We start from the raw sequence: 57131 nt of genomic DNA, 5'->3' as shown, positions 1-57131 counted from the left end.
CCAGCGGTGAGCAGGCCGACGTCGTGGTGTTCAACACCTGCGCCGTCCGGGAAAATGCGGACAACAAGCTCTACGGCAACCTGGGCATGCTGGCGTCCGTCAAGGCCGCCAACCCCGGGATGCAGATCGCCGTGGGCGGCTGCCTGGCCCAGAAGGACCGCGAGACCATCCTCAAGAAGGCTCCCTGGGTGGATGCTGTCTTCGGCACCCACAACGTCGGAGCCCTCCCGGCACTGTTGGACCGGGCCCGGCACAACAACGAAGCCCAGCTGGAGATCCTCGAATCCCTGGACGTCTTCCCCTCCACGCTGCCCACCAAGCGTGACTCGGTCTATTCCGGCTGGGTTTCCATCTCGGTCGGCTGCAACAACACCTGCACGTTCTGCATCGTCCCGGCCCTGCGCGGGAAGGAAAAGGACCGCCGCCCGGGCGACATCCTGGCTGAAATCCAGGCCCTGGTGGATGACGGCGCCATCGAAGTCACCCTGTTGGGTCAGAACGTGAACTCTTACGGTGTGGAGTTCGGCGACCGGCAGGCGTTCTCCAAACTCCTGCGCGCGTGCGGCGAAATCAAAGGCCTTGAACGGGTCCGCTTCACCAGCCCCCACCCCGCCGCCTTCACCGACGATGTCATAGACGCCATGGCCGAAACCCCCAACGTGATGCCGCAGCTGCACATGCCGCTGCAGTCCGGGTCCGACAAAGTCCTGAAGGACATGAAACGGTCCTACCGCTCCACCAAGTTTTTAGGCATCCTGGACAAGGTCCGCGAGAAGATCCCGCACGCCGCCATCTCCACTGACATCATTGTCGGCTTCCCCGGCGAAACCGAGGAAGACTTCCAGGCCACCCTTGACGTTGTGGAGCAGTCGCGCTTCGCCACGGCTTTCACCTTCCAGTACTCGAAGCGTCCGGGTACTCCCGCCGCAGACTTGCCGGACCAGCTTCCCAAGGCCGTGGTCCAGGAGCGATTTGAACGCCTGACCGCACTGCAGGACAGGATCGCCGCCGAGGAAAACGCCACGCAGCTTGGCCGCCGGGTAGAGGTGATGGTCACCGCCCACTCAGGGCGCAAGTCCGAAGAAACCCACAGGCTGTCGGGCCGGTCCCAGGACCAGCGGCTGGTGCACTTCTCCGTTCCCGAGGGGGCAGAAGTGCCGCGTCCGGGGGACCTTGTCACTGTCACAATCACCGAAGCCGCAGCCTTCCACCTCGTGGCCGACCCGTCGTTGCAGGACTACAGCCTGCGGCGTTCCCGCGCGGGGGACGCCTGGGACAGGTCCCAGGCAGATTCGTGCGGCGCTCCCGTGCCGGCCGCCGCAGGCGGCGCCGGCCGCACCGGAGTCTCGCTGGGGATGCCCACGCTGCCGGTACGGAGCCGCTGACCGGTGGTCCAGCCTCCGGTTATTGCTGTTGTTGGTCCCACAGGGTCAGGTAAGTCCGATCTAGCCGTGAACCTTGCCCTGGAGCTGGACGGCGAGGTAATTAATGCCGACGCCATGCAGTTCTATCGCGGGATGGACATAGGCACCGCCAAGATCACGCTGGCAGAGCGCAAGGGCGTTCCCCACCACCTTCTGGACATCCTGGACGTCACGGAGGAGGCCAGCGTTTCAGACTTCCAACAGCAGGCCCGGAGCATCGTCAGCGATATCCACGCGCGCGGCAAACGCGCCATTCTGGCGGGCGGTTCGGGTCTCTACGTGCGGGCCGCCCTCGACGTCCTCGAATTCCCCGGCACGGATCCTGTCCTCCGGCAGCGGCTCGAGGCTGAGTTCGATGAAGCCGGCCAGGATGCCCTCCTGGCGCGGCTCCGGGAGGTGGATCCGGTGTCCGCGGGCCGTGTCTCCGATGCGCGCCGGATCATCAGGGCGCTCGAAGTCCATGAGCTCACCGGCCGGCCCTTCAGTTCCTTTATGCCCCAGCGGGAGTATTTCCAGCCTGCCGTCCAGATCGGCCTGTCCGTGGACCGCGATGTCCTCCGTGAACGGCTGGCCCAGCGCGTCCACAACATGGTGGACCAGGGGCTGTTGGGGGAAGTGCTCCGGCTGGACACGGCCGGTCTCCGCGGCGGCAAGACCGCGCCGCGGGCCCTCGGCTATGCACAGTTCCTGAAAGTGCTCGACGGCGGCTCAACAGTTGCCGAGGCGGCCGAGGACACAATTGTGGCCACCCGGCAGTTCGCCAGGCGCCAGCTCACATGGTTCCGCGCTGATCCCCGCATCGCCTGGCTGGACTGGCAGGCGCCGGACCTTGCGGCCCAGGCCGTGGCTCTCAGCCGGTAATCTAGGACCATGGACGCAACTCCCGCAGAGACCACAGAGCCCGCCTTCCGCACCTTGGGCGGACTCCGCTTCTCCAAGGGACACGGCACCGGCAACGACTTTGTGCTGGTCGCGGACCCCGACGGCGTCCACACCATCGACGCCGGCCAGGTAGCCGCGCTCTGCGACCGTCACCGCGGGATCGGCGGCGACGGACTGATCCGGGCCGTCCCCTCCCGGTATCTCTCCGAAGGCCGCGAGCTGTTGCTGAGCAGCCCCGAGGCCGAATGGTTCATGGACTACCGCAACGGCGACGGGTCGCTCTCGGAAATGTGTGGCAACGGGGTCCGCGTATTTGTGCACTTCCTGCGTGCCGAGGGCTTGGTTGATCTGCCCGACGGCGGCGCGCTCACCATCGGGACTCGCGGCGGCGTCAAGACCGTGGTCCGGACAGGGGACAGCTATGCGGTGGACATGGGGCCGTGGGAATTCATTTTCCCCGGCGACGCGACGGCGAAAGCCATGGACTCGCTGGTAACCGCCGACGGCCTGGAAGTGCCCCGCCCGGCCCTGTCAGTGAGCATGGGCAACCCGCACACCGTGGTGGCACTGGCTGAACTGTCCGAATTGGAAGCCACCAGGCTCTACACTGCTCCGAAGGTCGATCCGGTGCCGGCCAATGGAACCAACGTCGAATTCGTCGTGCCTGCCGAACCGCTGGTCCACAACGGGATCGGCACCATCACCATGCGCGTCCATGAGCGGGGTGTGGGCGAGACCCAGTCCTGTGGAACAGGCGCGTGCGCCGCCGCAGTGGCCATCCGGCACTGGGCCGGGGCGGAAGCGCCGGACTCCTGGCAGGTCAACGTGCCGGGCGGCGTCGTCGGGGTCAAGTTCTTCGCCGGGGCGGGCGGGCACGAGCACGTCGAGCTCAGCGGGCCCGCCGTAATTGTGGCTACTGGGACGCTTTCCTGACCCGAAGGATGCGGAAGGACTTGGACGTGGACTCCCGGCTCACGGCGAAGGATGCATCCAGTTCCGTCGCGAGCCAGCGCTGAAGCGAATCCGAGCCCAGGTTTTTTTGGACCACCAGCCACGCGGAGCCGCCCGGCGCCAGCCGGGGCAGCCACAGCTTCAGGAGGCTGTGGAGTTCATCCTTGCCGATCCGGATGGGCGGATTGGACCAGATCGTGTCAAAGCGCAGGTCCGGGTCCACCGCCTCCGGCGTGCTGGCCAGCACGTTGCCCAGGCCCAGCAGGGCCGCATTCTCGTTGGTCAGCGTGATGCAGCGTTCATTGACGTCCACTGCGTAGACCTTGGCGTGTGGCGCCCGCAATGCGAGCGTGAGGGCAATGGGCCCCCAGCCGCAGCCGATGTCAAGGAGGTTGCCGGTGGGGTCCGGGGCCGGGACCTCGGCCAGGAGCACCGCCGTCCCCTTGTCGATGCCGTCGGGGCTGAAGATGCCGCCGGACGTCTGCAGCGTGCGCGTCTCGCCGGCCAGTTCCACGGTGAGCGGCTTGCGCGTGAACGGCCCGGCGGGCGATGCGCTGAAATAGTGTGCGGACTCCATAACTGGCCAGATTAGTTGGCCGGGGTGGACAATGCGAAACCGCGGGCACCGCTTCTGCTAATCTTGAACCCATGTTCTTGATCTTCGAGTAGCCGGCACGGCCGGTGTCCCTCCCGGACGCCGCCTGTTCCGAAGCCGTGCCCCGCAGCGATGCAGGTATTAACCTTCCGCAAGTGCGCCACATGCCAGGTCTTCCGTATCTGGTATGCCGCCGGGCAATACTCGAGCGATCTGCCGCCGCCGGTCCTTGCTGTTTTGCCCGCGCTTTCCACCACTCCACGCATCCCCGGATGCGAAGACTCCCTGCGCGGCCCGGTCCCGACCGGCGCGCAGCAGACCAGGAGGCCCGGATGACTGCAAGCCGTCAGCCCAGCGCGAATACTTCACCACTGAACAACGATCGGCACTATTCTGAAAATGTCGAAACTTCAAAGGAGACCATGACCAGCCAGCCCAACACCGGTTCAGATCCAGCAGCCCAGGACATGAGTCCCGAGGAGATCCAAGCTGTCATCGACCGGATTCTCGCCAAGGACGTACCGGCCAGGAACGTCACCGCCGCAGACGGTGACAAGGGCGTGTTCGGCAGGGCCCAGGCGATCTCCCGCTTGGACGACGAACACACCAGCTACGACGGCGACCAGCAGGACCGGGAGGAACGCCGGGCACTGAAGCGTGTGGCCGGGCTGTCCACCGAACTCGAAGATGTCACCGAGGTCGAATACCGGCAACTGCGGCTCGAACGTGTGGTGCTGGCCGGGCTATGGTCCGAAGGCACCTTGGCGGACGCGGAGAATTCCCTGCGTGAGCTCGCCGCCCTCGCCGAAACAGCAGGCTCGGAAGTCCTGGACGGGATGGTGCAGCGCCGTGCCAAACCGGACCCGGGCACGTTCCTGGGTTCCGGAAAGGCCCTCGAGCTCAAGGAAATCGTGATGGCCACCGGGGCTGACACCGTTGTGGTGGATGCCGAACTGGCACCGTCCCAGAGGCGTAGCCTCGAGGACATCGTCAAGGTCAAAGTCATTGACCGCACGGCCCTGATCCTGGACATCTTTGCCCAGCACGCCAAGAGCCGTGAAGGCAAGGCCCAGGTGGAGCTGGCGCAGCTCGAATACCTCCTGCCACGCCTCCGTGGCTGGGGTGAATCGATGTCCCGCCAGGCCGGTGGCCAGGTGGGCGGCGCCGGCGCCGGCATGGGTTCGCGCGGACCCGGTGAAACAAAAATCGAACTGGACCGCCGCCGGATCCGCACACGCATGGCCAAGCTACGGCGCGAGATCGCGGCAATGAAGCCGGCACGGGAAACCAAGCGGGCCAACCGCCGTCGTAATTCAGTGCCTTCCGTTGCGATTGCCGGGTACACCAACGCCGGGAAATCATCGCTGCTGAACAGGCTGACCGACGCCGGCGTGCTGGTGGAGAACGCACTGTTCGCCACCCTGGATCCCACTGTGCGAAAGGCCGAGACCTCCGACGGCCTTGGATACACCCTGGCGGACACCGTGGGATTTGTCCGGTCGCTGCCCACGCAGTTGGTGGAGGCTTTCCGCTCCACGTTGGAGGAAGTGGCTGACGCGGATCTGATCCTGCATGTGGTGGACGTGTCCCACCCGGACCCCGAGGGCCAGATTGCTGCAGTCCGCAAGGTCTTCAGCGAAGTGGATGCCCGCAAGGTGCCCGAGATCATTGTCCTGAACAAGGCCGATGCCGCAGATCCGTTCGTGGTGGAGCGCCTCAAGCAGCGCGAACCGCGCCACGTAGTGGTCTCGGCCCGCACCGGCCAGGGGATCGCCGAACTGCTGCGGGCCATCAGTGACGGGATTCCGCGGCCCGGCGTGAAGCTGGAGCTCCTTATTCCCTACGACCGCGGTGACCTGATCAGCAAACTGCACGAGACCGATGCCGAGATCCTGAGCCTGGATCATGGCGAGCACGGTACCCGCGCTTTGGTGATGGTGCGTGAGGGCCTTGCGGCTGAACTGGAATCCTTCATCAACCATGACTGAGGTTGCGGCGGGGGAAGTCAAAGGTACGGCCGGCGAGCAGTTCGTGATCGAACTGCTCGACCGCGCCGTGGCCGGGATGGGCGGTCAAAGCCGCAGCGGGCAGCACGAGATGGCCAGGCAGGTGGCCAAGGCCATCGAAACCGGCGACCACCTCCTGGTTCAGGCCGGAACGGGGACCGGAAAGTCCCTGGCCTACCTCATTCCGCTCATTGCGCACTCGCTCGTGAGCAACAAGCCCACCTTGGTGTCAACGGCCACGCTTGCGCTGCAGACCCAGATTGTGGGCCGCGACCTTCCCCGGCTGCTGAAGACCATCACCCCTGCCCTGGACCGCCCTGTCAAGGTGGCCCTGGTCAAGGGCCGCTCCAACTATGTCTGCCAGCACAAGCTCGAAGGCGGGTTCCCCTCCGAGGAACCCGCCGAGGGCCAGCTGTTCTCCCTCGGCGAAGACACCAGCGTCCCGCATTTCGCCGCCGCATTGGGCGGGCCGTCGTCCCAGCTGGGCAAGGAAGTGGTGCGCCTGCGCGAGTGGGCGGAGAAGACCACCACGGGCGACCGTGACGAACTCCTGCCCGGCGTTACTGACCGGGCCTGGCGGCAGGTTTCGGTGACATCCATGGAATGCCTGGGGGCCCAAAAATGCCCCATGGCGGCCGAATGCTTCAGTGAACTGGCGCGCCACGACGCCGCCGAGGCCGACGTTGTGGTCACCAACCATGCCATGCTCGCCGTCAGCGCCTTTGAAGGCCTCGCAGTGTTGCCCGAATACGACGTTGTGGTGGTGGACGAGGCGCACGAACTGCAGGACCGGGTCACCGGGGCGGTGTCGGGGCAACTCTCCGTGGCAATGGTCCACGCTGCGGCGTCGGGCGCGCGGAAGCACACGGCCATCACGGTGGATGCGCTCAACGCCGCTGCCGCCAACCTGGAACTCGCCCTTGCCGGAGTGCCCAACGGGCTGCTCCCCAACGGCCTCAACGACGAACAGCTGGACTGCGTGGACCAGTTGCGTGAGGCCTGCCGCGCTGCCCTGTCCGATTCCAAGGGTGACGGCAGCCAAACGGCCGACGGCGGGCGGCAGCTCGCGCGGTCACGCCTGATGCTGATCCTCGAACTTTGCGAACGGCTGATTGTTGCCCGGGAGAACCGGGAAGTGGTGTGGTTTTCCCGCGCAAGTTCCTTCGATCCGCAGCAGGGCTATGCGCAGCCAGACGAGTCCGCGCCGGCCCTGGTCAACATCGCGCCGCTCAGCGTTGCCGGCAAGCTCCGCGAGGGGCTGTTCGCCGGCCACACGGTGGTGCTGACCTCTGCAACGCTTGCCATCGGCTCAGCGTTTGAACCGGCTGCCGGCGGCTTGGGACTGGTGGGGGAGGGCGCGCCCAGCTGGAGCGGGATCGACGTCGGATCGCCCTTTGACTATCCGAAACAGGGGATCCTCTACGTCGCGGGGCACCTCCCCAAGCCAGGCCGCGGGGCGTCGCCGGAGGCCCTCGATGAACTTGAGGCGCTGATCCGCGCGTCCGGCGGCGGTGCCCTGTGCCTGTTTTCGTCCCGGCGTGCAGCCGAGGAGGCCGCTGAGGCGATGCGTCCCCGGCTTGGCCTCAGCATTCTCTGCCAGGGCGACTCCACCATGACGGCCCTCGTGAAGCAGTTCGCCGACGAGCCCGATACCTGTCTGTTCGGCACCATGTCCCTGTGGCAGGGCGTAGATGTTCCGGGCGGATCATGCCGGCTGGTGGTGATCGACCGCATCCCGTTCCCGCGGCCGGACGATCCCCTGATGACCGCACGGTCCCGCGCCGTTGCGCAGGCCGGCGGAAACGGCTTTATGGCGGTATCGGCGACCCACGCGGCCATCCGCCTGGCCCAGGGCGCTGGCAGGCTGATCCGTTCCACCGGAGACAAAGGCGTGGTGGCCGTGCTTGATTCCCGCCTTGCCACCGAGCGCTACGCCGGATTCCTCCGCGCCGCGCTGCCGCCGTTCTGGCCCACCACGGACCGCAAAACGGCGTTCGCAGCCCTGGAAAGGCTGGCCGGGAAGGGCGCCTGACTGCGCGGCAGGTCCTATAGCGACCGCAGGACCGAGACGACCTTGCCCATGATTGTGGCGTGATCGCCCAGGATGGGCTCGTACTGGGTGTTCTGCGGCAACAGCCACGTGTGGCCATCGCGCTGGCGGAAGGTCTTGACGGTGGCTTCGTCGTCCAGCAGGGCCGCGACAATATCGCCATTGGAGGCGTCTGCCTGCCGGCGGACCACTACCCAGTCGCCGTCGCAGATGGCAGCGTCCACCATGGAGTCGCCGGCAACGCGCAGCATAAACAGCTCACCCTGGCCCACGAGCTGCCGGGGCAGGGGCATCACATCTTCCACCACCTGGTCAGCAAGGATGGGCCCGCCGGCCGCGATCCGGCCCACCAACGGCACCATCGCGGTGTCCATGGCAGAGGGAAGTTCGGTGACCGTCCCGCCGATGCCGTGCAGGACTGAGGGCTTGGTTGTCCCGTTCGACTTAGTGGACCCGCCGTCCAGCGTCAACGGCATCAGGACTTCCATGGCGCGCGGACGTTTGGGGTCCCGGCGCAAGTATCCCAGCTTCTCCAGCTGTGAGAGCTGGTGGGTCACGCTCGACAAACTCGCCAGGCCCACGGTGTCACCGATTTCACGCATCGACGGCGGATAGCCGTTGTCATTCACCGAGCGCTGGATGGTTTCAAGGATCTTCTTTTGGCGGGCGGTGAGCCCCTTGGGGGTCCGTGGGGGCTGGCGGCGCTGCGGTGTCGCCTTGCCCTCGGCGGCTGGTGCTGCCATGTTCGCCAATGCCTTTCGGTTGCCCGGCTCCGCTCCGGCCGCTGGTGCCTGGAACGCCCCGGGGCTGGTGTCGGAGTTGATTGTCAGACCCTGCTGATCAACTACAGAGGTGGTTGTTCTTTGATCCAAACGTAGGCCAGCCACAGGGCTTTTTCAAACATTTGTTCTAGCGAGTCTCGACAATATTCGTTGATAAGTGCTAAAAATGAAGAAGCAAAGTTCGAACATGTGTTCTACTCGTTGCTTGCGGATTCGAATACTCGAATTTATGGACGGCTCAGGCCGGTACCGGCAAGTGGACGCGGAGGGCGCGCCGGGCAGCACAGTATGGTCCAGGAGGGCTCATTTCATGTCAGCTATATCTGCTTCGCAGGACTCGCGTCCACAGCTCATTTCCGTGCAGGACCTCACCTCGCGGCAGTGGTCCGCACCCGTTTCGACGTCGGGTTCGGCGCCAAGGCAGCGCAGGGAACCGTTGCCGCCGCTGCGCCTGACCAGCAGGGGCCGGATTGTCCTCATCGGCATCCCGTTGGTGATTCTTGCCGCAATCCTGCTTTCCCTGGCAGGTTTCCTCAACGCCCCGGCAAAGGCCGCCGATTCTGCCGCCGACCTGTCACTAACGCCAACAGTCTCGGTCACGGTGCAGGCCGGCCAGTCACTCTGGGCGATTGCCAGTGCGGTGGCACCCGAGCGTGATCCCCGTGATGTCATCGCGGATATTGCCCAGTTGAACAACCTTTCCGCCGGGGGCGTTGTCCCCGGACAGCAACTCTTCGTCCCCACGAGGTAAAGAGCCTGCAGGCTCGGGCGTGTGCCGCCGCAGGCCGTCACATTTTCCGGCCGTCCGCTTCGGACCTAAACTGTTCAGGTGAATGACCAGCTAGAGCGTCTGAACAGACTTCCCCTCCGGACCAACCTCCGCGGGCTGACCCCGTACGGTGCCCCGCAGCTGGATGTCCCTATCCTGCTGAACGTCAACGAAAACACCCATGGCGTCCCGGCGGACGTACGAGCCGCGATCAGCGTGGCCGTGACGGAAGCCGCGGCGGGCCTCAACCGCTACCCGGACCGTGAGTTCACCGAACTCCGGGAAGCGCTGGCCGAGTATCTCGGCCACAGTCTGGATGCCACCAACATCTGGGCGGCCAACGGGTCCAACGAGGTCCTCCAGCAGATTCTCCAGGCTTTCGGCGGGCCCGGGCGCACGGCCCTGGGATTCCCGCCCACGTACTCCATGTATCCGCTCCTGGCCAGCGGCACGGACACCGGGTACATCGTCGGGCAGCGGGCCGACGATTACGGGCTCAGCGCCGAATCGGCCGCGTTGCAGGTCAAAGAGCTTCAGCCCAACATCGTTTTCCTCTGCTCGCCGAACAATCCCACCGGCACGGGGCTGGGCCTGGACGTTGTGGAGGCCGTGTACGAGGCCGGCGAGGCCAGCCAGACCATCGTCATCGTTGACGAGGCCTACCACGAGTTCGCCCACGACGGAACGCCCAGCGCTCTTACGTTGCTGCCCGGCCGGGAGCGCCTCATTGTGTCCCGCACCATGAGCAAGGCGTTCGCCCTCGCGGGCGCCCGCCTGGGCTACATGGCCGCCGCTAGTGAAGTCACGGACGCACTGCGCCTGGTCCGGCTGCCGTACCACCTTTCGGCCATCACCCAGGCAACGGCCCTCGCCGCCCTGAAGCACCGCACTGCGCTGATGGCCGACGTCGAGGACATCAAGGAGCAGCGCGACCGCATCGTCTCGGAGCTCACCCGGATGGGCCTCAAACCTGCCGCCTCCGATTCGAACTATGTCTTCTTCGGCGGCCTCGACAGCCCCCACGACGTCTGGCAGCGGCTGCTGGACGACGGCGTGCTCATCCGCGACGTCGGCATCCCCGGCCACCTGCGTGTCACGGCGGGAACTGAGACGGAGACCACAGCCTTCCTGACGTCGCTGGAACGCATCCTGGCCAGCCAGGCCAGGCTGCCCGCCTAAACTTGAAGTATCGGCGCCGCCGCGCCGGCACATCTCCTTCGCTTTCGCACCACTGACTTCGCCTAAAGGACATATGACCATGAGCTTCACCGGATCGAACGCTGCCGCGCCCCGGACCGCACGCATGGAGCGTGCCACCAGTGAATCGTCAGTGCTCGTGGAGATTAACCTCGACGGCACGGGCGTATCCGACATCGACACGTCTGTCCCGTTCTACGACCACATGCTGACGGCGCTCTGCAAGCACTCGCTCATTGACATGACGGTCAAAGCCACCGGTGACACCCACATTGACGTCCACCACACGGTGGAGGACGTCGCCATCACGTTCGGTGAAGTTCTGCGCACTGCCTTGGGAAACAAGGCCGGGATCCGCAGGTTCGGCGAGGCCACCGTGCCCCTCGACGAAGCCCTGGCGCACGCCGTCGTCGACGTCTCCGGCCGCCCCTACCTGGTGCACGGCGGCGAGCCTGCCGGGCAGGAGTACCACTTGATCGGCGGCCACTTCACGGGGTCATTGACCCGCCACGTCTTTGAGGCCATCACGCTTCATGCCGGCATCTGCCTCCACATGAATGTCATCGCGGGCCGCGACCCGCACCACATTGTGGAAGCGCAGTTCAAGGCCTTCGCCCGCGCCCTGCGTGCTGCGGTCGAACCCGATCCCCGCGTGGAGGGAATCCCCTCCACCAAGGGTGCCCTGTGAGCGGCCAAATTCTCCGGGACGGCGCCGTCATCGATCCGGCCGCCGGTAAAAGGCCCGTCTCGCCCGAAGGCAAGCCCACGGTCACTGTCCTGGATTACGGTTCGGGAAACGTCCGGTCCGCCGTGCGCGCCCTGGAGCGGGCAGGAGCCGAGGTCATCCTCAGCTCCAAGCCGGAGGACGTGCTTAATGCCGACGGCTTGGTAGTACCCGGCGTCGGCGCGTTCGAGACTGTCATGCGCGAGCTCAAGGCCGTGGACGGTATCCGGCTGATCGGCCGGCGCGTGGCCGGGGGCAGGCCGGTCCTGGCAATCTGCGTGGGCCTGCAGGTCCTGTTCGAGGCCGGAGTGGAGCACGGGACAGAAGCTGAAGGCATGGGGGAGTGGCCGGGCAAGGTGGAACTCCTTCCCGCCGACGTAGTGCCACACATGGGCTGGAACACGGTTGACGTTCCGGAAGGATCCAAACTCTTCGCCGGCGTCGCGGACCAGCGCTTCTACTTCGTCCACTCCTATGGTGTCCAGGACTGGAACTTCGACGTGATCCAGCCGCGGATGACTGCGCCGCTGGTGACCTGGTCAGAGCATGGCGCGCGCTTTATTGCCGCAGTGGAGAACGGACCGCTCTGCGCTACCCAGTTCCACCCGGAAAAATCCGGCGACGCCGGTGCACGGCTACTGCGCAACTGGGTGGACGGCCTTCGCAAACCAGCTGCCACGGACGCCGCCTAGATGTGGTCGATTGTCCTGATGGGCCTGGCCGGCCTTCTGGTGGGCGGCGCACTGTCCTTCAGGCAGCAGCACAAACCGCTCTGGACCCAGGTGGGCTTCTACGTCCTGGCCGGCATGGCGCTGCTGGCCGCGTACCTGCTGACGCTTCCTGGAACCTAGCCCACGCAACCCCCAGTTCCGCTTCCACGAGCAACCCAACACCCAAGAGGATTTGAGATGACCACCGCAACCGATCTGCCGGTTCTTGAACTGCTGCCCGCCGTTGACGTCGTAAACGGACAGGCCGTGCGGCTGGTCCAGGGGGAGGCCGGCAGCGAGACGAGCTACGGCACGCCCTTGGAGGCAGCCCTCAACTGGCAGGAGCAGGGTGCCGAATGGGTGCATCTCGTGGACCTTGACGCCGCGTTCGGCCGTGGCTCGAACGCCGAGCTGCTCCGTGAAGTGGTGGGCCGGCTTGACATCAAGGTGGAGCTTTCCGGTGGACTCAGGGACGACGAATCCCTCGAGGCGGCGCTGGCCCTCGGCGTTGCCCGCGTCAACCTCGGCACAGCGGCGCTGGAAAACCCCGAGTGGACCCGCAGTGCCATCGACCGCTTTGGCGACAGGATCGCCGTCGGCCTCGATGTCCGCGGAACCACGCTGGCAGGCCGCGGCTGGACCAAAGAAGGCGGCGACCTCTGGGAGGTCCTGGGTCGGCTCGAAGAAGCCGGGTGCTCCCGGTACGTTGTCACTGACGTTACGAAAGACGGCACACTGCAGGGTCCCAACGTTGAACTCCTGCGCCAGATGGTGGAGAAGACCGGCAAACCGGTGGTCGCCTCCGGCGGCATCTCCAGCCTTGACGACTTGAAAGTGCTGCGCTCCCTGGTGCCGCTGGGCGTGGAAGGCGCGATTGTGGGCAAGGCGCTGTACGCCGGTGCCTTCACACTCCCCGAAGCCCTCGACGTCGCCGGACGCCGCTAGGCAGTTTCCGTGGACAGCACGCACAACGCCGATCCGGCAGCGGAATCGCCGCCGCCGCGCCATCTGCCCGGACACATTGCGGCGGCTTTGGCGGGCGCGGGCGGGCGGACTGACTCGGCCGGCCAGCCGTGGGAAGGCCGGAGCCTCGCCGGGGACGACGGCAGGATCCACAACTTCGAGGACGACGACGGAACGGCCGACGCCGGCTACCTCGCCGCCGTCGCGGCCCTGGTTGACGGCAACGGCGACGAAGCGGCTGTGGTGGCCTCGCTGGCCACCGCCCGAGTCTTTATCCCGATCATCGCCCAGCTCGGCGAGGAAGCGGCCGGCGTCGACGGCCTGACGTCGGACAAGCAGGCGGACATGGCGCTGGTCACCCTGAAGGCCGCCGACGGCCGGACGGCCATGCCGGCCTTCAGCTCGGCGAATGCCTTGGCTGCCTGGCACCCCGAAGCCCGGCCGGTGGCGGTATACGCCGCCAGGGCTGCCCTCTCAGCCGTGGCCGAGGGGGCCGAGCTACTGGTGCTCGATCCGGGCTCGGAGGTCACGTTCGTGGTCCGGCGGCCCGCCGTCTGGGCGCTGGCCCAACAACGGGAGTGGATCCCTTCCTACACAGATGCGGCGTTGGCAGCCGAGATGGCTGAGGCAACGGCTGCCTTCCCTGCGGTGCGCAAGCTTGCCCTCCTCCCGGGTTCCGGCGTCGCCGTCCTCTCCGGTACGGGTGCCAGGCTCTCCGGGGGCGGTGCCGGGCCGGAACTTCAGGTGCTGCTCCACCTTGAGGATGGGTTGGACGCTCCGGCAGTCCAGGACCTGGTGTCCGCGCTCCAGCAGGCATGGTCCCGGAATGTATTGTTTGGAGAGCGTGTTGACTCGATCGAAATCAAGTTGCGGCGCGCAGCACAATAGCTGACGGTTGGCGCGGAGATCCCGGGCTGCCGCGGGCAGACCCAAAGGATTTTCCGTGAACTTCGCTCTTTACCGGGAGCTGCTGGCCCACCGGCCCATCCGGCGGCTGCTGCTGGTCGGCATGATCGCCCGCATCCCCCACTCGGCGGCAGGCATGCTGCTGACCCTGCACATCGTGCTGACCCTGGACCAGGGCTACGCAGCGGCCGGTGCCGCAGCGGCTGTTATGACCATTGGCATTGCCGTTGGCGCACCATGGCGCGGCCGGCGCGTGGACACAGTTGGCCTGCGCCGGGCGCTGATTCCCTCAGTGGTGTCAGAGGCCCTCATCTGGTCCGTGGTGCCGCACGTGTCCTACCAGTGGCTGCTTCCGCTGGTGTTCGTCGGCGGCCTGCTGACGTTGCCGATCTTTAGTGTGATCCGCCAGTCTCTGGGCGTCCTCGCGGACGGCGACCAGCGGCGGACCGCTTTTGCGCTGGACTCGATCGCCACGGAGATGGTGTTTATGATCGGGCCTGCCGCCGGAGCCGTTGTGGCCACCAGCGGCTTCACCGTTCTGGGACTCACCGTGGTGGGCGTTTCCACGTCACTGGCCGGATTGTTCCTCATGTGGTTTAACCCGCCTACTCGAAGTGCCACGCAGACTGAGGAGTGCCAGGCAGACCAGCGCCACGCCGCGGAAGTGGCTGTGGTTTCCGCCGCACCGGCACACCTCCAGGAAGCAGCGGCAGACCTCGTCCCGGCAGGGGCAGAACGCACCCGCAGCGGGCCGGCGGGGCTGCGCGGCAAGGTGGCCCACAACTTCGCCTGGCTCACGGCCACTGTAGCGGCCGTATTCGCAGTGGCAGCTGGAACCGGCATGGTGCTCAGCGGCACGGACGTTGGCATTGTTGCTGCCCTGGAAACAGGCGGGCACCAGGGCGAAATCGGCATTGTGTTCCTCTTTTGGTGCGCCGCATCGGTGGTCGGTGGACTGGTCTACGGGGCCATGCACCGTCCAGTTTCGCCGATCCTGCTGCTGCTGGGGATGGCGGCCCTGACTATCCCGATGGGCTTCGCCCAGGACACCTGGACGCTGGCCTTCGTCTCGATCCTTCCGGGACTGTTGTGCGCCCCCGTACTGTCGGCCGCCTCCGAACACGTGGCAGACCTGGTGGCGGAGGACCGCCGCGGCGAGGCGATGGGCTGGTACGGCTCTGCACTTACTGCCGGGGTGGCGCTCGGGGCGCCCCTTGCCGGGATTTTCATCGACGGGATGGGACCATCCGGCGGATTTGTCTCCGTGGGCGTGGCCGGCGTTCTGTTCTGCCTGGTGGGACTGCTGCTCCAGGCCCACCGACGCCGGCGCGCCGCCGTCTGAACCCGGCCTCCAGAGTTTTTGTCCAGATATTCCGCCTTTTCAGGTGCGGAAGTCCCGTTATCTGGACAAAAACTAAGTGAAACACGACGGCGGCGGAGGGTCCGTGTGGACCGTCCGCCGCCGTCGTCGTACTTTGTGAAGTTTGCTGTTTGGGTCTAGTTGACGGCGCCGGTGTACTTCTCGCCCGGGCCCTTGCCCGGGGCATCCGGGATGATGGACTCCTCGCGGAACGCGAGCTGCAGGGAACGCAGGCCATCGCGCAACGGGCCGGCGTGCTGGGATCCGATTTCGGGGGCCGCTGAGGTCACCAGTCCGGCAAGGGCGGTGATGAGCTTGCGGGCCTCGTCCAGGTCCTTGAGTTCCTCCGCATTGTCCTCGGCGGCGAGGCCCAGCTTGACCGCGGCTGCGCTCATCAGGTGCACTGCGGCCGTGGTGATGACCTCGATGGCCGGCACCTCCGAGATATCGCGGATTTGCTGGGTCACGTCAGCCTTGGCGGCCGGGGCCTCGAAAACGTGTGAATTACTGTCTGGGGTGCTCATACTGGTAAGCTTGTCACAGACCGACTGGATGTCGTTATTTCGCTGTGGAAGGTCCCACCGACGCTTTGCTGCGTGAGGAGGGATTTTTTCTGTAGAATGACATGCAGTTTGCAAGCGGAGTTCTCTCCCACCCGCGTCAGCCGTTTTCCCGCCGGAAGCAATTCCTGAGGAAGCAAGGTTGCCGGGTACCGGTCGGACAGTTCCTTCAGGCATTGAGCCTAGGGGAAGTGCGCACTGCCTCTGCTGAGGCCAGTGCATCCGATCATCGAGGCCTTCGATTGCTCCGGCAATTGGGGGCCTTCTCTATTTGCCGGTGGAATACCACATCAATCACAGGAGCTTTAACATTAGCGAGCCAAGAATCAATGAGCGTATCCGCGTCCCCGAGGTGCGGTTGGTCGGTCCTGCAGGTGAACAGGTAGGAATCGTCCGTATTGACGATGCCCTGCGTTTGGCTGCCGAGTCTGATCTTGATCTCGTTGAAGTTGCACCTCAGGCCAAGCCTCCGGTGTGCAAGCTGATGGACTTCGGCAAGTACAAGTACGAGGCCGCCGTCAAGGCACGTGAAGCACGGAAGAACCAGACCAACACTGTTCTGAAGGAAATCCGCTTCCGCCTCAAGATTGACACCCACGACTACGAGACCAAGCGCGGCCATGCACTGCGCTTCCTCGGTGCCGGTGACAAGGTCAAGGCCATGATCCAGTTCCGCGGCCGTGAGCAGCAGCGTCCGGAAATGGGCATCCGCCTGCTCCAGCGCTTCGCTGACGATGTCGCCGAAGTGGGTGTTGTGGAGTCCAGCCCCCGTATCGATGGCCGCAACATGGTCATGGTTGTGGGCCCGCTGAAGAACAAGGCCGAAGCCAAGGCTGAGGCACGCCGCGCATCGCAGCGTGCAGAGGCCAAGGCGCAGAACGAAGCGAAAGCTACGGGTGGCGGCCGCATCGACGTCTCCGGCGACGACCAGGCACCGCTCACGCAGTCGCTGGCTGACCTTCTTCCGGAAGGTTTCGCCATCACCACGGAGCCGGAAACCGAAGCTCCGGCACAGCTTGAAGCACCTGAGGCGCCTGCTGAAGCCGCTCCGGAAGCCGAAGCCCCTGTCGAGGAAGCGCCGGCGAAGGAAGCTCCCGTCAAGGAAGCCGCCGCCAAGGCAGCACCCGTGAAGGAAGCCGCCGTCCAGGAGGCGCCCAAGCAGGCTGCCCCGAGGGCCGCCGCTCCCAAGCGTGAGGCTCCCAAGGCAGCCCCGGCACCCGTCAAGGCTCCTGTCGCTGCCAAGCCCGCCGAAGCTGCGGCTCCGGCAGCTCCGAGGCCTCCGGTGCCGATGCCTAGGCCGATCGCCCGGCCGGCAGCGCCGAAGCCTGCTGCAAGGCCTGCCCCCAAGGCAGCTCCGAAGCCGGCTGGCAAGAAGACTACCTAGTTCAAAACTGCGGGAGGTTATCCTCCTGCAGTACGCAACCAGCATGCCGCCTGCAGGGGCGGCTGCTCGAAAGAACTGCAGACAATGTCTGTGGACACGTAAGGAGATCGGTTCCCATGCCGAAGATGAAGACCCACAGTGGTGCTAAGAAGCGCTTCAAGCTGACCGGCAGCGGCAAGCTGCGCCGCCAGCAGGCCAACCGCCGCCACTACCTTGAGCACAAGTCCTCCAGGCTGACTCGTCGCCTCGCCGGCGACAAGATTGTCTTCAAGGGTGACGCTAAGGTCATCCGGAAGATGCTCGGCATCTAAGTTCCAAGTTCTCTGACTGATGCCACCTGGCAGCAGTCAACTACCAAAAAGGCTTCTCAGGCCAGCCGGTTGTTCCGGCAGTAGATGCTTGGGATCAGAATTTTCGAAGGAGTACGCACGTGGCACGTGTGAAGAGGGCGGTCAACGCCCACAAGAAGCGCCGGGTTATCCTTGAACGCGCAAAGGGCTACCGTGGACAGCGTTCACGCCTGTACCGCAAGGCTAAAGAGCAGCTGCTGCACTCGTTTGTGTACAGCTACGGCGACCGCAAGAAGAAGAAGGGCGACTTCCGCCGCCTGTGGATCCAGCGCATCAATGCTGCATCCCGCGCCAACGGCCTGACTTACAACCGTTTGATCCAGGGCCTGAAGGCCGCTGAGGTCGAGGTTGACCGCCGTATGCTTGCTGAGCTGGCCGTTTCGGATGCGAACGCATTCGCCGCGCTGGTGAAGATCGCCAAGGATTCCCTGCCTGCCGACACGTCCGCTCCGGCCGTCGAAGCCGCAGCCCCCAAGGCTGCCAAGGCACCCAAGGCCAAGGCTGCAAAGCCTGCCGCTGACGTGGCTGCCAAGTAGCACCCACGCCAGTTCGAGGACTGGTGGCTGAAGCCACTAAGGTTCTTATATGAACGAAACCGGGCGCCCGCAAGACTTTCCACTCTCCAACCCCCGAGCTGATCGGGTGAGGAAGGTGGCACAGCTTGCCGGGCGCCCGGCCCGTTTAAAGCGCAGCGAGTTTCTGGCGGAGGGTCCCCAAGCTGTCCGTGAGGCCCTCACCCTGCACCAGAAAAGGATTGCAGCGGGCGAGCCCGGCGTCGTCTATGAGGTGTACGCGAGCGAGGCCTGCCTCGACCGGCACCCGGACCTGGAGGCTCTCGCGGAGGGCATTGACGCATACCTCACTACCGACGAAGTGCTGGCCGCGATGGCGGACACGGTTACCCCGCAGGGCATTCTCGCGGTCTGCGGTTTCCTGGACGTGAGCCTTGAGCAGGTCCTCGACGCCGGCCCTCGGCTGCTTGCAGTGCTGTGTCAGGTCCGGGACCCCGGCAACGCCGGCACTGTACTCCGGGCTGCTGACGCGGCCGGGGCGGACGCCGTCATCCTGACCTCTTCCAGCGTTGACATCTATAACCCCAAGGCCGTCCGTTCCACCGCCGGTTCCCTGTTCCATCTGCCCGTGGTCCTGGGTGCCGATATCGCGGAAGTGGCAGCCGCCTGCCGTGCGCGGGGGATTGGCATACTGGCCGCTGACGGTGACGGTGACGTCAACCTGGATACGCTCCAGGACGAAAACGCCGCCCGCCGGATCGCAGGCCCTGGCGTCGAATCGCTGTTTGCCCTGGAGGGTCCCACAGCGTGGCTGTTCGGAAACGAAGCGCAGGGGCTCGCCGAAGATGAACTGGCCTTGGCCGATCACCGGGTGGCCGTGCCGGTTTACGGCGCAGCCGAAAGCTTGAACCTCGGCACGGCGGCAACGGTGTGCCTCTACGCGAGTGCCAGGTCCCAGAAAGCGTGACTGAATACGTGACTTAAAAGGCAGGGCCCCGGAAGTTCTCCGGGGCCCTTGCTGTATGAATCAGATGAGGTAGGGGTATCAGGGCGCCCGTGTGCTCTTGCTGCGTCCTGTGATGGCGCCGTAGACGCCGGCAACTACCAGGCCGCCTACGATGGCCAGGATCCAGGTACCCAGATCAAAGAAGGCAAGGTCACCCTTGCCGAACAGGAGGCTGCCAATCCAGCCGCCTACAATCGCGCCGACAACGCCGAGCACGAGACTCGTCACCCAGCCGCCGCCGACTTTGCCCGGCATAACGGCTTTAACGATGGCCCCTACGATGAGGCCGAGAATAATCCAAGCAAGAAAACCCATGTCTCCTCCTTCATATTCGTCGGGATTGAACGTCCCGATTAGTGTTCAAGCTAACATACGGCCCCTCCGATGTCAGCAGGCTTAGTGCATGTCAGAAGTGCGTCTTCTGCACCCGAAAAGGTACGGTATTCGTGGGCGGAGCCGACTGCGGCACCGCGAATATCCCTGCTTGTTCTTGAAACCTGTGAAGAGGAAAAGCCTCCGTGGCTGCAAATGGCGGTACCAAGGCGATCGTCGCGGCCCTAGCCGCAAACCTGACCATCGCCGTCCTGAAATTCGTGGCCTTTTTTCTGACGGCTTCCTCGTCGATGCTGGCCGAAGCCATCCACTCGATTGCCGACTCCGGCAATCAACTGCTGCTCCTGATCGGCGGCAAGCGCGCCAGGAAGGCAGCTAGCCCGGAGCACCCGTTCGGGTATGGCCGTGAACGCTACATTTACGCCTTTATCGTCTCGATCGTGCTCTTCAGCGTGGGCGGGCTTTTTGCACTGTTCGAAGCGTGGGAGAAGCTGCAGCACCCGCACGCCATCGAAGGCGACTTCTGGTGGGTTCCTTTGGCGGTGCTGATCGGCGCCATTGTTGCTGAGTCTTTCTCGTTCCGGACGGCCATCATCGAATCCAACCACGTCCGCGGCAAGCAGGGCTGGGTGAGTTTTGTGCGCACGGCCAAGCAGCCGGAGCTGCCGGTCATCCTGCTGGAAGACCTCGGGGCGCTTCTTGGCCTTGTGTTCGCGCTCGTGGGTGTGAGCATGACCCTCGTCACCGGCAACGGGATCTGGGACGCCGCGGGTACCGGCATGATCGGCCTGCTGCTCGTGGCCATCGCCGTGGTGCTGGCTATCGAAACCAAGTCCCTGCTGCTGGGCGAGTCCGCCACCAGGGATGACGTGGCCCGCATCAGTGAGGCCATCGAGGCTGGGGGATACAACCGGATTATCCACCTCAAGACCCTTCACCTCGGACCGGAGGAGCTGCTGGTGGCCGCCAAGATCTCCGTGGGTGCCGCAGAAACCGGCCGGGACATCGCCGCCGCGATTGATGGTGCCGAGTCCCGAATCCGCACGGCCGTTCCGATGGCCCGGGTGATCTACCTCGAACCGGATCTGCACCGCGAGGACAGTCGCACGGACGAAGTCCCAGGCGCCGGTCAGGTTGCCAATGCCGGCCAGCTAGCCGCGGAGGCCGGGGCTCAGGACGCGCAGGCCTGACGTTCCTTCCTCAGCGCACCGAATGCTTCGGTGAAGCCGCTGCCCGCCCGTTCCCAGGATCAGGCGGCCAGCGGCTTTTTGCGTTCCAGGACGCCGCTGGTCAGCGCGATGCCAAAGCCCAGGACTGCCAACACGGCGCCCACGAGCGCGGGTGCCACGAAGCCCCAGCCCCAGGCGATCACTAGGCCGCCCAGGAAGGCGCCTAGGGCATTGGCAACGTTAAGCGCGGCGTGGTTCAGCGAAGAAGCCAGGGAGGGGGCGTCCGGCGACGCATCCAACAAACGGGTCTGCAGGGCCGGGATCAGCATGGAGCCGGACGCTCCCACCACAAAAACCATCACCAGGGCTGACCAGGGCCAGTGCACAGCCACCGCGTAGACCACCAGTGCGACGGCGATCCCGGGCAGGACCCAGTACAGCGTCCCCATCACGGACTTGTCGGCCAGCCTGCCGCCGACGACTGTTCCGGCCACCATGCCCAGTCCGTAGAGTGCCACCACAATGGGCAACAGCGATCCCGGAATCCCGGCCACCAGGGTCATGGTGTGCGCAATGTAGGTGTAGGTCGCGAAGAAGCCACCAAAACCCACGATGCCGATCAGGATGGCCAGCCACACCTGGAGCCGCTTGAGCGCACCGAGTTCGCGGTGGATGCTCGCGTCAGGATGGGGGGCCTGGTATGGGACATAGCGCCACAGCAGCACCAGTGTCAGCATGCCAATGCCTCCTACGAGGAGGAACAGCAGCCGCCAGCCGAAGGTCTGGCCCACCCAGGTGGCCGCGGGCACGCCGATAACGTTCGAAACGGAGAGGCCCGCCATCACCATGGAGATGGCCCAACCCCGACGCGTGGGGGAAACCAGAGAGGCGGCGATCACAGCCGCGACCCCGAAGAATGCACCGTGCGGCAGCCCGGCCGCAAACCGGGAAACCAGCATGCTCCCGTAATCGGGAGCAACATAGGACGTCAGGTTGGCCAGCGTGAAGAACAGCATGAGGCCCAGTGCGAGGTATTTGCGTGGCAGTTTGGCACCGACTGCGGCGAGCAGCGGCGCGCCCACCACAACTCCGAGGGCGTAGGCGGAAATGAGGTGTCCGGCCTCCGGGGTGCTGATGCCGAGTCCTTGTTCCACCTCTTTCAGCAGGCCCATCATGGTGAACTCCGTGACACCGATTCCGACGCCGCCCATTGCCAGTGCGAAAATCGCTGCGCCAACGTGTGGAGACTTCGTCTTGGATGCGGTGGAGGTTTGGACGACGCTGCTCATGGGCCTGCTTTTCAAAGGGGGATGCTGGGGGAGGGTCCGCAAACCATTCTCCCTCATAGACTGGGGCGGTGAGTGGACTGATACAGGTAGTTGGCGGAGCAATAGTGGACTCGTTGGCGAACCCTGCCCGCATGCTGGTGGCCAGGCGGACTGCTCCCGAGCAGTTCGCTGGGCTCTGGGAATTTCCCGGCGGGAAAGTGGACGCCGGGGAGGAATGCGAGGCCGCGCTGCACCGGGAACTCAGGGAAGAACTGGGCGTAGAGGTCCGTCTGGGGCCGGAACTCCCCTCCGGGGCGGCAGCTGGCTGGCGGCTGAACGAGCGGGCCAGCATGCGGGTGTGGTTCGCGGAGATTTCCGACGGAGATCCCCAGCCGCTCGAAGACCATGACCAGCTGAGATGGATCAGCACCACGAATCGTGATGAAGCTCTCAGTCTTCCGTGGATCCCCGCCGACTTCCCGATTGTCCGGGCACTTCTTGAATCACTGGGCACGCCTGTGGGCTCAGCCCCTCTTCGCTGAATTTTGGGACGCCCCGACGCCCCGAAATGCGGCTTATGTTCGGATTTGGGCCCGGTTTTGTGAGTTGGCAGAACGCTGCACGATGTCTCACTGACCGTCCGCCACGGTGAGATCTTCGGCGTGGTGGGCCAGAGCGGTGCCGGCAAGAGCACCCTGATCCGCGCCATCAATTCGCTGGAGCGTCCCGATACCGGCAACGTCACCGTTGACGGCCGTGAGATGACCACCCTGGAAGGGGCGGAACTTCGCGCGGCCCGGCACAACATCGGCATGATTTTCCAGCACTTCAACCTGCTCAGCAGCCGCACGGTCCAGGCGAACGTGGAGCTGTCACTGGAAATCACCGGTGCCAGCCGCGGGCAACGCCGTACGCGTGCGCTGGAAATCCTGGAGCTTGTAGGCCTTCACGGAAAGGCCTCCGCCTATCCCGCGCAGCTGTCCGGCGGCCAGAAGCAGCGCGTGGGCATCGCCCGCGCCCTGGCGTCCAGCCCGTCGGTCCTGCTCCGTGATGAGGCCACCTCGGCCCTGGACCCTGAAACAACGATGCAGATCCTGGACCTGATCCGGCAGCTCAGCAATGACCTCGGATTGACGGTGCTGCTGATCACCCACGAAATGGACGTTGTGAAGCGGATCTGCGACTCCGCCGCGGTGATGAGCCAGGGACAAATCCTGGAGCAGGGATCGGTGGAGCAGTTGCTGACTACGGAAAAGTCCCTGCTCGGCCACGCGCTGTTTCCCCTCGGTGAGATCCCCGAAACCACGAACACCATTGTGGAGATCACCTTCACCGGTGTGACCGCGGACCGCCCTGTCATCGCCCAGCTGGCGCGCACACACGGCATCGACGTCGGCATCCTCGGCGCCGCGCTCGAAACGATCCACGGACACCAGACCGGCCGGACCAGGCTGGAACTCCCGGGCGAGAGGCACGTCGTGGACGCGGCCATAGCCGACCTTAGGTCGCAGGGACTTTTTGTGGAGGTAGTCAAGTGATTGACCGCAATGATCCGTACTTCTGGGCCGACTGGTTTGAGACGATCCTCAAGGGCACCGGGGAAACTTTCTACACCGTGGGCGTGAGCCTGCTGTTCACCGTCCTGTTCGGGCTGGCCGCCGGTGTGCTGCTGGTGACCACGGAATCCGGCGGACTGCTGTCCCGGCCGTTTGGCAGCCGGGCGCTGGGCCTCGTGCTGAACCGGGTCCGGGACCTGCTGGTGAACATTGGACGCTCCATTCCATTCATCATCCTGATGATCCTGCTGATCCCGTTCACACGGCTCATCGCCGGGTCCTTCATTGGCCCCACAGCAGCGATCGTCCCCTTGACGATTGCCGGCATCCCGTTCTTCGCCAGACTGGTGGAAATAGGCATCCGCGAGGTTCCCGTTGGACTGGTGGAGGCTGCCCAGTCGCTGGGCGCCACCCGCTGGACCATCCTGACCAAGGTCATGATTGCGGAGGCAGTGCCTGCCCTGGCGCTCGGACTTTCCACCACGGTGGTCGGACTGATCGGCTACTCTGCCATGGTCGGGGCCGTGGGCGGCGGAGGCCTGGGAGACGTTGCCTTCCGTTACGGCTACCAGCGCTACAGCCCCGAATACATGTTCGGCGTTGTCATCCTGCTTATCATGCTTGTCCAGATCTTCCAGTCCCTGGGGAACTTCGCCGCACGCAGGCTTTCCCACCGCTGACCACAGCACCCTGTATTCCCTCAGTGACGCATCCCCAAATCACCCGGCACCATCCTGTAAGAGATCCCCATGATCCGAACACATGTCCTCAAAGCAGCCGCCGCAGGTATCGCAGCCATCCTGGCTCTGTCCGCCTGCGGTTCCAGCAGCTCCTCTGATGCGTCCAGCACCATCAAGGTGGGCGCCCTCGCCGTCCCCGCCGGGGACATGGTCAAGCACGTCCAGCGCGAGCTTGCAGCGGCGGAAGGCCTGACGGTCGAGTACAAGGAGTTCAGCGACTACAACACGCCGAACCCCGCCGTCAGCGACGGTGACATTGATGCCAACCTCTTCCAGAACACCACGTTCCTGGAGACCTACAACAAGGCCTCCGGCAAAAACCTGGTCAGCGTCGGCAAGGTCTACCTGCCGCCGATGGCCCTGTACTCGAACGACATCGCCGAGTTGCAGGACCTGCCCGACGGCGCCAGCATCGCCATCCCGAACGATCCCACCAACGAGTCCCGGGCCCTCAAGCTGCTTGCCTCCAAGGGCCTGATCGAGGTGACCGAGAACCCCATCGCGCTCAAGGATGTCACGGCCAACCCGAAGAACATCCAGTTCACCGAGATTGAGAACGCCAGCCTCCCGCAGGCCCTCAACGACAAGGACGCCGCCATTGTGACCCTGGCGTTCGCACTGCCTGCCGGATTGAGCGCGGACAAGCAGCTGCTGGTGGAAGGCAAAGACAGTGCCTACTACAACGTGCTGGCGGTCAAAGCCGAGATGAAGGACGATCCCCGGGTCCAGAAGCTCTACAAGATCCTGACCTCGCAGGACATGAAGGACTTCCTGCAGGAGAAATACAAGGGCCTGGTCATTCCGGCCAGCTAGGAATCCTTCCCTAGAACAGGGTGGGCTGCTGACGCGGCCCGGCGGCGGCCGGCTGGGACTCCCCAGCCGGCCGTTCCTGTATGCCGACGCCGGTAGACGGGATACTCCCCGCCGGATACTGGGCTTCCTCGCCACGGGGATCGTCTTCGAGGTCACGGTGGCTGAAGCCGTGGCCGCTGGTGAAGCCGTGCCGGTGCTTGAAATGGCGCACCTTTGCGGCGAGCCAGGTGCGGTATTCCTTGGACGCGTAGGACCCTGTGCCATAGAGGCGCCGGTAGCGGCCAGCCAGTTCCGGATGGTTCTTGGCAATCCACTGCATAAACCACTCGCGTGTTCCCGGCTTCAGGTAGAGGGCGCCCGCTGTGACGCCGGTGGCGCCGGCCGCGGCCAACGCAGCGAACAGGGAATCGAGGGCTTCATCGCTGTCTGAGAGCCACGGCAGGATGGGCATCGCCATAACACCGCAGGGGAGCCCGGCATCGCGTAAGCGGGAGACCAGCTTCAGCCGCGCCCGAGGCCCTGGCGTGCCTGGTTCCACGGCTTCCGAGAGTGCCTCATCCGTCATGGCCAGGGAGATGCCCACCCCTACCGGCACCTGGGCGGCAGCACGCTTCAGGAGCGGAATGTCCCGGGCCAGCAGCGTCCCCTTCGTGAGGATGGACAACGGCGTGCCTGAGTCAGCCAGCGCCGTGATGATTCCCGGCATCAGCGCGTAGCGTCCCTCGGCCCGCTGGTAGGGGTCCGTGTTGGTGCCAAGCGCCACCTGGTGACGGCCCCAGGACGGTTTGGCCAGCTCCTTCCGGAGGACTTCGGCCGCATTGACCTTGACCACCACCTGGCTGTCGAAATCCAGTCCGGCGTCAAAGTCGAGATACGTGTGGCTCTTGCGCGCAAAACAGTAAACACAGGCATGGCTGCAGCCGCGGTATGGGTTCACAGTCCACTCAAACGGCATCCGCGACCCGGCCACCACCTTATTGAGCACCGATTTGGCGGTGACCTCATGGAAGGTGATGCCAGCGAATTCGGGGGTGGTCACAGAACGGACCAACCCGGCAAGGGGGAGCAGGGCGGGTGATGGGCCACTTCCGAGGTCATCGGCGGGCCGGGGCATCAGCGCTTGTGCATCCCATCTCATGTCCTCCATTCGAATGTATGTTCGAACTTAAGTCAAGGACAGGACGCCGCGGAAGTCCGCGCGCCGGGCTGCGGGAACCGTCAGGCCAGCAATTCCCACACCACGGTGACGCTGGCGTTAATGCTCGCGTGGCCCGCCTCCACGCTGATGGCTTCGCTGGCGGCGGCGCGCTGGATCCGGGCCACCGGGATGGGCCCGGGCGCATCTGGGTGCTCGGCAACGGACATCACCGCGCCAAGCCGCGCGGACGCCAAGGATGCAAACTGCTCGGCCTTGGCTGAGGCATCCTGCCATGCAGCGTCCCGGGCGAGGGAAGCGACGGCTGACTCATCCGAGAAGCCAAGTTCCAGTCCGTTCAGGCGCACGTCATCGCCGCCGGCATCTACAGCGGCCGCTATGACAGCGGACGCCGCGCTCACCTGCCGCAGGCGCACGGTGAGCACACTGGAGGTCACGTACCCGGTCACCTGCTGGCCCCCGCCGTCGCGCCAGACGAACTCCGGCCGGACGTTCAGCCCGGAGGTCCGGATGTCCGCGTCAGCCACGCCGTGCCGGCGGAGCGCACCGGATACAGCTGCGGACGCTGTTCCTGCATCCGCATAGGCGGCGCCCACGCTGTCCCGCCGGCACTCGACGCCCACAGAAATCGTCAGCAGGTCAGGTGGCGCCTCCGCCGTCCCCGCTCCGGTCACGGTGATGGTCCTGTTGCTTGTCGTGGTGTTGGGTTCGCCCGTCATTGTCAGACCTCGATTCCGCCGGCCCCATGGGGCGCCGGCTTGGGTGTCCTGATGTCAACGTAACCGCCGGCTGCCAGGCCGGCCTGCCGTTCGAAGAAATTTGCCGACGCCGGATTGCCCGTCCGGAGCTGCGACCAGCCGGCGGCCAGGAAATACAGCGGAAGGAAGGGCAGCCCCAGGCAGTAGGCGTACTGGCTGCAGTGCTTTTCCTCATGCCCCAGGAGCGCCGGATTAGACGTCAGTTCTTCAGTCCGGATCCGGCAGATGACCACGTTGCCCAGGGTGAAGGCCCCCGCAAACGGAATGCGCCACCGGTAGCCGGACGCTATGACCAGTCCGCGGGGGCCTTTGCTGACGGCGGTTCCCGCAGCCGCGGCAACGGCCAGGCCCAGCAGGGTAGTGCCGTTGGCCAGGTTGGCGAGCTGTCGTACCCGCTGCCCCGGCGTCAACAGCTGCGCGGCTGACAGGCCCTGCCCTTGTGTCATGAGGCCATGGTAGCCGGAGCCTTCACTTAGACTGGAGGATAGTGGCCGCCAGTTTTTGACCGGTGTGCCCTGACCTGGTCATCGAGTGCATTCAGCAAGCATGGATTCACGGAATGACCTGCCAGTGACGGATGCGCTGCCGGGTAACCGCGCGCGGCTGCACCCCTCACCGGCAGCCCCGACTCGTAGCTAAGAACAGTAGATGACTGAAACTTTGCCGGGCGCCGCCATCCCGAACCCTACGGATGAAGCCGCCATCACTGCCGCTGTAGACCAGGCCATCGCCGCCATTGCCGGCGCAGGCACCCTTGACGAACTCAAGGCGGTGAGGCTGGCGCACACCGGTGAGAAGTCACCGCTCAGCCTGGCCAACCGGGAGATCGGCGGACTGCCGAAAGACCAGAAAGCCATAGCCGGCAAACTCATGGGTTCCTCACGGGGCCGGGTCAACAAGGCGCTCGCGGACCGCACCGCGGAGCTGGAAGCACAAAACGACGCCCGGATCCTGCTGGAAGAGACGGTGGACGTCACTGCCGCACCCCGCCGTCGTCGGGCAGGAGCGCGTCACCCGCTCTCCACGCTGCAGGACCGCGTGGCGGACATCTTTGTTGGCATGGGCTGGGAAATCGCCGAAGGCCCCGAAGTGGAATCCGAGTGGTTCAACTTCGACGCCCTGAACTTCAAGCCGGACCACCCGGCCCGTGAAATGCAAGACACGTTCTTCGTGGAGCCGCCTGAGGCCCACCTCGTGATGCGGACGCACACCTCCCCGGTGCAGGTCCGTTCCATGCTGGAACGCGAGCTTCCGATCTACGTGCTGTGCCCCGGCAAGGTATTCCGCACCGACGAGCTCGATGCCACCCACACGCCCGTGTTCCACCAGTTCGAGGGCTTGGCCATCGACAAGAACCTGAGCATGGCCGACCTCCTGGGCACGCTGGAGCACTTCGGCCGGCAGATGTTCGGCGACGAGGCGTCCATCCGGCTGCGCCCGAACTACTTCCCCTTCACCGAACCCTCCGCCGAACTGGACATCTGGCACCCGGGCGCCAAGGGCGGCCCGCGCTGGATCGAGTGGGGCGGCTGCGGCATGATCAACCCCAACGTCCTCCGCGCCGCGGGCATCGACCCGGACATCTACTCCGGTTTCGCATTTGGCATGGGCATCGAGCGTGCGCTCATGTTCCGCAATGAAGTCGGCGACATGCGCGACATGATCGAAGGCGATGTACGTTTCAGCGAGCACTTCGGGATGGAGATCTAACAGTGCGTATCCCACTTTCCTGGCTGCGTGAATTCGCAGCAGTACCGGCCGGAGCAACGGCCGAAGACGTGATGGCCGAACTGGTCAAGGTCGGTTTTGAAGAAGAAGCGGTCCACCGCCCCACGGACACCCTGCAGGGTCCGGTTGTGGTGGGCCAGGTCCTGAGCATCGTCAAGGAACCCCAGACCAACGGCAAAACCATCAACTGGTGCCAGGTCCGGGTTGTCCCCGAAGGCCAGGAACAGACCCTCACAGGAGACGGCATCGACCCGTCCGGGGTGCAGGGGATCATCTGCGGTGCCCACAACTTCGTGGAGGGCGACAAGGTAGTAGTCACGCTGCCCGGCGCGGTCCTGCCCGGCGACTTCCACATCTCCGCGCGGAAGACCTACGGCCACCTTTCCGCCGGCATGATCGCCTCCGTGCGTGAGCTGGGCATCGGCGAGGACCACGACGGCATCCTGGTCCTGTCCCGGATCGGGCTTGATCCGGAAATCGGCACGGACGCCATGGAACTGCTGGGCCTCTATGACCAGGCCGCCGAGATCAACGTGACCCCGGACCGCGGCTACGCGTTCTCCATCCGTGGTGTGGCCCGTGAATACGCCCACGCCACCGGCACGGGATTCACAGACCCCGCGTCAAAGGTCCAGGCCCCGGCTGAGCTCTCCGGCGGCTATGGCGTGAAGCTCAACGACGACGCTCCGATCTACGGCAAGCCCGGCTGCGACCGTTTTGTGGCCCGCACCGTCCGCGGCGTCGACGCGACCAGGCCGACGCCGCCGTGGATGACCTCAAGGCTGCGGCTTGCCGGGATCCGCTCCATCTCCCTGCCCGTGGACATCTCCAACTACGTGATGCTCGAGCTTGGCCAGCCCACGCACTGCTATGACCTGGACAAACTGTCCGGCGACATCGTGGTCCGCCGGGCCGTGGCGGGGGAGAAGATCACCACCCTGGACGACAAGGAGCGCACGCTCGACGTCGAGGACCTCCTCATCACCGACGGTTCCGGCGCGATCGGCATTGCCGGCGTGATGGGCGGCGCAGCCACCGAGGTGAGCGATTCGACGTCGAACGTCCTGGTGGAAGCCGCACACTTCGACGAGGTGTCCATTGGCCGTTCCCGCCGCCGGCACAAGCTGCCGTCCGAGGCGTCCAAGCGCTTCGAGCGCGGCGTCGACTGGCACGTGGCGGATATCGCTGCGCAGCGTGTTGTTGACCTCCTGGTGGGCCTTGCCGGCGGGGTTGCTGACCAGGCGGGGACCGACGTCGGGACCGCACCGGACGCTGTGACCATCGCGCTGCCGGCAGCCTTCGCCGCCCAACGGATCGGCATCGATTTCACCGAAGGGCAGATCACCACCTCGCTGGTGGACCTCGGTGCCGTGGTGGAAAAAGTCGACGGCGGCTGGACCGTTACCGCCCCCAGCTGGCGCAACGACCTGGAAACCAAGGAAGACCTCTCCGAGGAAATCGCGCGGCTGGTGGGCTACGACAACATCCCCGCTACCCTTCCGGTGGCCCCTCCGGGACGTGGCCTGACCCGCGTGCAGCAGCAGCGCCGTCGGCTCATCCAGTCACTGGCTGACGCCGGTCTGACCGAAGTCCTGGCCTACCCGTTCGTCTCCAAGGCGGCCAACGACACGTTCGGCGTCGCCGAGCAGGGGGCGGCCCGGAGCGCGGTCAAGCTGGCGAACCCGATCAGCGAGGAACACGGCTTCCTCCGCACGTCCATCCTCCCCGGGCTGATCGAGGTGGCCAAGCGGAATTACTCCCGCGGGTTCCGCGACCTCGCGCTCTTCGAGTCGGGCCTCGTTTTCCTGCCGGGCGAGACCGTGGGTACGCCGTCCATCCCGCCGCTGGGCGTCAAGCCTTCCGACGAGGTACTGGATGCACTGTACGACGGCGTTCCGGACCAGCCGCTGCACGTCGCCGCTGTCCTCACGGGTCACGATTCACCCGCTGCCGCCGGCCACACGCCGCGCTTGTGGGACTGGTCCGACGCGCTTGACTTTGCCCGGCTCGCCGGGGATGTCCTGGGTGTGGAGGTTGTGGTCAGCCAGGGTGCGCACCAGGCGTTCCACCCGGGCCGTGCCGCGCAGCTCTCGCTGCGGACCGGTGAAGTAGTGGGTTACGCCGGCGAGCTGCACCCGAAGCTCCTGGCCGCGCACGACATGCCCGCCCGTTCGGTGGCGCTGGAATTCAACGCCGATGCCCTGTTCGAGGCAGCCGCGGACGTGATTGTGGCCCGCCACATCTCCACGTTCCCGGTAGCCACCCAGGACGTTGCCCTGGTGGTGCCGCAGGACATCCCCGCGGACCAGGTCCTCGAGGCCCTCCGCGAAGGCGCCGGCGAGCTGCTGGAGGACGTGGCGCTCTTCGACGTCTACGCCGGCAAGGGTATTGAAGAAGGCAGGAAATCGCTCGCCTTCGGGCTGCGTTTCCGGGCAACGGACCGGACGCTGACGGCCGATGAGGCTTCGGCTGCGCGCGAAAGCGCTGTGGCCCTGGCTGCAGAGCGCTTCGGCGCCGTCCAGCGCTAAGCGCGGATCCGGATGGCAGGACCTGCACCAGAGGTGGCGGCGCCGGCTTTGCCGGTGCCGGTCCTGCGGTCCTGCCCTCCCGGGTTTCCGGGCGGGCAGGAGCCGACGGCGGGCCGCCAGCCAGTAGCGCTGGGGCCTGCCGAGCTGGCCCGCGCGGCTGCCCTGGCGCCGGGCCCGCAGGCCGTCTTCATGGCTGGCAGGCGAGCCCTGCGGACGTTCGCGGCAGACCTGCTGGACATCCCGGCGTCGGACCTCACCACCCACTTCAGCTGCCCGCGCTGCGGGACCGGCCCCGAGCTATCGCACGGCAGGCCGGGCTATACGCTCAGGGGAGAGCCGGTGCCGCTCGCGCTGAGCCTGTCCCGGAGTTCCGGGTGGATCCTGTTGGGCGCAGTGGTGGATCCGCCTGCCGGGGTCACCCTCGGCGTGGACCTGGCGGACCCGTCGGGCGTGGCCTTTGAGGGGTTCGACGGCGTGGCCCTCACCGCTGCCGAGCGCGCGGCCCTCGCCGGGCTGGCCGGGCCGCAGCTGCTTCAGGAGCGGGCGCGGCTCTGGGCTCGGAAAGAAGCCTGGCTCAAGATGACCGGCGACGGCCTCGCCACGGCGCCGGACACCCTTGATGTCCTGTCCCGCCCGGAAATCCGGGACCTGGCCGCCGGCGAGGCGGGCCTCCCGCACAACCTCCGCGCCGCCGTCGCGGTTTCGCGCACCGGCAGCTAGCGACGTTGTTGTCAGCGCACTTGCTCGTCAGCGCACCGGCAGCGGCGGAAGGGCGGCCTCAAGCAGCCACGGGTGCAGCAGCGCCTCGGTGTCCAGGCCGGTGGCCCGGTCCGCGGCGAGAATAAAGGCCGCCGTGGACACTGAACCGTGACGGTGGGCATCCGTCCAGTCGTGCAGCAACGCAAAGAATGCCAGGTCGCCGCACCGGACCCGCAGGGCATGCAGGGCCAATGCTCCCCGCTTGTAGACGCGGTCATCAAACATAAGCTCCGGCCCGGGGTCGCCCACGATGATGTCCTGGCTGCCGGCGGCCAGTTTCCGCCAGGCTGCGGAGGCCCGGTTCGCGACAGGCAGGACGCCCGCCTCCTCCGACCAGATCCACTCCGCATAGCAGGCGAAGCCCTCGTGGAGCCAGATGTCCGACCATGATGCGGCAGTGAGGGAGTTCCCGAACCACTGGTGCGCGAGCTCGTGGGCGATGAGCCGCTGGGATTCCCACTCCTGCGTCAGGTGGTTACGGCCCAAAATGGAGAGCGTCTGCGCTTCAAGCGGTATTTCCAGCTCGTCTTCGGTCACCACCACGGAGTATTCCGGGAAAGGGTAGGGCCCGAAACAGCTGGCAAAGGTGCGCATCATCTCAGGCTGCCTCGCCAGGCCTTCGCGGGCCGTGTCGACCAACAGTGCCGGGACGGCGGCGAACTGCGGAACCTGCCCGTCCACGGGGAAGGGGGTCAGGGCGAGGAACTCATAGCGGCCGATCTGGACCGTGGCCAGGTAGGTGGCCATGGGCTCGGCCTGTTCGTAGACCCAGGTCTCGCGGCTGGCCCTGCTGGTGTGGGAGATCAGGGTGCCGTTACACACGGCCCGGTAATTGGCGTCGGTGGTCACACTGATCCGGTAGCTGGCCTTGTCACCGGGGTGGTCGTTGCACGGGAACCAAGAGGCGGCGCCGTTCGGCTGGCCGGCCACAAGGACGCCGTCGGTGAGTTCCTCCCAGCCCACCTCGCCCCAGAACCCGCGCCGGGGACCAGGGTTTCCTTCGTAGCGGATGTCGAGGGTAAATTCCTCGCCCGCCGGCAGTGCGGCCTCGGGCACAATGACCAACTGCCCGGCGCGCTGGCTGAACTTTTTTACCCGGCGCCCGCTGAGTTGGATCTTCGTGGCCCGGAGCCCGGTCAGGTCCAGCACAAGGGCCGCCGTCGCGTACCGGGTGACGGCGTTCAGGACCGCGCGCCCGTTCAGGCGGTTACTGCTGAGCTTGTAGTCAAGGTCCAGTTCGTAGCGGCTGACCTTGTACGCGTTCGTGCCATGGCCGGGCATATAGGGGTCGGGCGAAGATGCGCCGTGCTCCGAGGTGCGTGCAGGGCCGTTACTGGCGGCCGTGGGGCTCGGTGCGGGGGAACTCATAAGACGGTCTTTCCGATCAGCGTAGGGCGCAGGACAGCTGGTACAGCGGGGCTAGCGTGGTTTGGGAGCGGACGCTGCGGGACCGCTCCAGGGGCTCACCGGGTTGCCCATCCAATAAGTCGCGGCGGGAACGGATTCGCCCCGCATCACCAGCGAGGCCGGTCCTACAGTTCCACCGCTGCCGATGCTCGCCTGCGGCAGGATGACGCCGTGGGGGCCCATGGTTGCTCCGTCTTCGAGGGTAACAGTGTCCAGGCTCATGACCCGGTCATGGAACAGGTGGGTCTGGACCACACAGCCACGGTTGACGGTGGAGTTCCGCCCGAGGGTGACCAGGTCGGCTTCGGGAAGCCAGTAGCTTTCGCACCACGTACCGCGGCCGATCCGGGCGCCGAGCGCCCGGAGCCACCAGACCAGGGCCGGGGTCCCGGTGGCTGCCCGCGCGAACCAGGGGGCGCTGACCATTTCGATAAACGTATCAACCACCTCGTTGCGCCAAATGAAGGAGCTCCAGAGCGGGTGCTCGCCGGCCCGGATCCGGCCCACGAGGACCCATTTGGCGACGACGGCGCTGCCCGCGGCCACCGCGCCCGCCAGCAGCATCACGACGCCGCCCAGGGCTGCGGCAATCCCGTAGTTGTAGGCGGCAGCCAGCCAGTCAAAAGCAAGCATTACGCCGGCGGCGATCGCCACCGTTACCACCACGGGGATGAAGCGGCCCAGTTCCCAGAGGCAGCGGGCAAACTTGAGCCGCAGCGGCGGCTGGTAGGTGCGGGTGTCGTCCGAGGCGATGGCGGTGCGCCGGAGCCGCACAGGCGGGCTGCCCAGCCAGGACGTCCCGGACTTGGCCTTGGCCGGTGTGGCCGACAGGACGGCGACGAGTGAGTTCTTGGGGACATTCCGGCCGGCAGCGGTCATTCCCGAGTTGCCCAGGAAGGAGCGCTTGCCGATCTTCGCGGGCGCAATCCGCAGCCACCCGCCGTCGAGCTCGTAGGAGGCCACCATGGTGTCGTCGGCCAGGAAGGCGCCTTCGCCCACGGTGGTCATCTTGGGGATGAGCAGGACCGTGGAGGCTTCGACGTTCTTGCCGATCTTGGCGCCCAGCAGGCGCAGCCAGACCGGCGTGAAGAGACTGGCATAAACGGGGAAGAGCAGGTCGCGGGCCAGGTCCAGCACACGTTCCGTGGCCCAGACCTGCCAGCCGATCCGGCTGCGGACGCGGTAGTAGCCCTCCGCCAGGCCGATGCCGAGCAACCGGGTGGTGACCAAAATCAGCAGGAGGTTGACGACGAACCACACGAGGGCCGCGGGTGCGAGGGCCAGCAGGAGTTGCGGGACGGCTGCGGAGAGCGATTCAGTGCCTTGGATGAAGGCAAAGGCCACCAGTGCCGCGGCGGCGGCGGAGACGTAAGGGATCAGGGCCAGCACGGCTGAAGCCATGGCGAATCCGGCGAACCAGAGCCGGCCAATCAGCCGATGTTCGGCAGGAGTGTCCGGCAGCGAGTGCTTGGCCTTGCCCCGGCGCTCGGCCGGGGACCCGGCAACGTGGTGGCCGGCCTTCACCTTGCCGAGGACGGCCGAGCCGGGTTCCACCTGGGCTCCGGCGCCGATGGAAGCGCCGGGCATCAGCGTGCTGCGCGCCCCGACGCTGGCTCCTGCCCCGATATGGACGGCCCCGATGTGGACGATGTCCCCGTCGATCCACCAACCGGAAAGATCCACCTCAGGCTCGACGTTGGAGCCGCTGCCGAGGGAAAGCATCCCGGTGACAGGCGGCAGCGAGTGCAGTTGGACGTTGTTGCCGATCTTGGCGCCCAGCGCCCGGGCGTAGTACGGCACCCAGGGTGCGCTGGCGAGGCTGATGGCCCCGGCGAGGTCCTGGATCTGTTCGGCCAGCCAGAGGCGCACGTGCACCCGTCCGGAGCGCGGGTACGTTCCCGGCCCCACCTTCCGGAGCAGCATCCGGGCCGCGGCCACGGAAATCAGCATCCTGCCGGCCGGGGAGACGAAGACGAGCCAGGAGGCGGCCACCCACCACCAGGAAACGGTGGGGGCAGCGCTGAAGCCGGCCAACCCGGCCAGCACGTTGTTAGCCGCCATGAGGTAGGTCAGCCAGCGCATCCCCACCAGGATGTGCAAGGGAATGCCCATCAGCGTCTGGAAGACCTGGGACTTAAACGCGGTGGGGCGTACAGTCCGGGACGGCGCAGGTCCGGTGGCCACTCCGTCGGGAAGGGTCTGGCGGGCCGCATCAATCAGGGCACCGATCCTGGGTGTGGCATAAATGTCGGCGACCGTGATGGTCGGGTACCGGACCCTGAGGGCTGAGACCAGCTGGGCAGCGGACAGGGAGCCGCCGCCGAAGGCGAAGAAGTCGGCGTCGAGGCTTGTTACGCGGCTGCCAAGGACTGCAGTCCACTGTTCGGCCACCCAGGAGGCATCTTCGGGCAGGTTCAGGGGGGCAGCGTCGGCCTCCGCCGCGCCGGTGCCGGTCAGCGGCCAGGGCAGGGCACGGCGGTCCACCTTCCCGCTGGTTTTGGTAGGCAGGGAGTCGACGACGGTAAGCAGCGGAATGAGGGGCGCGGGGAGGCTCTCTGCCAGGAGTTCGCGGGCGGCCACCAGATCCAGGTCAGCGTCGGCGGCGGCCAGATAGCCCACCAGGATCTGGTTTCCTGCAGCGGTTGTCCTTACTGCCGCAGCAGCTCCGGCAACGTGCGGGAGGGCCTGCAGGGCGGCGTCAATTTCGCCCAGCTCGATGCGGCGTCCACCGAGCTTGACCTGTTCGTCGGCGCGGCCCATGAAGATCAGCCCGGCGGCTTCGTAGCGGACCAGGTCGCCCGAACGGTAGGCGCGGTCCCAGCCGAAGGACGGCATGGGCGCGTACTTCTCCCGGTCCTTGTCGGGGTCAAGGTATCGGGCCAGTCCGACGCCGCCGATAATCAGTTCGCCGATCTCCCCTTCGCCGACGGGCAGTCCTTCAGCATCCACTACGGCCAGGTCCCAGCCGTCCAGGGGCAGTCCGATCCGGACCGGACCGGGGCCACCCAGGGGAGCCGCGCAGGCCACTACCGTGGCCTCCGTGGGGCCGTAGGTGTTCCAGACTTCACGGCCCGGGACGGCAAGCCGCTCGGCCAGCTCGGGCGGGCAGGCCTCGCCGCCGAAAATCAGGAGCCGGACGCTCTCCAAGGACTCGGCCGGCCAGAGGGCAGCCAGCGTAGGAACGGTGGACACTGCGGTGATGCCGTGGCTGATGAGCCACGGGCCGAGGTCCGTTCCGGTCCTTACCAGGGCCCGCGGTGCGGGCACCAGGCAGGCGCCGTGACGCCAGGCAAGCCACATTTCCTCACACGAGGCATCAAAGGCGACGGAAAGCCCAGCCAGTACCCTGTCCTGCGGGCCGAGGGGCTCCGCCTGCAGGAAGATCCGGGCTTCGGCGTCAACAAAGGCGGCGGCGGAGCGGTGCTGGACCGCGACGCCCTTGGGCGTGCCGGTGGAACCGGAGGTGAAGATCACCCAGGCGTCATCGCCGGGCTCGGCGGAACGGCTTTCGGCAGCACGACGCTCGGCTTCACCGCGTTCAGCGGGTTCCGGGGAGTCAGGCACGGAGACCGCGGCCCCACCGGTGAGCACCCCGGCTACGCCAGCCTCACCGAAAACGAGCCGGGCACGTTCCTCAGGGTCGTCGGCGTCCACCGGAACGTAGGCGGCACCGATGTGCAGGATAGCGAGAATCGAGATGTAGAGCTCGCTGGTCCCGGACGGAATCCGCACACCTATCCTGTCGCCGGCGCCCAGCCCGGCGGCCTGGAGCTCCCGTCCTTTGGCCCGGACCGCGGCCATCAGGTCGGCGTAGCTCAGGGAACGCCGGCCGTCGTCGAGCGCTGAGGCCTCCGGGAAACGTGCCGCCGAGTCCGCCAGGATGGCCATGAGGGTCCGCTCGGGCGGGGCCAGGGGAAAACCGGCCAGCTGGGGGCGGTAGGGATCCTCCGGCAGGGATGCGACGACGTTTGACTGATGCTCATTCACGGACAGATTCTGCCTGAGTAAAGTGAACGCAAGGTGTCCAGAATTAGTTGAAGATTCATGTTCTGTTCACGTGTGCTGCCTGTATCCATCAGGGAACCAGCAGGACCTTGCCCGTGGTGCGCCGGCCCTCGAGGTCCTCATGGGAACGCCGCGCCTCCGCCAGGGGGTAGGTGGCGCCGATCCGTACCAACAGGCGCCCCTTTTCTGCGGCGGCGAAGATCTCCGCCGAGCGCCAGCGGCGCTCCTGCTCGTTGAGCAGGAAGTGGGCCAGGGACGGACGCGTCAGCGTCAGCGAACCGCCGGCGTTGAGGCGCTGCGGATCCACCGGCGGAACGGCCCCGGAGGCTGCCCCGAACAGGACCAGCATGCCTCGCGTGCGGAGGCAGGAGAGGGACCCGTCAAAGGTGTTCCGGCCGACGCCGTCGTACACCACGTCCACGCCTTTCCCGTTGGTGAGTTCGCGGACATGGTGGGGGAAGCCCTCGTACCGCAGCACGTGGTCGGCCCCGGCGTCGCGGGCAAGTTCTCCCTTGGCCTCCGAGGAAACCGTGGTGATGACGCGGGCGCCCCTCTCCTTCAGCAGTTGGATCAGCAGCAGGCCGACGCCGCCGGCACCGGCGTGCGTCAGTACTGTGTGGCCCGGTTCGACCTTGAAGGAGGAATTGATGAGGTAGTGGGCGGTCATGCCTTGGAGCGGCAAGGCAGCCGCCGTCAGGTCGTCGACGCCGTCCGGCACCGGAAGTGCCTTGGCCGCATCGAGCACCGCGTAGCCGGCGTAGCATCTAGTGCCCTCGGCCGTGGCCACCCTGCTGCCGACTGCGAAGTTTTCGACGCCTTCGCCGAGCCCCTCTACAGTCCCAGCGGCTTCCGAGCCAGGCGTAAAGGGGAACGGGACCTGGTACATGCCCCCGCGCTGATAGGTGTCGATGAAGTTCACCCCGGCTGCCGCCACCTTGATGAGCAACTGGCCGGGACCCGGCGTCGGATGGTCCACTTCGGCGAGCTCGAGGACTTCCGGACCTCCGGACTGGCGGGCAACGATGGCTTGCATAAAAGGTCTCCTCTCCGGGCGGGGGTTTCCCGCGGCCGGTGTCTCTGACCATCCTAGGGATACCGCTACCGACGACGAAGCGACGGCCGGTAACCGGCCGTCGCTTCGGGTCATACGGGGCAAAGTCATGCGGGGGAGCCCGCGTGGCTCGGGGTGCGTGCTAGAACCGCCGGGTCACCGTTGCCATGGGGCACTCGAAGTGGCGTCCGGCAGCGAGCCCCACTTCGTTGAGGTAGCGGACGATGATGCCGTAGGACTGCAGCAGTGTGGTTTCCGTGTAGGGAACCTGATGCTTTTTGCAGTACTCGCGGACGATCTTGGCAGCCTTGTCCAGCTGGGGGCGTGCCATGTCCGGGAAGAGGTGGTGCTCAGCCTGGCGGTTCAGGCCGCCGAGCAGGATGTCCATAAACCGGCCACCGGAGATGTTCCGTGACGTCAGGACCTGGCGGCTGAAGAAGTCCACGCGGCTGTCCGCGGGCAGGACCGGCATGCCCTTGTGGTTCGGCGCGAAGGAAGCACCCATGTAGAAACCGAAGACGGCGAGCTGCACGCCGATGAACGCGAACGCCATCCCGAGCGGCAGGAACGTAAATGCCAGCACGGGCAGGAGGCTAAGCCGGACCAGCAAAATGGGAAGCTCCACCCAGCGGTGTGTCACCTTGGCCCGACGGAAGACGAACTTCACGGAATCGATCTGCAGCCCCAGGCCAACAAGGAACAGTAGCGGGAAGAAGAACCAGCCCTGCTTGCGGGTCAGGAACGAAAACCTGCCCTGCCGTGTGGCGGCACCTTCGGTGTGGAAGGCGATGGCCCCCGTGGCAATGTCAGGATCCTTCGAAATGACGTTGGGGTGGTTGTGGTGGGCGCCGTGCTTCTGCTCCCACCAGGAATAGCTCATGCCGGCAACCGAGGTGGCCAGGATCCTGGCGGTCCAGTCGTTGGCGCGGCGGGACGCGAAGATCTGGCGGTGCCCGGCCTCGTGGGCCAGGAAACTCAGCTGTGTGCAGAGGATCCCGACGGCCGCGGCGATAAGGAGCTGGAACCAGCTGTCGCCGATCAGGGCAAAGCCGAACCAGGTGGCGGCCATGAGGAGTACCAGGCTGGCAAAGAGCGTGATGTAGAAACCGACGCGGCGTTCCAGCAGGCCTTCAGCCTTGACGCTCTTCAGCAGCTCCGAATAGCTCAGGACAACGGCGTTGGGCTGCCGGACACGCGATTTAGGGCGCTCAGACGTGGGGAACGTGGTGGTCATGGAGCGGGGCCTCGTAACTGTTTCGGGCAACGGTGCAGCCGACATTCGGACTGCACGGTCATGATCACCCTCACCCCATCTTACGCCTGCTTGTCCAGCGGCCCCGGGAATCGATGACAGCATCGATGCATAAATATCGGGCATACTGAATATTTTTGCTGTATGATTCACGGCATGACTATTTCTGTTGCCGTCTCCGGAGCCAGCGGCTACGCCGGGGGAGAAGTCCTGCGGCTCCTGGCGGGACATCCGGACGTGACCATCGGTGCCATCACCGCGCACAGCAACGCAGGCTCCCGCCTTGGTGAGCTGCAGCCGCACCTGCACGGACTGGCCAGCCGCATCCTGGAAGACACCACCGTGGAGAATCTCTCCGGGCACGATGTGGTGTTCCTGGCACTTCCGCACGGTGCTTCCGCCGAGATCGCGGCACAGCTCCCCGAAGGCACAGTTGTGATCGACGCCGGCGCAGACCACCGCCTCGAAGATCCAACCGCGTGGGAAAAATTCTACGGCTCGGCCCACGCCGGAACGTGGCCCTACGGCCTGCCGGAGCTCTCCGGCCAGCGCGAGGTCCTCAAGGGCGCCACGCGGATCGCCGTCCCGGGCTGCTACCCGACGTCGGCCCTCCTGGCCCTGGCGCCCGGGTTCGCCGCCAAGCTGCTCCAGCCCGACGACGTCGTGATCGTTTCCGCCTCCGGCACCTCGGGTGCGGGCAAGGCCGCGAAGGTGAACCTCATCGGTTCTGAGGTGATGGGCTCCATGAGCCCCTACGGCGTGGGCGGCGGCCACCGCCACACCCCCGAGATTGAACAGGGCCTCTCCAATGCTGCCGGCGAGAGCGTCACGGTGTCCTTCACCCCGACGCTCGCGCCGATGAGCCGCGGCATCCTCACCACCGCCACCGCGAAGGTCAAGCCCGGCACCACGGCGGCGGACCTCCGCCAGGCGTGGGCTGATGCCTACGACGACGAGCCGTTTGTCCACCTGTTGCCGGAAGGGCAGTGGCCCGCCACCAAGTCCGTCCAGGGCTCCAACCACGCGGCCATGCAGTTGGCACTGGATGAACACACCGGCCGCGTGATTGTGACGTGCGTGATTGATAACCTCACCAAGGGGACTGCCGGCGGCGCCGTGCAGTCCATGAATATTGCGCTAGGCCTGCCGGAAACCGCCGGCCTCAACCTGCAGGGAGTTGCACCGTGACCGTTACCGCCCCCCTGGGATTCCGCGCCGCTGGCGTCACCGCCGGGCTGAAGACCTCAGGCAAGCCGGACTTCGCCCTGGTGGTCAACGACGGCCCGTCCAAGGCGGCGGCCGCCGTCTTCACCAGCAACCGGGTGGCCGCGGCCCCCGTCCATTGGTCCCGCCAGGTCGTCTCCGATGGCCGCGTTGACGCGGTGGTCCTCAACTCCGGCGGCGCCAACGCCTGTACGGGTCCCCAGGGGTTCCAGAACACCCACAGCACGGCCGAAAAAGTGGCAGCGGTCCTCGGTATCTCGGCGACGGACGTGTTTGTCTGTTCCACCGGCCTGATCGGCGAGCAGCTGCCCATGGACAAGATCCTCCCGGGCGTCGACGCTGCCTCGGCAGCGCTCAGCACGGACGGCGGGCAGGATGCGGCCACCGCCATCATGACCACAGACTCGGTGCCCAAGTCCGCACTGTTCATCGGCACGGACGCCGATGGCCAGGAGTTCACCATCGGCGGCATCGCCAAGGGCGCCGGCATGCTGGCACCCGGCCTGGCCACCATGCTGGTGGTCCTCACCACTGACGCCGACGTCGAAGCGGAAATGCTCGACGTCGTCCTCCGCGACGCCACGCGCGTCACCTTCGACCGGGCTGATTCGGACGGCTGCATGTCCACCAATGACACCGTGGTGTTGCTGGCTTCCGGCGCTTCCGGCGCCGTCCCGTCCGCGGAAACCTTTGGTGCCGGGCTGACCCAGGTATGCGCCGAACTGGCACGCAAGCTGATCGGGGACGCCGAAGGCGCCAGCCACGACATCGCCATCCGCACCTTCAACGCGGCCAGTGAGCGGGACGCCGAAACGGTCAGCCGCTCCGTGGCCCGGTCCAACCTGTTCAAGGCAGCCATCTTCGGCAAGGACCCCAACTGGGGCCGCGTGCTGTCCGCCGTGGGCACCACGGACGCCGTGTTTGAACCGGACCAGCTGAATGTGGCCATCAATGGCATCCAGATCTGCCGCAACGGCAGCATCGGCGACGACCGCAACCTGGTGGACCTCGAACCCCGCGAAGTCCTGGTGGAAATTGACCTGCAGTCCGGTGACGCCGAAGCCACCATCTGGACCAACGACCTCACCCACGACTACGTCCACGAGAACAGCGCCTACTCAAGCTAGATCCTCAAGCTAGATTCACCAGCAACCCTGGAGATATTGCACGCATGAACACCCAGACCCGTGAAACGACGTCCATGAGTGATGCCCAAAGCAAGGCCGGCACGCTGATCGAGGCGCTGCCCTGGATCCAGCGGTTCGCCGGCACCACCATGGTGATCAAATACGGCGGCAACGCCATGGTCAACGAGGAACTGCGCCGCGCCTTCGCCGAAGACGTAGTGTTCCTGCACCATGTGGGCATCCACCCCGTGGTGGTCCACGGCGGCGGTCCGCAGATCAACTCCATGCTGGCGCGGCTGGGCATCGAGTCTGAGTTCAAAGGCGGCCTCCGCGTCACCACCCCCGAAGCCATGGACGTGGTCCGTATGGTCCTCACCGGCCAGGTGGGCCGCGAGCTGGTGGGCCTGATCAACTCCCACGGCCCGTATGCAGTGGGAATGTCCGGCGAAGACGGCGGCCTGCTCCGTGCCGTCCGGACCGGCACCGTCATTGACGGCGAGGAAGTGGACCTCGGCCTGGTGGGGGAAGTTGTCGGCGTGAACCCCGAGGGCATCCTGGACATCCTCGCCGCGGGCCGCATCCCGGTCATCTCCACCGTGGCACCGGAAATCGAGTCCGACGGCCTCGAGACGGCAGCCGGAGAGGTCCAGACCACCGGGCAGGTCCTCAACGTCAATGCGGATACCGCCGCGGCCGCCCTCGCCGAAGCGTTGGGTGCCTCCAAGCTGGTGATCCTCACCGACGTCGAAGGCCTCTACGCCAACTGGCCGGACCGGTCATCCCTCATCTCGTCCCTCACGGCCTCGGAGCTGCGGCAGCTCCTGCCGTCGTTGGAATCAGGCATGATCCCCAAGATGGAAGCGTGCCTCAAGGCCATTGACGGCGGCGTGGAACGCGCCCACATCGTGGACGGCCGCCTGCCGCACTCGATGCTCCTGGAAACATTCACGACCGCGGGCATCGGCACGCAGGTCGTCCCCGACGACGACGCAGAAGAGGTAGTAAACCCATGAACCAGGTGAAAACAGGCAGCCATGCCGCCACCACGCTGGAGAAGACGCCGGTGACAGACCTTGTGGACGGCAGGGGGAATACCGGCGGGGCGGACTGGCTGGCCCGCTATTCGTCGTCGCTCATGGGCGTCTTTGGCACGCCGCAGCGTGTCCTGGTCCGTGGTGCCGGCTGCCTGGTCTGGGACGCCGACGGCAAGGAATACCTGGACCTGCTCGGCGGTATTGCCGTCAACGCCCTGGGCCACGCCCACCCCTTTGTCACGTCCGTGATTTCGAGCCAGCTGGCAACCCTGGGCCATGTCTCCAACTTCTTCACCAGCCCCACGCAGATCGCGCTTGCGGAAAAGCTTCTGGCACTGACGCACGCACCTGCCGGCTCCAAGGTATTCTTCGCCAACTCGGGAACCGAAGCGGTCGAGGCCGCCTTCAAGCTGGCTCGCCGCAATGCAACCGGACCGGACGGCGCAGCCCGCACCAAGATCATCGCCCTCGAAGGCGCCTTCCATGGACGCACCATGGGTGCCCTGGCCTTGACCGCCAAGGAAGCCTACCGCGCACCGTTTGAGCCGTTGCCCGGCGGCGTGGTCCATATCCCGTTCGGCGACGTCGCAGCCTTGGAAGCAGCCATCGACGAAACCGTGGCCGCCGTTTTCCTGGAGCCCATCCAGGGCGAAGCCGGAGTGCGGCCACTGCCTCCTGGCTACCTGAAGGCAGCCCGCGAAGCGACCACAAAGGCCGGCGCCCTGCTGATCCTGGACGAGGTCCAGACTGGAATCGGCCGGACCGGCAAATGGCTCGCGACGGAGGACGCTGGCATCGTTCCCGACGCCATCACGCTGGCGAAGGGCCTCGGCGGCGGCTTCCCCATCGGTGCGCTTCTCACGTTCGGTGAGCGGACGTCATCGCTCCTGTCCGCGGGCCAGCACGGCACCACTTTCGGCGGCAACCCGGTGGCGACGGCGGCCGCGCTGGCCACGTTGCACGCGATCGAAAGCCAGCGGGTCCTGGAAAACGTTGCAGTTGTGGGGGACTACCTCCGCACCGGGCTCGCCGCCGTCGACGGCGTCACCGAAGTCCGCGGCGAAGGCCTGCTCATCGGCTTCGACCTGGACGCCGACGTGGCCCCCGCCGTGGTGACCGCAGGCCTTGACGCCGGTTTCATCGTCAACAGCCCCGGCCCGCGCACCATCCGGCTTGCCCCGCCGCTTATCCTCACCAAGGACCAGGCAGGCACCTTCCTCGCCGCCCTCCCGGCAATCCTCCAGACAGCTAAGGACGCGCAGTGACCCCTGTAGTTTCTTCCGCCGGCACAGCCAGCACCACACGCCACTTCCTGAAGGACACGGACCTCAGCCCCGCCGAGCAGGCCGAGGTCCTGGACCTGGCCGTCCGCATGAAGGCAGCGCCGTACAGCGTGCAGCCCTTTGCCGGGGAGGGTAACGGCCGCAAGACCGTGGCCGTCATCTTCGACAAGACCTCCACCCGTACGCGCGTTTCCTTTGCCACGGGCATCGCGGACATGGGCGGCAACGCCCTGATCATCAACCCTGGCGAGGCCCAGATTGGCCACAAGGAGTCTGTCGAGGACACCGCCAAAGTCTTGGAGCGCATGGTCTCCACCATTGTGTGGCGCACCGGCGCGCACTCGGGCCTGGTGGCCATGGCGGAAAACTCAAGGGTGCCGGTAATCAACGCCTTGTGCGACGACTACCACCCGTGCCAGCTCCTGGCGGACCTGCTCGCGGTGAAGGAACACAAGGGCGAGCTGGCCGGACTGACCATGAGCTACCTGGGCGACGCCGCCAACAACATGGCCAACTCCTACCTGCTGGCCGGCGTCACGGCGGGAATGCATGTCCGCATCGCCGGGCCCGAGGGCTACCTGCCGGCTGCGGAGATCGTCGCCGCGGCGGAGGAACGCGCCGCGCAGACCGGCGGTTCCGTGCTGGTCACCACCGACGCCGCCGTGGCCCTAAACGGCGCCGACGTTGTGGCCACGGACACCTGGGTCTCCATGGGCCAGGAAGCCGAAAAGGAAGCCAGGCTGCAGCTGTTCCGGGAGTACTCCGTGGATGAGGCGGCCATGGCACACGCGGCGGATGACGCCGTCGTGCTTCACTGCCTGCCCGCCTACCGCGGCTACGAGATTTCGGCGGGCGTCATCGACGGCCCGCAGTCGATCGTCTGGGACGAAGCGGAGAACCGGCTGCACGCGCAGAAGGCACTGATGGCCTGGCTGATGCACCGGTCCGGGCTCGCCGTCGTCGAAGGCCTGGCCCCCGTGGACGGGCTGGCGCCGCGGGAGGTTGGCAACTAGTGTCCGTCCCGCCGGCATCGCCGGGCTCCAGCCCGGCCACCAAAACGGCCCGCCAAGCGCGCATCACCGCGATCCTGACGGGTGAATCGGTGCGTTCCCAGGCGGAGCTGGCCGCTTTGCTGGCGGACGACGGCGTCCAGGTCACCCAGGCCACGCTGTCCCGGGACCTCGTGGAACTCGGTGCCGTCCGGGTCCGCGGCAAGGAAGGCGTGCTGGTTTACGCCGTCCCCGGCGAGGGCGGCGAACGTGCGGCCAAGAGCGGGGTCAGCCAGGAGATCCTGGATGCCCGGCTTGCCCGGCTGTGCAGTGAACTCCTGGTCACGGCGGAAGCCTCGGCCAACATCGCGGTGCTCCGAACCCCGCCCGGTGCGGCCAACTTCCTGGCCCTGGCCATTGACCACTCGGTGATGCCCTCCATCCTGGGGACCATTGCCGGTGACGACACCGTGCTGCTGGTCTCCCGGGATCCGCAGGGCGGGCAGGACCTCGCGGTCCGGTTCCTGCAGCTCGCCGAGGAAGCCGGCGGCAGCCAGTAGGCCCACGCAGCCAGAACACTTTCCCGGTGTGACAGGCTTTCCCCAGAACGTTTTTCCCTGAAGAGTTTCCCCGATCAACATCTACAACCCCAATTAGGAGCATTTTCGTGACTGAGCGCATTGTTCTGGCCTACTCCGGTGGCCTCGATACTTCCGTAGCCATCGGCTGGATCGGTGAAGCCACCGGTGCTGAGGTCATCGCCGTGGCGGTCGACGTCGGACAGGGCGGCGAGTCGCTGGAGACCATCCGCCAGCGCGCCCTCGGCTGCGGTGCCGTCGAAGCCTACGTGGCCGACGCGTCCGACGAGTTCGCCAACGAATACTGCATGCCCACGCTGAAGGCCAACGCCCTCTACCAGGGCCACTACCCGCTGGTTTCGGCCATCTCCCGGCCGGTCATCGTCAAGCACCTGGTCAAGGCCGCCCGCGAATTCGGCGCCACCACCGTGGCCCACGGCTGCACCGGCAAGGGCAACGACCAAGTCCGCTTTGAGGTGGGCATCCAGACCCTCGGCCCGGACCTGAAGTGCATCGCACCGGTCCGCGACCTCGCCCTCACCCGCGACAAGGCCATCGCCTTCGCCGAGGAAAAGGGACTGCCGATCGAGACCACCAAGAAGAACCCGTACTCGATCGACCAGAACGTCTGGGGACGCGCCGTCGAAACCGGTTACCTCGAGGACATCTGGAACGCGCCCACCAAGGACATCTACGACTACACCGCCACGCCGGAGTTCCCGCCGGCCCCGGATGAGGTCACCATTTCGTTCGAAGCCGGCGTGCCCGTAGCGATCGACGGCGTCCGGGTCACCCCGCTGCAGGCCATCAAGGAACTGAACCGCCGTGCCGGCGCGCAGGGTGTGGGCCGGATCGACGTCGTCGAGGACCGCCTCGTGGGCATCAAGTCCCGCGAAATCTACGAAGCCCCCGGTGCCATGGCGCTGATCACCGCGCACAAGCACCTCGAGGACATCACCGTCGAGCGCGAGCAGGCCCGCTTCAAGGCCACGGTTGGCCAGCGCTGGGCCGAACTGGTCTACGACGGCCAGTGGTTCTCACCGCTCAAGCGCTCCCTGGACGCGTTCATCGAAGACACCCAGAAGCACGTCACCGGCGACATCCGCATGGTGCTGCACGGTGGACAGGCGATCGTCAACGGCCGCCGCTCCGAGACCTCGCTCTACGACTTCGACCTCGCCACCTACGACACCGGCGACACGTTCGACCAGTCCATGGCGCGCGGCTTCATCGAGCTGTGGGGCATGTCCGCCAAGGTTGCCTCAGGCCGCGATATCCGCGTCGCAGGAAAGTAAACATCGGTGGTTGAGCCTGTCGAAACCCCGAAATCCGACGCGACGAACACCGGCGCACTGTGGGGCGGCCGGTTCGCCGGCGGCCCCGCGGATGCCCTCGCAGCCCTGAGCAAGTCCACGCACTTTGACTGGCGGCTGGCCCGCTACGACATCGCCGGCTCCAAAGCGCACGCCCGCGTGCTGCACAAGGCCGGGCTGCTGGACGACGCCGAACTCGACGGCATGCTGGACGCCCTGGGCCGGCTGGATGACGATGTCGCCTCAGGCGCGTACTTGCCGGCGGAATCCGATGAGGACGTGCACGGGTCACTGGAACGCGGCCTGATCGAGCGCGCCGGCACCCAGCTGGGCGGCAAGCTCCGCGCCGGACGGTCCCGCAACGACCAGGTGGCCACGCTGGGCCGCATGTTCCTGCGTGACCACGCCCGGATCATCGCGCGCGGCGTGCTGGCAACCATCGAGGCGCTGGTGGGGCAGGCCAAAGCCCACCAGGGGGTGGCCATGCCAGGCCGTACTCACCTGCAGCATGCCCAGCCCATCCTGCTCAGCCACCACCTGCTGGCCCATGCCTGGGCGCTGCTGCGCGATGTGCAGCGGCTCCAGGACTGGGACAAGCGCGCAGGGGTTTCGCCTTACGGTTCCGGTGCCCTCGCAGGCTCGTCGCTGGGCCTCGACCCGGAGGCCGTCGCGGCGGACCTGGGGTTCTTCTCCGCCACGCACAACTCCATTGACGGCACCGCATCGCGCGATGTCTTCGCCGAGTTTGCGTGGGTTACGGCCATGATCGGCGTGGACCTGTCCCGCGTTTCGGAGGAAGTCATTCTCTGGGCCACCAAGGAGTTCTCCTTTGTGACCCTGCACGATTCCTACTCCACCGGTTCCTCGATCATGCCGCAGAAGAAGAACCCCGACGTCGCCGAACTGGCCCGCGGCAAGGCAGGGCGCCTGATCGGCAACCTGACCGGGCTGCTGGCCACGCTCAAGGGACTGCCGCTCGCGTACAACCGCGACCTGCAGGAGGACAAGGAACCGGTCTTCGATGCCGCCGACACCCTGGAGCTGCTGCTTCCGGCTGTCTCGGGCATGATCGCGACGCTGAAGTTCAACACGGAACGGATGGAGTCGCTGGCACCGCAGGGCTTCGCGCTGGCCACGGACATTGCCGAGTGGCTGGTCCGCCAGGGCGTTCCGTTCCGCGAGGCGCACGAGCTCTCCGGAGCAGCGGTCAAGCAGGCCGAAAGCCGCGACGTGGAGCTGTGGGACCTGACGGATGAGGAATACGCCGCTATTTCGGAGCACCTGACTCCGGAGGTCCGCACGGTCCTGTCCACGGAAGGGTCGCTCAACAGCCGCAACTCCCAGGGCGGCACCGCACCCGCCGCCGTCGAACGCCAGCTGCTCGCGCTGGAAGCAGAGCTTGCCGGCGTGCGGGACTACGCAGCCTAACCCCCAAACGCTCTCTCAGTTGATGCAGCATTTTGGCCAACGCTCTCTCACTTTCCTCAAGAAAGTGAGAGTGCGTTGCCGATATTCATGCATTAACTGAGAGAGCGTTCTGCGTTAAGAGTCGTTAACTCTGTCGGCTACCATGGCGCTATGACTGAGATCACTACTTCAGAACTACTGGCCGAACTGCATAAGGCCGCCGGCGCCGTGGCCTCGACCGCCGCGAAATTCACCGATGAGGATGTCAAGGCACCGTCGGGACTGCCCGGCTGGACCCGCGGGCACGTCCTGGCGCATCTCGCCGGCATCTCCAACGCCATGGCGCGGCAGCTGGAATTTGCCGCCCGCGGCGCCACTGTTGAGCTGTACGACGGAGGCCAGGACGGACGCACGAAGGCTATCGAGATGGCCGCCGGCCACAACGCGGATGCGCACCGGGCTGACCTGCAGGCCGGCCTGGACCGGGCACTGAAGGCTTTTGATTCGCTGGAACGCGACGCCGACTGGCAGGCCTCCATTGCCTACCGTGGAGGAGTGGTCTTCGACGGCGGCCTCGCGTTGTGGCGTGAACTGGTGATCCACACAGCGGACCTGGGCGCGGGCCTCGGGCCCGAGACGTGGAGCCGGAAGTTCTGCGAGCACGTCTTCGACTTCCTGGCGGCCCGTGTCCCGCCGGGGGAAAAACTCGTGCTGCAGCCACTCGGGCTCCCGCCCGTGACCCTTGGCCTCGGCCGTTCCACCGTCATCAGCGGGATGATCACTGACATTGCCGCCTGGCTGGCCGGCCGTGAACCATCGCTCGGCAGCCTGCGGGCAACAGCCGCCGCGGACGGCGTGGACCTCCCGGAACTGCTGCCCTGGCCATCCGGGACACCGGCTGCCGGAGCCACGCCATCCGGGACACCCGCAGCACGGTAGCCCTATCCGGCTTCGCGGGCCAGCAGGCTCTCCGTTGCCTCGCGGGCCAGCAGGCTCTCCTTGATGGCCAGGCCCCAGCGGAAACCGCCCAGGGAACCGTCGGTGCGGATGACGCGGTGGCACGGCACAAACAAGGCAGCCGCGTTGAACGCACACGCGCTGGCCGCGGCCCGGACCGCTTTCGGATTTCCGGAAAGCTCGGCATACTCGGTGTACGTCACCGGCGACCCGGGACGAACGGTCCTCAGCACGTCCCAGGCGTGCGACCGGAACGGCCCAGACTTCTGGCGCACGGGGACGGCCATGGCAGGCGCTGGATCGCCGGCATAGAAGGCCTCCACGGCCCGGGAGATGCTGCCCAGGTCCGTGACCGCTTCGACGTCGCCCGGCCGCAGCTCGGGGTGGATCTGGCCGGTCAGCTCACCCGGCTCGGCGGTCCAGCCCGAGGCGAGGACCACGCCGTCCTGGGCAAGGATGGTGAACGGTCCGTCCGGGGTGGACATCACTAACAGCTGGGCTTTCATAGCATCGCTTTCTCTGGAACGGCTTGTATAGGTTTGGAGGATTTGGACTCCGCGGCGGCGCGCCACAGGTGCATGGTGGCGTAGGACCGCCACGGGCTGACCTCGCGGAAATCGGGGCTTGGCGTCACGCCAGTCGCCTCAAGGCCGCCGCCGTCTTGGTTCGTGAGGGCTGGGGCGAGCGCCCGGATGCCGTTTCGCACCGCGGCGTCGTTGGCCAGAAACACGTCCGGCGCGCCGAGGACACGCATTGCCACGTAGCCCACGGTCCACGGGCCAACCCCGGGAAGGGGAAGCAGCTTGGCGCCGAGCCCGGGCAGATCGTCCCCGTAGCCAAAATCCAGTTGGCCTCCAGCCAGGGCCGACGCGGCGGAACGGATGGCGTCAATCCGGCGTTGCGGACCGCGCAGCAGCTTGTAGCCGGTCTCGGCGATTTCGGCCGCGGTGGGAAACCGCCGGTCAAGGCCCTCGCCGGGGACCGCGCTTGGACTGCCGGCAGCGGCCAGCTGCGTCAGTGCGGTGCGGGCCGCAGCCACGGTGATTTGCTGCCCGATCATCGCCCGGATGAGCAGCTCCTGCGGATCCAACGCGCCGGGCATCCTGATGCCCGGCGCACCGGCAACCGAGGCGGCCAGGCGGGGCTCCTGGGACAGGGCACTGTCGATGGCTACCGGATCGGCGTCGAGGTCGAAGAGCCGGCGTACCCTGCTCAGCAGTGCGGGCAGGTCCCGGAGGTCCACCGCGCCGATGGTGAGGGTCAGTGGCCGTCGGGGAGCGCCGTCGTCGTAAGTCACGCTGAAGCGGGCATCGCCATGCGGAAGCTGCAAAGAACGGGCGTACGACGTCGGCGTCCCCGCCTCGATCCCGGGGATCGCCCTGACGGCGAGGAAGGAAAAGATGCCGGGATCGAACGGTTCGCGGTACGGCAGGCTCAACGTCAGCGACGTCGCGGCGGCAGGGGAGCGGTGGTGCCTGGCGGTCGCGCGCAGGGCAGTGGGCGTCATGGCGAACACCTCCACCATGGTGTCGTTGAACTGGCGGACGCTGCTGAAGCCGGACGCGAATGCGATGTCCGCCAGCTTCATCGCCGTGGACACCAACAGGGTGCGGGCGGTCTGGGCGCGGCTGGCCCGGGCCAGGGAGAGCGGGCCGGCGCCGAGTTCGTGGCTGAGGATCCGGTTGAGCTGGCGGGAGGAGTATCCCAGCCGGGCGGCGAGGCCCTCCACCCCGTCCCGGTTGATCACGCCGTCGTTGATCAGGCGCATCGCGCGGCCCGCCAGGTCCTGCCGGATGTTCCACGCAGGCGTGCCTGGCACTGCTTCGGGGAGGCAGCGCTTGCACGCCCGGTAGCCGGCGTCGTGTGCCGCGGCAGAGGTTTCGTAGAAGGTGACGTTCACGGCTTTCGGGGTCCTGGCGGGGCAGGACGGGCGGCAGTAGATGCCGGTGGTCCGGACAGCCGTGTAGAACTGCCCGTCGAACCGGGTGTCCCGCGCGTCAATCGCGCGGTAGCGCTGCCAGAAGTCCATGCCCTCCATCCTGCCAGCCAGCGACCGGGACTGCTAGCGGAAATCGGACACCGCCGTGGCGTTCGATAGAGTCGGACCATGACCGCCAGCCTGAGTCCCGCCAGCCCGGATCAGCTCCGCGAACTGCTGTCCGGCGACGCCCGGAGGGTCGCTCCGCGGCTGCTGGGATCCGTACTGACCCACCACAGCCACGAGGGAACTGTGGCTGTGCGGATCACCGAGGTGGAGGCGTACATGGGTCCCGGCGACTCGTCGCATCCGGATCCCGGCTCCCACACTTTCCGTGGCCCCACGGCCCGCAACGCGCCCATGTTCGGCCCGGCCGGCCACCTCTACGTCTACTTCACCTATGGCATGCACTACTGCGCCAACATCGTCTGCGGCGCGGCGGGCACCGCATCTGCCGTCCTGCTGCGGGCGGGCGAGGTGGTGGAGGGGCAGCACCTCGCGATGGTGCGGCGTCCGACGTCAAAATCGGCTCTCGACCTGGCGAGCGGCCCGGCCCGGCTGGCCACCACGCTGGCCCTCACTACCGCCGACAGCGGCCGGGATGCGCTGGCTGACCCCTTCGAGCTGCGGCTGACTTCGGTACCCGCTCCCGTGTTCAGTTCCGGGCCGAGGGTGGGCGTTTCCGGCGACGGCGGCTCCGCGACGTATCCCTGGCGCTTCTGGCTGCCAGGGGATCCCACCGTGTCCCGCTACAAGGCGGCGAAGGTGCGCCGGGCATAATCCGTCCCGCCAGGATTGTCTCCCGCCAGGGCGAACGGCGCCAACCGGTGCTGGAGGCGCTGCTGCACCGCGGGCCATTCCTGCCCCAGGACCGAGAACACTGCCGAATCCGCACGTGTGCCGTCAGGCGCCAGGCGGTGGCTGCGCAGCACGCCCTCGAACGTTGCCCCCAGCCGTTCGATGGCTGCGGCGCTGCGCACATTACGTGCGTCGCAGCGAAACGCAACGCGCTGAACGTGAAGGACGTCGAACGCAAAGGCGAGCAGGGCGTGCTTGCTGGCGGGATTTACGTGCGTGCCCCAGAACTGCCGTCCAAAGAACGTGCCGCCAACTTCCACGCGTTGCTGGGCGGCATCGAACGCATTCAGCGCGGTTGTGCCCAGGAGGGCTCCGGTCCGCTGGTCCGTCACGGCGAAGGCCAGGCTGGCCGGGTCCTCAATCCTGGCCGCAAACAGCCCTGAAAGCTCGTGCGCCGTGGCCGGCAGGGGCGCGGCCATTCCTGCCCACATCGTGGCGTCCACGAAGTCAAACAGCCCTTCGGCATGGTGCGGTGCCAACGGAAGGAGGGAAAGCCCGTATCCGGTCAGGACGTTCTCGTGGTGCATTGCAGTATTGAATCACTCACGGGGCGGAACGGCTACGGAAGTGTGCGGCCTGAAAGTGAACATTGGGTGACTTCCGGGGCAGGGGACCGGCGGGCGCGTTAACCGAAATGGTTGTAGAATGGACGGTCTGTCTTTTGCGATAGGGGAACGTTTAAATGCTCGACGCCGATTTGGCCCACGAACGGAACTATGTTGCCGGCCTGTACGCCCGGCTGGAAGAGCTCCGCGCGGAAAAGCGCCAGCAGTTGGCACAGGTCCGCCGGGCCGGTGCCGTGGGCACCATGCAGAATGTCTCCGAACGCGACGCCTTCGCCGCGCTCTACGAGGACCGCCTCGCCCAGCTCGACGCCGTCGACGACCGCCTGGTCTTCGGCCGCCTCGACCTGGATTCCGGTGAGGCCCAGTACATTGGGCGCATCGGCCTGACCACCGATGACCTCCAGCGGCTCATGGTGGACTGGCGCGCGCCCGAAGCCGGCCACTTCTACCAGGCAACGGCGTTTGACCGGCAGGGCGTCCGCCGCCGGCGGCACCTGATTCTGCAGGGCCGGGAAGTCAAGGCCATCGAGGACGACGTCCTTGATGCGGACATGCTCGCGGACGACGCATCGCTGCAGGGCGAAGGAGCACTGCTGGCGGCTCTGGATTCCAAGCGCACGGGCCGGATGTCCGACATCGTCGGCACCATCCAGTCCGAGCAGGACCGCATCATCCGGTCCTCCATTTCCGGTGCCCTCGTGGTGCAGGGTGGTCCCGGTACCGGTAAGACTGCTGTGGCACTGCACCGGGCCGCGTACCTGCTCTACACGCACCGGGAACGGCTGAAGACCGCAGGTGTGCTGCTGGTGGGCCCGTCGTCGTCCTTTATGAAGTACATCGAACGTGTTCTTCCCTCGCTCGGTGAGACCGGCGTGGTCATGGCCAGCGTGGGTCGCCTGATGCCCGGAATCAAAGCGGTTGGCGAACCTGAGGCAGAGGTCGCGGCCATCAAGGGGCGGCTGGACATGGTGAAGGTTGTGGCCAATGCGGTCGCGAACCGGCAGCGGATCCCCGCCGAGGACCGTGTCCTGGACGTCGACGGCCGCAAGCTGGTGCTGACGCGGCGGCAAGTAAGCCGGGCGCGCGAACGTGCCCGGTCCACCGGCAAGCCGCACAACGAGGCGCGCCTGACGTTTATCAAAATTCTGCTCCGCGAACTGACCGAGCAGATGACCGATCTCGTGGAGGCCGGGAGCATCGGCAACAATGCCGACCGCTCGTATCTGGCAGAAGACGTCCGCACGGCCCGCGACGTCCGGATCGTCCTGAACCTGTGCTGGATGCCGATGACTCCGGAGAAGCTGATCACCGAGCTTCTGAGCAAGCCCGCAGTCCTGGCGGCCTGCACACCGAGCCTGTCCCTTGGGGAGCGGTCGCTGCTGCTGCGCCCCGCTGGTGCGCCTTGGACCGAGGCCGACGTCCCGCTGCTGGACGAGGCCGCGGAGCTCCTCGGCGAAATGGACCCGGCGGCGGGACGGGGCCTTGCACAGCAGGAGCACGACCGCGCCCGGGACCTTGCCAACGCCAAGCAGACACTGGTGAACATGGGGGACATGGGTGTCGATGTCCTCATCTCCGCGGAGGAACTCGTCGATCAGAACCAGGAGCGCGAGAATCGCCTGACGGCCGCCGAGCGCGCCACCAGCGACCGCACGTGGGCCTTCGGCCACATCGTGGTGGATGAGGCGCAGGAGCTTTCGCCCATGCAATGGCGCCTGCTGGTCCGCCGTTGCCCGCTGAAATCCTTCACCATCGTGGGCGACATCGCGCAGACCAGTTCAGTCGCCGGCGCCAACTCCTGGCAGGGGGCCCTGGCACCCATGTTCGGTGACCGCTGGCAGCTGGAGGAGCTGACAGTCAACTACCGGACGCCCTCTCAGATCGCTGAAGCCGCCGCCAGCATGGCCAACGCGGCCGGACTGGTGGTTTCCGCGCCGAAGGCCGTCCGCGAGGGACGGTGGGCCCCTGTCATCGACAAGGTTGACCACGGACAGGTGGTGAACCGTTTGGTGGAGGTGCTCCCCGAGGAACTGGCAGCGCTCGACGGCGGCCTCCTCGCCGTGATTGCCGACGGCGACCTTCTGCCGGCTGCAACGTCAGCCCTTCGTGCCGTGTACGGCCGGCGCATCGGCAACGGCGCGGGCAGCTACGAACAGGACATCGTGGTCATCAGCCCGCGCGAGGCCAAGGGCCTGGAGTTCGACGGCGTTGTGGTTCTTGAGCCGTCCGTCATGCTCAACCGCGAGCATGGCCGGGTGGGCGATCTGTACGTCGCCATGACCCGGCCCACGCAGCGGCTCCGGCTGATCGCCGCGGAAGGTATTCCGGCAGGCATAGAAGGCTGAGCCGGTCCGCTTTGCCTCTCGACGCCCGGCGCCGTTCATTTCGGCGCCGGGCGTCGCTGATCCTGCTAACTTAGAAGTCGTGTCAGAACTCAACGATCTCGAATCCCAGCAGAACGACCCCACCTTCGCCAATGTCTGGCAGGAGCTGAAGTGGCGCGGCCTGGTCCACGTCTCCACCGATGAAGAGGAACTGGAAAAGCTCCTCGCCGGTGATCCGATCACCTACTACTGCGGATTCGACCCCACCGCGCCGAGCCTGCACCTGGGCAACCTGGTCCAACTCCTCGTTATGCGCCGGCTGCAGCTCGCCGGGCACAAGCCGCTGGGACTCGTGGGCGGATCCACGGGACTGATCGGCGATCCGCGGCCCACCGCCGAGCGCACGCTGAACACCAAGGACACCGTTAACGAATGGGTGGGCTACCTGCAGGCCCAGGTCCGCCGCTTCCTCAGCTTCGATGGCGCCAGCGCCGCCCGCATGGTCAACAACCTCGACTGGACCGCGCCGTTGAGCGCCATCGACTTCCTGCGCGAGATCGGAAAGCACTACCGGGTCGGCACCATGCTCCGCAAGGATGCTGTTGCGTCCCGCCTCAGTTCGGACGAGGGCATCAGCTACACCGAATTCAGCTACCAGATCCTGCAGGGCATGGACTACCTCCAGTTGTTCCGCGACTACGGCTGCATGCTGCAGACCGGCGGCTCGGACCAGTGGGGCAACCTCACCAGCGGCACTGAACTCATCCGCAAGGTTGAGGGTAAGAGCGTCCACGCCCTGGGTACGCCGCTGATCACCAACTCCGACGGCACTAAGTTCGGCAAGAGCGAAGGCAATGCCATCTGGCTCGACGCCGGCATGTGCAGCCCGTACGCCTTCTACCAGTTCTGGCTGAACACCGCCGACTCTGACGTGGTGGACCGGCTGAAGGTCTTCACTTTTCTGAGCCGCGCGGAAATCGAAACCCTGGCAGCTGCCGTGGCCGAACGTCCGTTTGCACGGGAAGGCCAGCGGAAGCTGGCGTTTGAAGTGACTTCCCTGGTCCACGGTGTGGAGGCAACGGAGAAAGTCATCGCGGCGTCCGCTGCACTTTTTGGCAACGGTGACCTGTCCGCCCTGGACCGGCCCACGCTTGAGGCAGCCACGTCGGAGCTTCCTTCCGCCCGCATCCAGGTGGATGGCCTCGGGATCATTGACCTGCTGGTGGCATCCGGCCTGTCGGAGAGCAAGTCCGCGGCCCGGCGGACCGTCGGCGAAGGCGGCGCCTATGTAAACAACGAGAAGGTGTCCGACCCGGAAGCTGTCATCTCCGAATCGGAGCTGCTGCATGGCCAGTACCTGCTCCTGCGCCGCGGCAAGAAGAATCTCGCGACTGTCGAAGTCCTGGTTCCTTAGCCTTCCCAAGCCCCCATTCACGCTCCTCCGCAGCCGATTTGCACGGCCTCGGGGGAGCGTGTATTGTTTTCTGAGTCGCCGCCGTTGAGTGGTGACAAACCCCCTTCACAAGAGAAGCAATTCATCGTGTGCAAAGCACGAAAATGATGAAAAGCTTCACTTTTTGATGGGCGGATTCGTTCCACAGAGTGAATATCGGGAAAATAACCCGGATTTGCAAAGTGAATAAGAATGAAATAAGCTATAAACATCGCAGCGAAGAAAAGCGAAACAAAAGAATTCATTTGAATATGAATTGTTTCGGGAATTATTCGAATGTGTCTGTTGTTTGAGAACTCAATAGTGTGCCAAGTTTGTTGATACCAATTTATTGTATTGAATTGGTTGAATTGACTGGATTATGCCACCCCGTGGTGTGGTCTGGT

The 57131-nt window shown here is 66.1% G+C and carries 53 protein-coding genes (1 of these 53 running past the window's edge); 37 read left to right on the top strand and 16 right to left on the bottom strand.

The annotated features are described in order from the left end of the window. The 3 genes in view from miaB to dapF are tightly spaced (at most 9 nt apart) and all read left to right on the top strand, a layout consistent with a single transcriptional unit that may run on beyond the window. Positions 1 to 1385: the 3' portion of a tRNA (N6-isopentenyl adenosine(37)-C2)-methylthiotransferase MiaB gene (gene miaB, locus ACX80V_RS10690; RefSeq protein WP_485843108.1), read on the top strand. 163 nt of this gene lie to the left of the window's left edge; 1385 of the gene's 1548 nt are visible here — the last part of the coding sequence; the start codon falls outside the window, past its left edge; its stop codon occupies positions 1383 to 1385. 3 nt (positions 1386 to 1388) lie between these two features. Continuing rightward, a complete protein-coding gene (gene miaA / locus ACX80V_RS10685) occupies positions 1389 to 2285 on the top strand; it encodes a tRNA (adenosine(37)-N6)-dimethylallyltransferase MiaA (RefSeq protein WP_485843107.1) in 897 nt (298 codons plus the stop codon). Between the two features lie 9 nt (positions 2286 to 2294). Further along, positions 2295 to 3239, top strand: a complete 945-nt coding sequence (gene dapF / locus ACX80V_RS10680) for a diaminopimelate epimerase (protein ID WP_485843106.1) — start codon at positions 2295 to 2297, stop codon at positions 3237 to 3239. Here the strand turns inward: dapF and ACX80V_RS10675 are convergent. Next, positions 3220 to 3834 carry a class I SAM-dependent methyltransferase gene (locus tag ACX80V_RS10675; RefSeq protein WP_104063370.1) on the bottom strand — a complete coding sequence of 205 codons (615 nt, stop codon included), beginning with the start codon at positions 3832 to 3834 and terminating at the stop codon, positions 3220 to 3222. The two genes, dapF and ACX80V_RS10675, sit on opposite strands and share 20 nt — an antisense overlap. 440 nt (positions 3835 to 4274) lie before the next feature. Here ACX80V_RS10675 and hflX point away from each other — a divergent pair, with 440 nt between their 5' ends. Continuing rightward, on the top strand, positions 4275 to 5840 hold the full coding sequence (gene hflX, locus ACX80V_RS10670) for a GTPase HflX (protein WP_141140032.1): 1566 nt from the start codon (positions 4275 to 4277) through the stop codon (positions 5838 to 5840). Next, a complete protein-coding gene (locus ACX80V_RS10665; RefSeq protein ID WP_485843105.1) occupies positions 5833 to 7890 on the top strand; it encodes an ATP-dependent DNA helicase in 2058 nt (685 codons plus the stop codon). Before hflX ends, ACX80V_RS10665 begins: the two co-directional genes overlap by 8 nt. A gap of 14 nt (positions 7891 to 7904) precedes the next feature. Here ACX80V_RS10665 and lexA read toward each other — a convergent pair whose 3' ends face one another. Then, entirely contained in the window at positions 7905 to 8651 is a 747-nt protein-coding gene (lexA, locus tag ACX80V_RS10660) for a transcriptional repressor LexA (protein ID WP_058929464.1), read from the bottom strand. 349 nt (positions 8652 to 9000) lie between these two features. Between lexA and ACX80V_RS10655 the strand changes: the two genes are divergently transcribed. From ACX80V_RS10655 to ACX80V_RS10620, 8 genes are all read left to right on the top strand, one after another. After that, on the top strand, positions 9001 to 9441 hold the full coding sequence (locus ACX80V_RS10655; RefSeq protein ID WP_485843104.1) for a LysM peptidoglycan-binding domain-containing protein: 441 nt from the start codon (positions 9001 to 9003) through the stop codon (positions 9439 to 9441). A 78-nt stretch (positions 9442 to 9519) separates the two neighbouring features. Beyond that, complete coding sequence (locus tag ACX80V_RS10650) at positions 9520 to 10638, top strand: histidinol-phosphate transaminase (protein ID WP_485843103.1); 1119 nt, start codon at positions 9520 to 9522, stop codon at positions 10636 to 10638. A gap of 79 nt (positions 10639 to 10717) precedes the next feature. Beyond that, positions 10718 to 11344 carry an imidazoleglycerol-phosphate dehydratase HisB gene (gene hisB, locus ACX80V_RS10645; RefSeq protein WP_058932709.1) on the top strand — a complete coding sequence of 209 codons (627 nt, stop codon included), beginning with the start codon at positions 10718 to 10720 and terminating at the stop codon, positions 11342 to 11344. Beyond that, entirely contained in the window at positions 11341 to 12072 is a 732-nt protein-coding gene (hisH, locus tag ACX80V_RS10640; RefSeq protein WP_485843102.1) for an imidazole glycerol phosphate synthase subunit HisH, read from the top strand. The genes hisB and hisH overlap by 4 nt, the downstream gene beginning before the upstream one ends. Continuing rightward, positions 12073 to 12231: a CG2302 family histidine operon protein gene (locus ACX80V_RS10635; protein ID WP_167349814.1), complete on the top strand. Its 159-nt coding sequence runs from the start codon at positions 12073 to 12075 to the stop codon at positions 12229 to 12231. Between the two features lie 57 nt (positions 12232 to 12288). Next, positions 12289 to 13035 (top strand): bifunctional 1-(5-phosphoribosyl)-5-((5-phosphoribosylamino)methylideneamino)imidazole-4-carboxamide isomerase/phosphoribosylanthranilate isomerase PriA, encoded by a 747-nt coding sequence (gene priA, locus ACX80V_RS10630; protein WP_058929461.1) that lies wholly within the window; start codon positions 12289 to 12291, stop codon positions 13033 to 13035. A 9-nt stretch (positions 13036 to 13044) separates the two neighbouring features. After that, a complete protein-coding gene (locus tag ACX80V_RS10625; protein ID WP_485843101.1) occupies positions 13045 to 13941 on the top strand; it encodes an SseB family protein in 897 nt (298 codons plus the stop codon). Positions 13942 to 13996: 55 nt separating this feature from the next. Next, on the top strand, positions 13997 to 15301 hold the full coding sequence (locus ACX80V_RS10620) for an MFS transporter (RefSeq protein WP_485843100.1): 1305 nt from the start codon (positions 13997 to 13999) through the stop codon (positions 15299 to 15301). A gap of 155 nt (positions 15302 to 15456) precedes the next feature. On the opposite strand, the gene ACX80V_RS10615 is transcribed toward ACX80V_RS10620, so the two are convergent. Next, positions 15457 to 15843, bottom strand: coding sequence for a DUF1844 domain-containing protein (locus ACX80V_RS10615; protein WP_056342948.1), 387 nt, complete (start codon positions 15841 to 15843; stop codon positions 15457 to 15459). Between the two features lie 388 nt (positions 15844 to 16231). On the opposite strand from ACX80V_RS10615, the gene infC reads away from it, so the two are divergent. The 4 genes from infC (at position 16232) to ACX80V_RS10595 (ending at position 19092) form a co-directional block, all read left to right on the top strand. Further along, positions 16232 to 17263, top strand: coding sequence for a translation initiation factor IF-3 (infC, locus tag ACX80V_RS10610; protein ID WP_485843099.1), 1032 nt, complete (start codon positions 16232 to 16234; stop codon positions 17261 to 17263). A gap of 116 nt (positions 17264 to 17379) precedes the next feature. Then, positions 17380 to 17574 carry a 50S ribosomal protein L35 gene (gene rpmI / locus ACX80V_RS10605; RefSeq protein ID WP_009358635.1) on the top strand — a complete coding sequence of 65 codons (195 nt, stop codon included), beginning with the start codon at positions 17380 to 17382 and terminating at the stop codon, positions 17572 to 17574. A gap of 119 nt (positions 17575 to 17693) precedes the next feature. After that, on the top strand, positions 17694 to 18149 hold the full coding sequence (gene rplT / locus ACX80V_RS10600; protein WP_056342954.1) for a 50S ribosomal protein L20: 456 nt from the start codon (positions 17694 to 17696) through the stop codon (positions 18147 to 18149). 49 nt (positions 18150 to 18198) lie between these two features. Next, a complete protein-coding gene (locus tag ACX80V_RS10595; protein WP_058929456.1) occupies positions 18199 to 19092 on the top strand; it encodes a TrmH family RNA methyltransferase in 894 nt (297 codons plus the stop codon). A gap of 78 nt (positions 19093 to 19170) precedes the next feature. On the opposite strand, the gene ACX80V_RS10590 is transcribed toward ACX80V_RS10595, so the two are convergent. Next, positions 19171 to 19446 (bottom strand): GlsB/YeaQ/YmgE family stress response membrane protein, encoded by a 276-nt coding sequence (locus ACX80V_RS10590; RefSeq protein ID WP_056342958.1) that lies wholly within the window; start codon positions 19444 to 19446, stop codon positions 19171 to 19173. Between the two features lie 203 nt (positions 19447 to 19649). On the opposite strand from ACX80V_RS10590, the gene ACX80V_RS10585 reads away from it, so the two are divergent. Beyond that, positions 19650 to 20654 carry a cation diffusion facilitator family transporter gene (locus ACX80V_RS10585; RefSeq protein WP_485843098.1) on the top strand — a complete coding sequence of 335 codons (1005 nt, stop codon included), beginning with the start codon at positions 19650 to 19652 and terminating at the stop codon, positions 20652 to 20654. A gap of 59 nt (positions 20655 to 20713) precedes the next feature. Here ACX80V_RS10585 and ACX80V_RS10580 read toward each other — a convergent pair whose 3' ends face one another. After that, the gene (locus ACX80V_RS10580) at positions 20714 to 21922 is read right to left on the bottom strand and encodes an MFS transporter (RefSeq protein ID WP_485843097.1); all 1209 of its coding nucleotides are present in this window, start codon (positions 21920 to 21922) and stop codon (positions 20714 to 20716) included. A gap of 68 nt (positions 21923 to 21990) precedes the next feature. On the opposite strand from ACX80V_RS10580, the gene ACX80V_RS10575 reads away from it, so the two are divergent. The 4 genes from ACX80V_RS10575 to ACX80V_RS10560 all read left to right on the top strand — a co-directional run bounded on the left by ACX80V_RS10575 (position 21991) and on the right by ACX80V_RS10560 (position 25010). Continuing rightward, positions 21991 to 22443, top strand: coding sequence for a (deoxy)nucleoside triphosphate pyrophosphohydrolase (locus tag ACX80V_RS10575; RefSeq protein ID WP_058929454.1), 453 nt, complete (start codon positions 21991 to 21993; stop codon positions 22441 to 22443). A 75-nt stretch (positions 22444 to 22518) separates the two neighbouring features. Beyond that, entirely contained in the window at positions 22519 to 23439 is a 921-nt protein-coding gene (locus ACX80V_RS10570; RefSeq protein WP_485843205.1) for a methionine ABC transporter ATP-binding protein, read from the top strand. Next, a complete protein-coding gene (locus ACX80V_RS10565; RefSeq protein ID WP_485843096.1) occupies positions 23436 to 24137 on the top strand; it encodes a methionine ABC transporter permease in 702 nt (233 codons plus the stop codon). The genes ACX80V_RS10570 and ACX80V_RS10565 overlap by 4 nt, the downstream gene beginning before the upstream one ends. Positions 24138 to 24206: 69 nt before the next feature. Continuing rightward, positions 24207 to 25010 (top strand): MetQ/NlpA family ABC transporter substrate-binding protein, encoded by an 804-nt coding sequence (locus ACX80V_RS10560; protein ID WP_485843095.1) that lies wholly within the window; start codon positions 24207 to 24209, stop codon positions 25008 to 25010. A 10-nt stretch (positions 25011 to 25020) separates the two neighbouring features. Here ACX80V_RS10560 and ACX80V_RS10555 read toward each other — a convergent pair whose 3' ends face one another. The 3 genes from ACX80V_RS10555 to ACX80V_RS10545 all read right to left on the bottom strand — a co-directional run bounded on the left by ACX80V_RS10555 (position 25021) and on the right by ACX80V_RS10545 (position 27370). Beyond that, a complete protein-coding gene (locus ACX80V_RS10555) occupies positions 25021 to 26148 on the bottom strand; it encodes an Rv2578c family radical SAM protein (RefSeq protein ID WP_485843094.1) in 1128 nt (375 codons plus the stop codon). Between the two features lie 80 nt (positions 26149 to 26228). Continuing rightward, positions 26229 to 26885, bottom strand: coding sequence for an SIMPL domain-containing protein (locus ACX80V_RS10550; RefSeq protein ID WP_485843093.1), 657 nt, complete (start codon positions 26883 to 26885; stop codon positions 26229 to 26231). Between the two features lie 2 nt (positions 26886 to 26887). After that, the gene (locus ACX80V_RS10545; RefSeq protein WP_485843092.1) at positions 26888 to 27370 is read right to left on the bottom strand and encodes a hypothetical protein; all 483 of its coding nucleotides are present in this window, start codon (positions 27368 to 27370) and stop codon (positions 26888 to 26890) included. A gap of 202 nt (positions 27371 to 27572) precedes the next feature. Between ACX80V_RS10545 and pheS the strand changes: the two genes are divergently transcribed. The 3 genes from pheS to ACX80V_RS10530 are packed head-to-tail and all read left to right on the top strand — an operon-like array spanning position 27573 to position 31900. Further along, complete coding sequence (gene pheS, locus ACX80V_RS10540; protein ID WP_485843091.1) at positions 27573 to 28634, top strand: phenylalanine--tRNA ligase subunit alpha; 1062 nt, start codon at positions 27573 to 27575, stop codon at positions 28632 to 28634. A 2-nt stretch (positions 28635 to 28636) separates the two neighbouring features. Further along, positions 28637 to 31180 (top strand): phenylalanine--tRNA ligase subunit beta, encoded by a 2544-nt coding sequence (gene pheT, locus ACX80V_RS10535; RefSeq protein WP_485843090.1) that lies wholly within the window; start codon positions 28637 to 28639, stop codon positions 31178 to 31180. A 12-nt stretch (positions 31181 to 31192) separates the two neighbouring features. After that, positions 31193 to 31900 (top strand): 4'-phosphopantetheinyl transferase family protein, encoded by a 708-nt coding sequence (locus ACX80V_RS10530; RefSeq protein ID WP_485843089.1) that lies wholly within the window; start codon positions 31193 to 31195, stop codon positions 31898 to 31900. 27 nt (positions 31901 to 31927) lie between these two features. Here the strand turns inward: ACX80V_RS10530 and ACX80V_RS10525 are convergent, their stop codons facing one another. The 4 genes from ACX80V_RS10525 to ACX80V_RS10510 form a co-directional block, all read right to left on the bottom strand. Beyond that, entirely contained in the window at positions 31928 to 33307 is a 1380-nt protein-coding gene (locus tag ACX80V_RS10525; RefSeq protein ID WP_485843088.1) for a M1 family metallopeptidase, read from the bottom strand. Between the two features lie 51 nt (positions 33308 to 33358). Next, on the bottom strand, positions 33359 to 37234 hold the full coding sequence (locus ACX80V_RS10520) for a Pls/PosA family non-ribosomal peptide synthetase (RefSeq protein WP_485843204.1): 3876 nt from the start codon (positions 37232 to 37234) through the stop codon (positions 33359 to 33361). Positions 37235 to 37421: 187 nt separating this feature from the next. Next, complete coding sequence (locus ACX80V_RS10515; RefSeq protein WP_485843087.1) at positions 37422 to 38384, bottom strand: quinone oxidoreductase family protein; 963 nt, start codon at positions 38382 to 38384, stop codon at positions 37422 to 37424. Between the two features lie 160 nt (positions 38385 to 38544). Further along, positions 38545 to 39636 carry a fatty acid desaturase family protein gene (locus ACX80V_RS10510; protein WP_485843086.1) on the bottom strand — a complete coding sequence of 364 codons (1092 nt, stop codon included), beginning with the start codon at positions 39634 to 39636 and terminating at the stop codon, positions 38545 to 38547. A gap of 174 nt (positions 39637 to 39810) precedes the next feature. Here ACX80V_RS10510 and argC point away from each other — a divergent pair, with 174 nt between their 5' ends. The 9 genes from argC to ACX80V_RS10465 all read left to right on the top strand — a co-directional run bounded on the left by argC (position 39811) and on the right by ACX80V_RS10465 (position 49548). Next, the gene (gene argC / locus ACX80V_RS10505; protein ID WP_485843085.1) at positions 39811 to 40842 is read left to right on the top strand and encodes an N-acetyl-gamma-glutamyl-phosphate reductase; all 1032 of its coding nucleotides are present in this window, start codon (positions 39811 to 39813) and stop codon (positions 40840 to 40842) included. Continuing rightward, on the top strand, positions 40839 to 42005 hold the full coding sequence (gene argJ / locus ACX80V_RS10500) for a bifunctional glutamate N-acetyltransferase/amino-acid acetyltransferase ArgJ (RefSeq protein WP_485843084.1): 1167 nt from the start codon (positions 40839 to 40841) through the stop codon (positions 42003 to 42005). Before argC ends, argJ begins: the two co-directional genes overlap by 4 nt. Positions 42006 to 42049: 44 nt before the next feature. Further along, positions 42050 to 43018 (top strand): acetylglutamate kinase, encoded by a 969-nt coding sequence (gene argB / locus ACX80V_RS10495; RefSeq protein WP_485843083.1) that lies wholly within the window; start codon positions 42050 to 42052, stop codon positions 43016 to 43018. Further along, the gene (locus tag ACX80V_RS10490) at positions 43015 to 44304 is read left to right on the top strand and encodes an acetylornithine transaminase (protein ID WP_485843082.1); all 1290 of its coding nucleotides are present in this window, start codon (positions 43015 to 43017) and stop codon (positions 44302 to 44304) included. Before argB ends, ACX80V_RS10490 begins: the two co-directional genes overlap by 4 nt. After that, entirely contained in the window at positions 44301 to 45335 is a 1035-nt protein-coding gene (gene argF, locus ACX80V_RS10485; RefSeq protein WP_485843081.1) for an ornithine carbamoyltransferase, read from the top strand. Before ACX80V_RS10490 ends, argF begins: the two co-directional genes overlap by 4 nt. Beyond that, positions 45335 to 45871, top strand: coding sequence for an arginine repressor (locus ACX80V_RS10480; RefSeq protein ID WP_111906510.1), 537 nt, complete (start codon positions 45335 to 45337; stop codon positions 45869 to 45871). The genes argF and ACX80V_RS10480 overlap by 1 nt, the downstream gene beginning before the upstream one ends. 107 nt (positions 45872 to 45978) lie before the next feature. Then, positions 45979 to 47184, top strand: coding sequence for an argininosuccinate synthase (locus tag ACX80V_RS10475; protein ID WP_058929438.1), 1206 nt, complete (start codon positions 45979 to 45981; stop codon positions 47182 to 47184). A 6-nt stretch (positions 47185 to 47190) separates the two neighbouring features. After that, positions 47191 to 48630 (top strand): argininosuccinate lyase, encoded by a 1440-nt coding sequence (gene argH, locus ACX80V_RS10470; RefSeq protein WP_485843080.1) that lies wholly within the window; start codon positions 47191 to 47193, stop codon positions 48628 to 48630. A gap of 150 nt (positions 48631 to 48780) precedes the next feature. Further along, positions 48781 to 49548 (top strand): maleylpyruvate isomerase family mycothiol-dependent enzyme, encoded by a 768-nt coding sequence (locus tag ACX80V_RS10465; protein ID WP_485843079.1) that lies wholly within the window; start codon positions 48781 to 48783, stop codon positions 49546 to 49548. Positions 49549 to 49550: 2 nt separating this feature from the next. Here ACX80V_RS10465 and ACX80V_RS10460 read toward each other — a convergent pair whose 3' ends face one another. Both ACX80V_RS10460 and ACX80V_RS10455 read right to left on the bottom strand, forming a co-directional pair. Continuing rightward, complete coding sequence (locus ACX80V_RS10460) at positions 49551 to 50072, bottom strand: methylated-DNA--[protein]-cysteine S-methyltransferase (RefSeq protein ID WP_058929435.1); 522 nt, start codon at positions 50070 to 50072, stop codon at positions 49551 to 49553. Beyond that, the gene (locus ACX80V_RS10455; RefSeq protein WP_485843078.1) at positions 50069 to 51595 is read right to left on the bottom strand and encodes an AlkA N-terminal domain-containing protein; all 1527 of its coding nucleotides are present in this window, start codon (positions 51593 to 51595) and stop codon (positions 50069 to 50071) included. The genes ACX80V_RS10460 and ACX80V_RS10455 overlap by 4 nt, the downstream gene beginning before the upstream one ends. A 78-nt stretch (positions 51596 to 51673) precedes the next feature. Between ACX80V_RS10455 and ACX80V_RS10450 the strand changes: the two genes are divergently transcribed. Further along, positions 51674 to 52324, top strand: coding sequence for a DNA-3-methyladenine glycosylase (locus tag ACX80V_RS10450; RefSeq protein ID WP_485843077.1), 651 nt, complete (start codon positions 51674 to 51676; stop codon positions 52322 to 52324). Here the strand turns inward: ACX80V_RS10450 and ACX80V_RS10445 are convergent. Further along, on the bottom strand, positions 52294 to 52929 hold the full coding sequence (locus tag ACX80V_RS10445; protein WP_485843076.1) for a GNAT family N-acetyltransferase: 636 nt from the start codon (positions 52927 to 52929) through the stop codon (positions 52294 to 52296). The genes ACX80V_RS10450 and ACX80V_RS10445 overlap by 31 nt on opposite strands. Before the next feature lie 155 nt (positions 52930 to 53084). On the opposite strand from ACX80V_RS10445, the gene ACX80V_RS10440 reads away from it, so the two are divergent. Further along, positions 53085 to 55313, top strand: coding sequence for a HelD family protein (locus ACX80V_RS10440; protein WP_485843075.1), 2229 nt, complete (start codon positions 53085 to 53087; stop codon positions 55311 to 55313). A 79-nt stretch (positions 55314 to 55392) separates the two neighbouring features. Then, positions 55393 to 56706, top strand: a complete 1314-nt coding sequence (gene tyrS / locus ACX80V_RS10435; protein WP_058929431.1) for a tyrosine--tRNA ligase — start codon at positions 55393 to 55395, stop codon at positions 56704 to 56706. Positions 56707 to 56723: 17 nt separating this feature from the next. On the opposite strand, the gene ACX80V_RS10430 is transcribed toward tyrS, so the two are convergent. Beyond that, positions 56724 to 56990, bottom strand: coding sequence for a hypothetical protein (locus ACX80V_RS10430; RefSeq protein ID WP_485843074.1), 267 nt, complete (start codon positions 56988 to 56990; stop codon positions 56724 to 56726). Positions 56991 to 57131 lie beyond the last annotated feature (141 nt).

The sequence above is a fragment of the Pseudarthrobacter arbutini genome (genome assembly GCF_054510915.1).
The sequence above is the reverse complement of the archived record's forward strand: the minus strand, read 5'-3'. Positions and strand labels throughout refer to the sequence as shown.

Bases quoted from the DNA above. Each gene is read 5' to 3' on its own strand.
- ACX80V_RS10635 (WP_167349814.1), top strand. From the start codon at position 12,073: ATGTGGTCGATTGTCCTGATGGGCCTGGCCGGCCTTCTGGTGGGCGGC.
- argB (WP_485843083.1), top strand. From the start codon at position 42,050: ATGAACACCCAGACCCGTGAAACGACGTCCATGAGTGATGCCCAAAGC.
- ACX80V_RS10655 (WP_485843104.1), top strand. From the start codon at position 9,001: ATGTCAGCTATATCTGCTTCGCAGGACTCGCGTCCACAGCTCATTTCC.
- ACX80V_RS10440 (WP_485843075.1), top strand. From the start codon at position 53,085: ATGCTCGACGCCGATTTGGCCCACGAACGGAACTATGTTGCCGGCCTG.
- ACX80V_RS10445 (WP_485843076.1), bottom strand. From the start codon at position 52,929: ATGCACCACGAGAACGTCCTGACCGGATACGGGCTTTCCCTCCTTCCG.
- ACX80V_RS10455 (WP_485843078.1), bottom strand. From the start codon at position 51,595: ATGGACTTCTGGCAGCGCTACCGCGCGATTGACGCGCGGGACACCCGG.
- ACX80V_RS10460 (WP_058929435.1), bottom strand. From the start codon at position 50,072: ATGAAAGCCCAGCTGTTAGTGATGTCCACCCCGGACGGACCGTTCACC.
- ACX80V_RS10555 (WP_485843094.1), bottom strand. From the start codon at position 26,148: ATGAGATGGGATGCACAAGCGCTGATGCCCCGGCCCGCCGATGACCTC.
- ACX80V_RS10430 (WP_485843074.1), bottom strand. From the start codon at position 56,990: ATGAATTCTTTTGTTTCGCTTTTCTTCGCTGCGATGTTTATAGCTTAT.
- ACX80V_RS10560 (WP_485843095.1), top strand. From the start codon at position 24,207: ATGATCCGAACACATGTCCTCAAAGCAGCCGCCGCAGGTATCGCAGCC.
- dapF (WP_485843106.1), top strand. From the start codon at position 2,295: ATGGACGCAACTCCCGCAGAGACCACAGAGCCCGCCTTCCGCACCTTG.
- ACX80V_RS10465 (WP_485843079.1), top strand. From the start codon at position 48,781: ATGACTGAGATCACTACTTCAGAACTACTGGCCGAACTGCATAAGGCC.
- ACX80V_RS10490 (WP_485843082.1), top strand. From the start codon at position 43,015: ATGAACCAGGTGAAAACAGGCAGCCATGCCGCCACCACGCTGGAGAAG.
- ACX80V_RS10665 (WP_485843105.1), top strand. From the start codon at position 5,833: ATGACTGAGGTTGCGGCGGGGGAAGTCAAAGGTACGGCCGGCGAGCAG.
- ACX80V_RS10545 (WP_485843092.1), bottom strand. From the start codon at position 27,370: ATGACACAAGGGCAGGGCCTGTCAGCCGCGCAGCTGTTGACGCCGGGG.
- rpmI (WP_009358635.1), top strand. From the start codon at position 17,380: ATGCCGAAGATGAAGACCCACAGTGGTGCTAAGAAGCGCTTCAAGCTG.
- lexA (WP_058929464.1), bottom strand. From the start codon at position 8,651: ATGGCAGCACCAGCCGCCGAGGGCAAGGCGACACCGCAGCGCCGCCAG.
- pheS (WP_485843091.1), top strand. From the start codon at position 27,573: ATGACTGAAACTTTGCCGGGCGCCGCCATCCCGAACCCTACGGATGAA.
- ACX80V_RS10675 (WP_104063370.1), bottom strand. From the start codon at position 3,834: ATGGAGTCCGCACACTATTTCAGCGCATCGCCCGCCGGGCCGTTCACG.
- ACX80V_RS10450 (WP_485843077.1), top strand. From the start codon at position 51,674: ATGACCGCCAGCCTGAGTCCCGCCAGCCCGGATCAGCTCCGCGAACTG.
- ACX80V_RS10595 (WP_058929456.1), top strand. From the start codon at position 18,199: ATGAACGAAACCGGGCGCCCGCAAGACTTTCCACTCTCCAACCCCCGA.
- ACX80V_RS10520 (WP_485843204.1), bottom strand. From the start codon at position 37,234: ATGGCCATCCTGGCGGACTCGGCGGCACGTTTCCCGGAGGCCTCAGCG.
- hisB (WP_058932709.1), top strand. From the start codon at position 10,718: ATGAGCTTCACCGGATCGAACGCTGCCGCGCCCCGGACCGCACGCATG.
- priA (WP_058929461.1), top strand. From the start codon at position 12,289: ATGACCACCGCAACCGATCTGCCGGTTCTTGAACTGCTGCCCGCCGTT.
- ACX80V_RS10510 (WP_485843086.1), bottom strand. From the start codon at position 39,636: ATGACCACCACGTTCCCCACGTCTGAGCGCCCTAAATCGCGTGTCCGG.
- ACX80V_RS10590 (WP_056342958.1), bottom strand. From the start codon at position 19,446: ATGGGTTTTCTTGCTTGGATTATTCTCGGCCTCATCGTAGGGGCCATC.
- ACX80V_RS10515 (WP_485843087.1), bottom strand. From the start codon at position 38,384: ATGCAAGCCATCGTTGCCCGCCAGTCCGGAGGTCCGGAAGTCCTCGAG.
- ACX80V_RS10580 (WP_485843097.1), bottom strand. From the start codon at position 21,922: ATGAGCAGCGTCGTCCAAACCTCCACCGCATCCAAGACGAAGTCTCCA.
- hflX (WP_141140032.1), top strand. From the start codon at position 4,275: ATGACCAGCCAGCCCAACACCGGTTCAGATCCAGCAGCCCAGGACATG.
- ACX80V_RS10530 (WP_485843089.1), top strand. From the start codon at position 31,193: ATGGCAGGACCTGCACCAGAGGTGGCGGCGCCGGCTTTGCCGGTGCCG.
- ACX80V_RS10615 (WP_056342948.1), bottom strand. From the start codon at position 15,843: ATGAGCACCCCAGACAGTAATTCACACGTTTTCGAGGCCCCGGCCGCC.
- ACX80V_RS10525 (WP_485843088.1), bottom strand. From the start codon at position 33,307: ATGAGTTCCCCCGCACCGAGCCCCACGGCCGCCAGTAACGGCCCTGCA.
- argC (WP_485843085.1), top strand. From the start codon at position 39,811: ATGACTATTTCTGTTGCCGTCTCCGGAGCCAGCGGCTACGCCGGGGGA.
- ACX80V_RS10550 (WP_485843093.1), bottom strand. From the start codon at position 26,885: ATGACGGGCGAACCCAACACCACGACAAGCAACAGGACCATCACCGTG.